General features: G+C 57.4%; 54 protein-coding genes (1 of these 54 running past the window's edge). 25 read left to right on the forward strand and 29 right to left on the reverse strand.

The features are described 5' to 3' along the window. From AC2FIB_RS15645 to AC2FIB_RS15655, 3 genes are all read right to left on the reverse strand, one after another. On the reverse strand, positions 1 to 2,021 hold the 5' portion of the coding sequence (locus AC2FIB_RS15645; RefSeq protein WP_496735364.1) for a GcvT family protein. 382 nt of this gene lie to the left of the window's left edge; 2,021 of the gene's 2,403 nt are visible here — the first part of the coding sequence; its start codon is at positions 2,019 to 2,021; its stop codon lies off the left edge, out of view. 112 nt (positions 2,022 to 2,133) lie between these two features. After that, positions 2,134 to 2,763, reverse strand: a complete 630-nt coding sequence (locus tag AC2FIB_RS15650; RefSeq protein WP_496735362.1) for a glutathione S-transferase family protein — start codon at positions 2,761 to 2,763, stop codon at positions 2,134 to 2,136. Between the two features lie 17 nt (positions 2,764 to 2,780). Beyond that, positions 2,781 to 3,278 carry a class I SAM-dependent methyltransferase gene (locus AC2FIB_RS15655; protein WP_082649262.1) on the reverse strand — a complete coding sequence of 166 codons (498 nt, stop codon included), beginning with the start codon at positions 3,276 to 3,278 and terminating at the stop codon, positions 2,781 to 2,783. A gap of 233 nt (positions 3,279 to 3,511) precedes the next feature. On the opposite strand from AC2FIB_RS15655, the gene AC2FIB_RS15660 reads away from it, so the two are divergent. Genes AC2FIB_RS15660 through AC2FIB_RS15680 form a run of 5 tightly spaced genes read left to right on the forward strand, consistent with a single transcriptional unit; the run spans position 3,512 to position 10,733 of the window. Next, complete coding sequence (locus AC2FIB_RS15660; RefSeq protein WP_496735361.1) at positions 3,512 to 5,284, forward strand: ABC transporter ATP-binding protein; 1,773 nt, start codon at positions 3,512 to 3,514, stop codon at positions 5,282 to 5,284. Further along, the gene (locus tag AC2FIB_RS15665) at positions 5,277 to 7,187 is read left to right on the forward strand and encodes an ABC transporter substrate-binding protein (RefSeq protein ID WP_496735359.1); all 1,911 of its coding nucleotides are present in this window, start codon (positions 5,277 to 5,279) and stop codon (positions 7,185 to 7,187) included. The genes AC2FIB_RS15660 and AC2FIB_RS15665 overlap by 8 nt, the downstream gene beginning before the upstream one ends. A gap of 14 nt (positions 7,188 to 7,201) precedes the next feature. Continuing rightward, positions 7,202 to 8,230, forward strand: coding sequence for an ABC transporter permease (locus AC2FIB_RS15670; RefSeq protein WP_108860926.1), 1,029 nt, complete (start codon positions 7,202 to 7,204; stop codon positions 8,228 to 8,230). Further along, positions 8,227 to 9,381 (forward strand): ABC transporter permease, encoded by a 1,155-nt coding sequence (locus AC2FIB_RS15675; protein WP_496735357.1) that lies wholly within the window; start codon positions 8,227 to 8,229, stop codon positions 9,379 to 9,381. Before AC2FIB_RS15670 ends, AC2FIB_RS15675 begins: the two co-directional genes overlap by 4 nt. Then, positions 9,378 to 10,733 (forward strand): CoA transferase, encoded by a 1,356-nt coding sequence (locus AC2FIB_RS15680; RefSeq protein WP_496842357.1) that lies wholly within the window; start codon positions 9,378 to 9,380, stop codon positions 10,731 to 10,733. Before AC2FIB_RS15675 ends, AC2FIB_RS15680 begins: the two co-directional genes overlap by 4 nt. A gap of 88 nt (positions 10,734 to 10,821) precedes the next feature. On the opposite strand, the gene AC2FIB_RS15685 is transcribed toward AC2FIB_RS15680, so the two are convergent. Beyond that, positions 10,822 to 13,197: a mechanosensitive ion channel domain-containing protein gene (locus AC2FIB_RS15685; RefSeq protein ID WP_496735354.1), complete on the reverse strand. Its 2,376-nt coding sequence runs from the start codon at positions 13,195 to 13,197 to the stop codon at positions 10,822 to 10,824. Between the two features lie 357 nt (positions 13,198 to 13,554). Here AC2FIB_RS15685 and AC2FIB_RS15690 point away from each other — a divergent pair, with 357 nt between their 5' ends. The 7 genes from AC2FIB_RS15690 to AC2FIB_RS15720 are packed head-to-tail and all read left to right on the forward strand — an operon-like array spanning position 13,555 to position 20,052. Next, a complete protein-coding gene (locus AC2FIB_RS15690) occupies positions 13,555 to 14,769 on the forward strand; it encodes a glycosyltransferase family protein (protein WP_496735352.1) in 1,215 nt (404 codons plus the stop codon). Beyond that, positions 14,766 to 16,013, forward strand: coding sequence for a glycosyltransferase family 4 protein (locus AC2FIB_RS15695; protein ID WP_496842359.1), 1,248 nt, complete (start codon positions 14,766 to 14,768; stop codon positions 16,011 to 16,013). The genes AC2FIB_RS15690 and AC2FIB_RS15695 overlap by 4 nt, the downstream gene beginning before the upstream one ends. Beyond that, positions 16,013 to 17,089: a glycosyltransferase family 4 protein gene (locus AC2FIB_RS15700; protein WP_496735349.1), complete on the forward strand. Its 1,077-nt coding sequence runs from the start codon at positions 16,013 to 16,015 to the stop codon at positions 17,087 to 17,089. Before AC2FIB_RS15695 ends, AC2FIB_RS15700 begins: the two co-directional genes overlap by 1 nt. Further along, entirely contained in the window at positions 17,086 to 17,670 is a 585-nt protein-coding gene (locus AC2FIB_RS15705; protein ID WP_496735348.1) for a histidine phosphatase family protein, read from the forward strand. The genes AC2FIB_RS15700 and AC2FIB_RS15705 overlap by 4 nt, the downstream gene beginning before the upstream one ends. Beyond that, a complete protein-coding gene (locus AC2FIB_RS15710; RefSeq protein WP_496735346.1) occupies positions 17,667 to 18,809 on the forward strand; it encodes a glycosyltransferase family protein in 1,143 nt (380 codons plus the stop codon). The genes AC2FIB_RS15705 and AC2FIB_RS15710 overlap by 4 nt, the downstream gene beginning before the upstream one ends. Next, positions 18,806 to 19,561: a polysaccharide deacetylase family protein gene (locus tag AC2FIB_RS15715; protein WP_496735344.1), complete on the forward strand. Its 756-nt coding sequence runs from the start codon at positions 18,806 to 18,808 to the stop codon at positions 19,559 to 19,561. The genes AC2FIB_RS15710 and AC2FIB_RS15715 overlap by 4 nt, the downstream gene beginning before the upstream one ends. Positions 19,562 to 19,575: 14 nt before the next feature. Then, a complete protein-coding gene (locus AC2FIB_RS15720; protein WP_496735343.1) occupies positions 19,576 to 20,052 on the forward strand; it encodes a class I SAM-dependent methyltransferase in 477 nt (158 codons plus the stop codon). Here the strand turns inward: AC2FIB_RS15720 and AC2FIB_RS15725 are convergent, their stop codons facing one another. Next, complete coding sequence (locus AC2FIB_RS15725; RefSeq protein ID WP_496735342.1) at positions 20,053 to 21,192, reverse strand: alpha-D-ribose 1-methylphosphonate 5-triphosphate diphosphatase; 1,140 nt, start codon at positions 21,190 to 21,192, stop codon at positions 20,053 to 20,055. It abuts the gene before it with no gap. A gap of 52 nt (positions 21,193 to 21,244) precedes the next feature. Here AC2FIB_RS15725 and AC2FIB_RS15730 point away from each other — a divergent pair, with 52 nt between their 5' ends. Continuing rightward, positions 21,245 to 21,928: a DUF1045 domain-containing protein gene (locus AC2FIB_RS15730; RefSeq protein ID WP_496842361.1), complete on the forward strand. Its 684-nt coding sequence runs from the start codon at positions 21,245 to 21,247 to the stop codon at positions 21,926 to 21,928. Here the strand turns inward: AC2FIB_RS15730 and AC2FIB_RS15735 are convergent. The 8 genes from AC2FIB_RS15735 to phnG are packed head-to-tail and all read right to left on the reverse strand — an operon-like array spanning position 21,910 to position 27,216. After that, the gene (locus AC2FIB_RS15735; RefSeq protein ID WP_496735340.1) at positions 21,910 to 22,458 is read right to left on the reverse strand and encodes a ribose 1,5-bisphosphate phosphokinase PhnN; all 549 of its coding nucleotides are present in this window, start codon (positions 22,456 to 22,458) and stop codon (positions 21,910 to 21,912) included. The two genes, AC2FIB_RS15730 and AC2FIB_RS15735, sit on opposite strands and share 19 nt — an antisense overlap. Continuing rightward, on the reverse strand, positions 22,455 to 23,138 hold the full coding sequence (gene phnL, locus AC2FIB_RS15740) for a phosphonate C-P lyase system protein PhnL (RefSeq protein WP_496735339.1): 684 nt from the start codon (positions 23,136 to 23,138) through the stop codon (positions 22,455 to 22,457). The genes AC2FIB_RS15735 and phnL overlap by 4 nt, the downstream gene beginning before the upstream one ends. Positions 23,139 to 23,162: 24 nt before the next feature. After that, positions 23,163 to 23,933, reverse strand: coding sequence for a phosphonate C-P lyase system protein PhnK (gene phnK / locus AC2FIB_RS15745; RefSeq protein WP_496842362.1), 771 nt, complete (start codon positions 23,931 to 23,933; stop codon positions 23,163 to 23,165). Continuing rightward, positions 23,930 to 24,790 carry an alpha-D-ribose 1-methylphosphonate 5-phosphate C-P-lyase PhnJ gene (locus tag AC2FIB_RS15750; protein WP_496735336.1) on the reverse strand — a complete coding sequence of 287 codons (861 nt, stop codon included), beginning with the start codon at positions 24,788 to 24,790 and terminating at the stop codon, positions 23,930 to 23,932. The genes phnK and AC2FIB_RS15750 overlap by 4 nt, the downstream gene beginning before the upstream one ends. Further along, positions 24,787 to 25,059 carry a hypothetical protein gene (locus AC2FIB_RS15755; protein WP_496735335.1) on the reverse strand — a complete coding sequence of 91 codons (273 nt, stop codon included), beginning with the start codon at positions 25,057 to 25,059 and terminating at the stop codon, positions 24,787 to 24,789. Before AC2FIB_RS15755 ends, AC2FIB_RS15750 begins: the two co-directional genes overlap by 4 nt. A 28-nt stretch (positions 25,060 to 25,087) precedes the next feature. Then, positions 25,088 to 26,179, reverse strand: a complete 1,092-nt coding sequence (locus tag AC2FIB_RS15760; RefSeq protein ID WP_282120761.1) for a carbon-phosphorus lyase complex subunit — start codon at positions 26,177 to 26,179, stop codon at positions 25,088 to 25,090. Positions 26,180 to 26,182: 3 nt separating this feature from the next. Further along, entirely contained in the window at positions 26,183 to 26,758 is a 576-nt protein-coding gene (gene phnH / locus AC2FIB_RS15765) for a phosphonate C-P lyase system protein PhnH (protein ID WP_496842363.1), read from the reverse strand. After that, positions 26,755 to 27,216: a phosphonate C-P lyase system protein PhnG gene (gene phnG, locus AC2FIB_RS15770; RefSeq protein ID WP_496842364.1), complete on the reverse strand. Its 462-nt coding sequence runs from the start codon at positions 27,214 to 27,216 to the stop codon at positions 26,755 to 26,757. The genes phnH and phnG overlap by 4 nt, the downstream gene beginning before the upstream one ends. Before the next feature lie 103 nt (positions 27,217 to 27,319). Here phnG and phnF point away from each other — a divergent pair, with 103 nt between their 5' ends. The 9 genes from phnF to AC2FIB_RS15815 all read left to right on the forward strand — a co-directional run bounded on the left by phnF (position 27,320) and on the right by AC2FIB_RS15815 (position 37,409). Beyond that, a complete protein-coding gene (gene phnF, locus AC2FIB_RS15775; RefSeq protein ID WP_496842365.1) occupies positions 27,320 to 28,030 on the forward strand; it encodes a phosphonate metabolism transcriptional regulator PhnF in 711 nt (236 codons plus the stop codon). Positions 28,031 to 28,229: 199 nt separating this feature from the next. Beyond that, positions 28,230 to 28,484 carry a hypothetical protein gene (locus AC2FIB_RS15780; protein WP_496735332.1) on the forward strand — a complete coding sequence of 85 codons (255 nt, stop codon included), beginning with the start codon at positions 28,230 to 28,232 and terminating at the stop codon, positions 28,482 to 28,484. Positions 28,485 to 28,492: 8 nt separating this feature from the next. Continuing rightward, a complete protein-coding gene (locus AC2FIB_RS15785) occupies positions 28,493 to 29,554 on the forward strand; it encodes a glutathione S-transferase C-terminal domain-containing protein (RefSeq protein ID WP_496842366.1) in 1,062 nt (353 codons plus the stop codon). A 66-nt stretch (positions 29,555 to 29,620) separates the two neighbouring features. After that, positions 29,621 to 30,697 (forward strand): cysteine synthase A, encoded by a 1,077-nt coding sequence (gene cysK / locus AC2FIB_RS15790; protein ID WP_496842368.1) that lies wholly within the window; start codon positions 29,621 to 29,623, stop codon positions 30,695 to 30,697. Between the two features lie 304 nt (positions 30,698 to 31,001). Continuing rightward, entirely contained in the window at positions 31,002 to 32,441 is a 1,440-nt protein-coding gene (locus AC2FIB_RS15795) for an alanine/glycine:cation symporter family protein (protein ID WP_496735328.1), read from the forward strand. Beyond that, entirely contained in the window at positions 32,419 to 33,378 is a 960-nt protein-coding gene (locus AC2FIB_RS15800; RefSeq protein WP_496735326.1) for a glutaminase, read from the forward strand. The genes AC2FIB_RS15795 and AC2FIB_RS15800 overlap by 23 nt, the downstream gene beginning before the upstream one ends. 255 nt (positions 33,379 to 33,633) lie before the next feature. Next, positions 33,634 to 35,301: a sulfatase-like hydrolase/transferase gene (locus tag AC2FIB_RS15805; RefSeq protein WP_496842369.1), complete on the forward strand. Its 1,668-nt coding sequence runs from the start codon at positions 33,634 to 33,636 to the stop codon at positions 35,299 to 35,301. A 62-nt stretch (positions 35,302 to 35,363) separates the two neighbouring features. Further along, positions 35,364 to 36,608 carry a DUF3179 domain-containing (seleno)protein gene (locus AC2FIB_RS15810; protein ID WP_496842370.1) on the forward strand — a complete coding sequence of 415 codons (1,245 nt, stop codon included), beginning with the start codon at positions 35,364 to 35,366 and terminating at the stop codon, positions 36,606 to 36,608. A gap of 48 nt (positions 36,609 to 36,656) precedes the next feature. Then, positions 36,657 to 37,409, forward strand: a complete 753-nt coding sequence (locus AC2FIB_RS15815; RefSeq protein ID WP_496842371.1) for an outer membrane protein — start codon at positions 36,657 to 36,659, stop codon at positions 37,407 to 37,409. Between the two features lie 39 nt (positions 37,410 to 37,448). On the opposite strand, the gene AC2FIB_RS15820 is transcribed toward AC2FIB_RS15815, so the two are convergent. From AC2FIB_RS15820 to AC2FIB_RS15880, 13 genes are all read right to left on the reverse strand, one after another. Further along, on the reverse strand, positions 37,449 to 38,174 hold the full coding sequence (locus tag AC2FIB_RS15820) for an MbnP family protein (protein ID WP_496735318.1): 726 nt from the start codon (positions 38,172 to 38,174) through the stop codon (positions 37,449 to 37,451). Continuing rightward, positions 38,174 to 39,295 carry a cytochrome-c peroxidase gene (locus tag AC2FIB_RS15825; RefSeq protein WP_496735317.1) on the reverse strand — a complete coding sequence of 374 codons (1,122 nt, stop codon included), beginning with the start codon at positions 39,293 to 39,295 and terminating at the stop codon, positions 38,174 to 38,176. Before AC2FIB_RS15825 ends, AC2FIB_RS15820 begins: the two co-directional genes overlap by 1 nt. Before the next feature lie 15 nt (positions 39,296 to 39,310). After that, the gene (locus tag AC2FIB_RS15830) at positions 39,311 to 40,609 is read right to left on the reverse strand and encodes a hypothetical protein (RefSeq protein WP_496735315.1); all 1,299 of its coding nucleotides are present in this window, start codon (positions 40,607 to 40,609) and stop codon (positions 39,311 to 39,313) included. Between the two features lie 162 nt (positions 40,610 to 40,771). After that, positions 40,772 to 41,329, reverse strand: coding sequence for a sulfopyruvate decarboxylase subunit beta (gene comE, locus AC2FIB_RS15835; RefSeq protein WP_496735313.1), 558 nt, complete (start codon positions 41,327 to 41,329; stop codon positions 40,772 to 40,774). Further along, positions 41,326 to 41,832, reverse strand: coding sequence for a sulfopyruvate decarboxylase subunit alpha (gene comD / locus AC2FIB_RS15840; RefSeq protein WP_282152681.1), 507 nt, complete (start codon positions 41,830 to 41,832; stop codon positions 41,326 to 41,328). Before comD ends, comE begins: the two co-directional genes overlap by 4 nt. A 48-nt stretch (positions 41,833 to 41,880) precedes the next feature. Then, positions 41,881 to 42,291, reverse strand: coding sequence for a universal stress protein (locus AC2FIB_RS15845; protein WP_496735311.1), 411 nt, complete (start codon positions 42,289 to 42,291; stop codon positions 41,881 to 41,883). 23 nt (positions 42,292 to 42,314) lie between these two features. Beyond that, positions 42,315 to 43,295, reverse strand: a complete 981-nt coding sequence (locus AC2FIB_RS15850; protein WP_496735310.1) for a zinc-dependent alcohol dehydrogenase — start codon at positions 43,293 to 43,295, stop codon at positions 42,315 to 42,317. Next, positions 43,292 to 44,053, reverse strand: coding sequence for an SDR family NAD(P)-dependent oxidoreductase (locus AC2FIB_RS15855; protein ID WP_496842374.1), 762 nt, complete (start codon positions 44,051 to 44,053; stop codon positions 43,292 to 43,294). Before AC2FIB_RS15855 ends, AC2FIB_RS15850 begins: the two co-directional genes overlap by 4 nt. Continuing rightward, positions 44,046 to 45,353: a histidinol dehydrogenase gene (gene hisD, locus AC2FIB_RS15860; RefSeq protein WP_496735306.1), complete on the reverse strand. Its 1,308-nt coding sequence runs from the start codon at positions 45,351 to 45,353 to the stop codon at positions 44,046 to 44,048. Before hisD ends, AC2FIB_RS15855 begins: the two co-directional genes overlap by 8 nt. Positions 45,354 to 45,365: 12 nt before the next feature. Then, positions 45,366 to 46,694 (reverse strand): TRAP transporter large permease, encoded by a 1,329-nt coding sequence (locus AC2FIB_RS15865; RefSeq protein ID WP_058275421.1) that lies wholly within the window; start codon positions 46,692 to 46,694, stop codon positions 45,366 to 45,368. Between the two features lie 11 nt (positions 46,695 to 46,705). Beyond that, a complete protein-coding gene (locus AC2FIB_RS15870; protein WP_058275420.1) occupies positions 46,706 to 47,218 on the reverse strand; it encodes a TRAP transporter small permease in 513 nt (170 codons plus the stop codon). A 111-nt stretch (positions 47,219 to 47,329) separates the two neighbouring features. Continuing rightward, a complete protein-coding gene (locus AC2FIB_RS15875; RefSeq protein WP_058275419.1) occupies positions 47,330 to 48,475 on the reverse strand; it encodes a TRAP transporter substrate-binding protein in 1,146 nt (381 codons plus the stop codon). Positions 48,476 to 48,498: 23 nt separating this feature from the next. Further along, complete coding sequence (locus AC2FIB_RS15880) at positions 48,499 to 48,684, reverse strand: hypothetical protein (RefSeq protein WP_058275418.1); 186 nt, start codon at positions 48,682 to 48,684, stop codon at positions 48,499 to 48,501. A gap of 139 nt (positions 48,685 to 48,823) precedes the next feature. On the opposite strand from AC2FIB_RS15880, the gene AC2FIB_RS15885 reads away from it, so the two are divergent. Then, complete coding sequence (locus tag AC2FIB_RS15885; RefSeq protein WP_496735304.1) at positions 48,824 to 49,849, forward strand: LacI family DNA-binding transcriptional regulator; 1,026 nt, start codon at positions 48,824 to 48,826, stop codon at positions 49,847 to 49,849. Here the strand turns inward: AC2FIB_RS15885 and AC2FIB_RS15890 are convergent. Together AC2FIB_RS15890 and AC2FIB_RS15895 are read right to left on the reverse strand one after the other, a co-directional pair. After that, positions 49,846 to 50,817, reverse strand: coding sequence for a LysR family transcriptional regulator (locus AC2FIB_RS15890; protein ID WP_496707022.1), 972 nt, complete (start codon positions 50,815 to 50,817; stop codon positions 49,846 to 49,848). The genes AC2FIB_RS15885 and AC2FIB_RS15890 overlap by 4 nt on opposite strands. A gap of 77 nt (positions 50,818 to 50,894) precedes the next feature. Next, a complete protein-coding gene (locus AC2FIB_RS15895) occupies positions 50,895 to 53,330 on the reverse strand; it encodes a GcvT family protein (protein WP_496735303.1) in 2,436 nt (811 codons plus the stop codon). Positions 53,331 to 53,515: 185 nt separating this feature from the next. On the opposite strand from AC2FIB_RS15895, the gene AC2FIB_RS15900 reads away from it, so the two are divergent. Both AC2FIB_RS15900 and AC2FIB_RS15905 read left to right on the forward strand, forming a co-directional pair. Continuing rightward, positions 53,516 to 55,036 carry a trimethylamine methyltransferase family protein gene (locus AC2FIB_RS15900; protein ID WP_282118892.1) on the forward strand — a complete coding sequence of 507 codons (1,521 nt, stop codon included), beginning with the start codon at positions 53,516 to 53,518 and terminating at the stop codon, positions 55,034 to 55,036. A gap of 71 nt (positions 55,037 to 55,107) precedes the next feature. Further along, entirely contained in the window at positions 55,108 to 56,076 is a 969-nt protein-coding gene (locus AC2FIB_RS15905; protein WP_496735301.1) for an agmatinase, read from the forward strand. Here AC2FIB_RS15905 and AC2FIB_RS15910 read toward each other — a convergent pair. Beyond that, positions 56,073 to 57,047: an arginase family protein gene (locus tag AC2FIB_RS15910; RefSeq protein WP_496735299.1), complete on the reverse strand. Its 975-nt coding sequence runs from the start codon at positions 57,045 to 57,047 to the stop codon at positions 56,073 to 56,075. The genes AC2FIB_RS15905 and AC2FIB_RS15910 overlap by 4 nt on opposite strands. Between the last annotated feature and the right edge of the window lie 6 nt (positions 57,048 to 57,053).

Here is a 57,053-nt window from a genome sequence, read left to right on the forward strand (position 1 = left end):
TCTGCCGACCAGATGCCAAAGCTTTTTTCAAGCCGCGTTGACAGCATCGCGTTGAAACCGCACTCGCGAATGCCCTCTTCGGCACCGGCCTCCATCAACATGCGGCGCAGCTTGATGTGGTCACCGTAGCGGCAGTTGATCTCATACCCTTTCTCGCCGGTCACCGACATACGGGCGACGCGCGCGCGGACCAACCCGATGTCAAAATCTCCACAGCCCATGAATTTCAGACCCGAGATGTCCTGTTCAGCCAACTTTTCGACCACGGCTTGCGACTTGGGACCAACCACCGCGAACCCGCAATATTCCTCGCCCAGATCCTGGACATTAACGCCGTCGATCATGTGATCGTCAAACCAGCGCATGTGCCACGCCCGCAAGTAGTAGCTGCCCATGATCCACCAGGTTCCGTCGCCCCAGTTGAGCACCGTGAGGTCCCCTTTGAGCCGCCCGTTCTCACCCAGCATCGGCGCCAGCTTCGCCCGACCTGGTGCGGGCAGTTTTGAGGCCATGACTTTGTCCAGCCAAACCTCAGCATTCGGGCCACTGACCTCAAACCGGGAGAATCCCGAGATGTCCATCAAGCCGACGCCTTCGCGGATCACCTTGCATTCGTCTGCTACGATGTCGTGCGCATTCGACCGCTTGAGCGTCGGTGTTTCCTCGAACCCTTTCGGAGCAAAATACAGCGGCACTTCAAGATCCCAGCTGACGCCCCATTTGCAACCCGCATCCGTCATCGCGTCATGCGCTGGGGCCATTTTTAGCGGCCGCCCCGCGGGCAGTTCCTCGTTCGGGTAGGTCATTACAAAGCGGCGGGAATAAAACTGGCCCGTGGTTTCACGGATATACCGCTTATTCTGCGCAAAATCGCCAAAGCGCGCCACGTCCATCGGCCAGGCATCCGCCTCGGGCTCGCCATGGATCATCCATTCAGCCAGCGTCTTGCCAACACCGCCGCCCTGCAGGAAACCTGCCATAACCGCGCAGGCCGACCAATAGCCACGCTTGCCGGGAACCGGGCCGACCAACGGGTTTCCGTCGGGCGCAAAGGTGAAAGCACCGTTTACCCATGTCTTGATGCCTACGTTCTGGATCGACGGATAGCGTTCAAAGCCAAGCGTCAGCTCATTCTCGATCCGGTCGAGCTGTTCCTGAAACAGCTCCTCACCATAATTCCATGGCGCACCGTCCATGGCCCAGTGTTCGTGATCGACCTCATAAATTCCGACCAGAACGCCTTTCTGATCTTGCCGCATATAGGTGAACCCCTCGAGGTCCACCGTCATCGGCATTTCGAATGCGGCTTCAGCGACCTCGGGGACTGTGTCGGTGATCAAGTAGTGGTGTTTCAGAGGAGACACCGGCAACTCTACCCCCGCCATACGCCCGACCTGCTTGGCCCACAGGCCAGCGGCGTTAACCACGTGTTCACAAGTGATCGTGCCCTTGTCCGTGATGACCTGCCAGCCATTATCGGTCTGGATCAGCTCCTCGACCTTGGTTTCCTCATAATACTCAGCACCGCGTTTTTTGGCAGCCGTCGCATAAGCCTGCACCGTGCCGGTTGTGTCGATATAGCCCTCGCGGTCAGCCCACATCGCGCCCAATACGCCGTCGGTCGACATGATCGGGCAGCGCCTTTGCGCTTCTTCCGGAGAAAGCAATTCGCAGTCATCGATGCCAATGGACTGAAATATGCGATAGTTGGCTTGCAACCACTCCCACCGTTCCGGCGTACCGGCCAATGTCAGGCCACCAGTCATGTGCAACCCGATATTCTGGCCGGATTCCTTTTCGATCTCGCTGAGCAGGTCGATAGTATACGCCTGCAAGGATGCCATGTTTGGGTCCGCATTCAGAGCGTGAATGCCGCCAGCCGCATGCCAGGACGAGCCGGACGCCAGCCGCCGCCGTTCCAGCATAACCACATCCGTCCAGCCAAACTTGGCCAGATGATACAGAACCGAGGCGCCCACGACGCCGCCCCCGATGACCACAACGCGATACTGAGATTTCATCCTGCGCTCCCCTGTATGACTAAGGAAGGACGCTAGTGACACTGTTCACTTCTGTCTAGACATTTCTGTACAGTTCCGCGCAAGCGAAGAAACGGCCTCGGGCCAGCAGTTTCTAGAGCTGAGCGCTGGGACGGGATGCGACCTTGTCGAACCATGCCAAAGTGGCTGTATTTTCTTGTGGAATCCGTTTCTTGATCACGCGGGCAAAGTCCACAAAGACAAAGGTGGAAATGTCCGCGATGGTGAAGTCGGCACCTGCGATAAACGCACTTTCGCCCAGCCGCTGTTCGAGCAGCGAAAAGAAATGATCAACCCGCGCGGACCCTCGCTGAGCCAATTCCGGAATTTGCCGGTGATTCACCGGACCCGGAATCGCCCTGTCCGCAAAGGCCGGATGCGTGTTGCGCAAGGCCTCGGCAACAGGCATGCCGCCCTGTTGTTCGACAATGCTGTTCCACATCAGAACCTGTCCCTTTTCATCGGGTGTGCGCCCCAATAGCGATGGCTCGGGAAACCGCGCCTCAAGGTAAGCGGCGATCCCAAGATTCTCGGTTAGCGTGCTGCCCTCATCCGTCACCAACACGGGGACAGTTGCATTCGGGTTCACCGCGCGAAATTCGTCGCTGAGTTGCTCACCTTTGCCGATCGAGATTTCTCGGGTTTCGATATCCAAACCCTTTTCGGCAATGAACATGCGCGCGCGCCGCGGGTTGGGGGCCGTGGAACAATCATAAAAAAGCATCAGGTTCTCCCACCCTGTCAGCGGCGATAAATGAAACAGCGCCCTTCGACGGCCCCTTCAGGAAGGGACACTTCGGTCAAGGTATCGAAATACATCCGGTCGCTGGACACCATCAAACCACCCTCGGCTAATAGCGGCTCGATCAATGGTGAGACAAATCTGGCGAAGTCGTCGTTCTTTTTGCGGTTGTGGCCGCCCAAGTCCGCGTGGATCAGACTGGCCGTGGCTCCGAACCGATCCACCGAGGCCGGTAGTGTTTCTCGCACATCCCCCAAAATCACCCGATCTGCGGGCGGCGTGGAATCCGGATGCGACGCCACGGCGCGCTCGAACACATAAACAGGTCGACCTGAAATATACTGCACCATGTGATGATAGGTGCGCCCATTGCCCAACCCCAGTTCGAACACTGGCCCAGGCATTCCTTTGGTTTCAGAGATGGCGAAATCCAGACAGGCCCGTTGGGACACCATACGGTCGATGAACAGATCCAGGCGGCTTTGGTTGTCGGGCACGGGGAAATCTCTCCTTGATATCAGTCAGCTCATGATTTGGGGCCGACACCGCATGTGATGACAAATCCTCAAGGATTTGTGTAGGTAAATTGGCCTAAGTTTCACATTTTCGCGACAATTCGGCCCAAGAACGGGTTTGACTACACAGGCACAACCGCGCGAGACTAAGTCAAAAAACACAGGGAGTTGAATACGCCGATGTCGAACCACGGACGAACGGGTGGAAAACCCGCATGACTGCGTTGTTGTCCGTCAGAGACCTCAGCATCGGTTTTGGTGCGGGCGACTCAGTTGTCAAAGGTGTCAACTTTGATGTCGAGGCTGGGCAGACATTGGCTCTGGTCGGTGAATCCGGATCGGGAAAAACCATCTCGTGCCGGGCGGCCTTGCGTATTTTACCACGTGCCGCGCAAATCCGCAGTGGCACGATAACCCTGAACGATTCGAAAGGCTTCGAGGATCTGACCAAGATCAGCGAGCGACAGATGCGTGAAATTCGCGGCAATCGGGTTTCGATGATTTTTCAGGAACCGATGCGATCGCTATCCCCGTTGCACAAAATCGGCAATCAGGTCAGCGAGGTCTTGTGGCTGCATCGGAGCGCGTCCGAGGCGCAAGCCCGCAAAGAGGTCCTGACCCAATTCGAACGCGTGGGCTTTCCTGATCCGCAGCGCGCCTATGATTCTTACCCGTTCGAGTTGTCGGGCGGCATGCGCCAGCGCGCCATGATTGCGATGGCCATGGTTTCCAAGCCGGAACTGCTGATCGCGGATGAGCCGACGACCGCGCTGGACGTAACGACACAAGCGCAGGTCCTGGGGCTGATTAAGGAGTTGCAGCGCGAAACGGGCATGGCCCTGATCCTTGTGACACACGACCTTGGTGTGGTTGCCAATATGGCAGAACAGGTTGTTGTCATGCACAAGGGTCGCGTGATGGAGGCAGGGGCAGCCGCCCCGATCCTAAGCGCCCCGGCGCACCCCTACACACAACAATTGTTCAACGCGGCCCCTGCGATTCCCGACGAAGACTCGGTCGGGCTGCCTATGCCGGATGAGGACCTCATTCTACAGATGAAGGGGGTGTCCAAGACCTACACTATGCGGTCCAGCAGGGGCTGGCAGGGGGACAAGCTGATCCATGCCTGCCGAGGTGTGGACCTGAATCTGGCCCGCGGCAAAACCCTGGCAATCGTCGGCGAAAGTGGCTCGGGCAAAACAACGGCAGCGCGGATCGCCCTTGGCGCGGAACTGCCCGACCCGGGTGGTGAAGTTCTGTTTCGCACCGCGCCAGGCGAAGACCCGATCACTGTACACCACATGACCCGCTCTCAGCGCACGGCCTTTCAACGCAAGGCGCAGATGGTGTTTCAGGATCCGTACAGCTCTCTCAGCCCACGGATGCGCATTCAGGACGCTCTGACCGAACCATTGGAAATCCACTCCATTGGTTCGACCGCCGAACAGCGGGACAAAGCGGTCGAGATGCTGCAGCGCGTCGGACTGAATGGTGATATGCTCAAACGCTATCCCCATGCCTTTTCCGGCGGACAGCGGCAACGCCTGTCAATTGCGCGGGCGATGATGCTGGACCCGCAGCTGATTGTCTGTGACGAGCCCACTTCGGCACTGGATGTATCTGTTCAGGAACAGATCCTGACCTTGCTGGAAAACCTGCAGGACCGGTTGAACCTGTCCTACCTGTTCATCTCTCACGACCTTGCGGTTGTCGCGCGCATTGCCGACGAAGTTGCCGTGATGCGCCGGGGTCTTGTCGTCGAACAGGCCCCGCCCGAGACGCTGTTTTATAACCCCCGACACCCTTACACCAAGGCGCTGATTGCCGCCCAACCAGAACCCGACATCAACCGGCCCATCGACCTGAAACTGGTTGCGTTGGGCGCAGGTTCACCAGACAGTTGGGATGACACCTTCCGATTTACGGACTCCGTGATACCCTCACTGGTAGAGATGGAGCCCGGCCATAAGGTACGATGCCATGTTTAAAACCACTCGCCCGCTTATTCTGGCTGCCACGTTGGCCGCCACTTTGGTCCTGCCCGCCACGGCAGGAACACCGACCCTTCAGGAAAGCGAATTCTGGAAAGCCGAGGTCAGCGCCGGGAACTTGCCGCCGGTCGCAGAGCGCCTGCCAACCGAACCTCTGATCGTGGATCTGGCCGCGAAAGGTCGCGAGTTTGGTGCCCCAGGTGGTACCCTGCGCACCATGGTGACCCGCTCAAAAGACATCCGCCAGATGGTCGTCTACGGGTATGCGCGACTGGTTGGGTTTGACGAAAACTACGAAATCGTCCCTGATCTGCTGGAGTCCTATGAAAACGAAGGTAATCGAAAGTTCACACTGCATCTGCGTGACGGGCACAAGTGGTCCGATGGATCGCCGTTCACATCCGAAGACTTCCGGTATTGGTGGGAAGACGTTGCCAACAATGAAATGCTCAGCCCGTCTGGCCCACCGGATTTCCTGATTGTTGAAGGCAAAACGCCAACCGTGACCTTCCCGGACGAGACGACTATTGTCTTTGAGTGGGAAGACCCAAATCCTGATTTCCTGCAATCGCTGGCCCAAGCGCGCCCGCCATTCATTTACCGACCGTCTGAATTCCTCAAACAGTATCACGAGAAGTTCGCAGATGCTGAAGACCTCGCCTTTCAGGTCGAAGACGCACGGGTCAAAAGCTGGGCGGCGCTGCACAACAAGCTGGACAACCTCTACAAGTTCGACAACCACGAACTCCCGACGCTGCAGCCTTGGCTGAATGCAAGTTCGGGCAAGAAGATCCGCCACAATTTCGTTCGCAACCCATATTATCACCGCATCGATTCCAACGGCGTTCAGTTGCCCTATATCGACGTCGTCGAAATGGAAATCGTCGCGGCTGGCTTGGTCGCGGCCAAGACCAACGCTGGCGAGACTGATCTGCAGGGGCGCGGTCTGGCCTTTCGCGATGCATCAATCCTGAAAAAGGGCGAAGCCGGCGGAGACTACAAAACCTTGTTGTGGAAAACCGGTGTCGCATCGCAAATCGCGATCTATCCGAACCTGAATTACTCGGATGAGATCTGGCGCGACGTTCTGCGCGATGTTCGTGTTCGGCGGGCGCTGTCCCTGGCCATCGACCGCAAAACCATCAATCAAGCGCTCTATTTCAAGCTGGCCCATCCCGGTGCGATGTCCGTTTTGCCCGCATCTCCGTTCTATGACGAGGAAAACGCAAAAGCCTGGGCGCAGTACGACGTTGAGATGGCCAATGCCCTTCTGGACGAGGCTGGCTTGGCCGAGCGCAATAAAAACGGCATTCGCCTGCTGCCGGATGGCCGCCCGATGGAACTGATCATCGAAACCGCCGGTGAAAGGCAAGAAGTTGAGAACGCGCTTCAGATCGTCACCGATACATGGCGTGAAATCGGTGTGGACCTGATCATGCGCCCACTGGACCGGGACATTCTGCGCAACCGCGTATTTTCAGGCAACACCATGGCCTCAGTTTGGTTCGGCTGGGATGACGGTATACCGCAGGCGCACACATCCCCTGCTTATTTGGCCCCCACGGATCAGGTGTTTCTGGCCTGGCCCAAATGGGGACAATTTTACCAGACCGGCGGCGACGTTGGTGAAGCGCCTGACATGCCCGAGGCCGAGCGTTTGATGCAACTGGCACATGATTGGGAGGTTGCCACCACCGACGAAGAGCGCAAGGCAGTCTGGACCGAGATGTTGAAAATCCACGCTGACCAGCTTTTCGCCATCGGAATTCTGAACGGCGCACCGCAGCCTATCGTAGTGTCCAACCGTCTGCGCAACGTGCCCGAGCAAGGCATGTGGGCATGGGAGCCCGGCGCACATTTTGGCATTCACCGCCCCGACGAATTCTTTTTCGCCGACTAATCAGGAGCAGCTAAATGGTAATGCTGCGCTATGCGGTGTATCGCTTTTTCACGATGCTGCTGACTTTGCTGGTGGTGTCGGTTCTGATCTTCGTGATCATCAACCTGCCACCCGGCGATTATCTGAGCAATCAGATCGCGGAATTGCAGGCCTCGGGCCAATCCGCGGGTGTTGCCAAGGCTGAATTCCTCCGCGCGGAATACGCCCTGGATCGCCCCATATGGGAACAGTACCTGGTCTGGATGGGCTTCTGGCCCGGACCGCACGGGTTTGAGGGTCTTCTTCAGGGCAATTACGGCTGGTCTTTTGAATTCGACCGTCCTGTGGCCGAGATCGTTGGCGACACCCTATGGCTAACCGTTGTGGTCAACTTGGCCGCTATCTTGTTCGTTTATGCCGTTGCCCTGCCGCTGGGCGTCCTCGCCGCAGCAAAATCGCGAACCTGGATCGACTATACCTCGGCCTTTGTTGGCTATCTTGGTCTGGCGACGCCCAACTTCCTGCTGGCGTTGATCCTGTTCTATTACGGACACCGCTACTTCAACCTGCCCATTGGCGGCCTGATGGACCCGTCCTTCGAAGGTCAGCCGATGAGCTGGGAAAAGCTGAAGTCCATTCTTGTCCACCTAATCGTACCGACTTTCGTCATTGGCACATCTGGCGCGTCTGCCATGATGCAGCGCCTGCGCGCGAACATGCTGGATGAGCTCGGCAAGCCATATGTTGAGACGGCCATCGCCAAAGGCATGGCCCCGTCACGGATGCTGACAAAATACCCGCTGCGCGTGGCCTTCAACCCCTTTGTCGCTGATATCGGAAACCTGCTGCCATCGATGGTATCCGGCTCAGTTCTGGTATCGGTCGTGCTTGGTTTGCAGACCATCGGCCCAACACTGCTGACAGCGCTGAAAACTCAGGACCAGTTCCTGTCTGCCTTTATTCTAATGTTCGTGGCTTTGCTGACCCTGATTGGCACCATGATCTCTGACATCTTGCTGGTCATGTTGGACCCGCGCATTCGGTACGAGGGGCGTGAAGCGTGACCAAACACACCGACGGTCGCTTTGTCGACGACGCACCTTTCGACCCGGAAGCCTCCCTGCAACAGTTGGAGCGCGCCGATCTGGACGCGCCGAACTGGGTTCTGGTCTGGCGCAAGTTCAGGACTCACAAGCTGGGCCTGATTTCTGGCATCTTCCTGCTGTTCTGTTACTTGATGCTGCCCTTCGCAGGGTTCATTGCGCCTTATGGTCCGAACGAGCGGAACGGCGAACATCTTTACGCCCCACCACAAAGCATCAATTGGTTCCACGATGGCTCCTTCATTGGCCCGTATGTCTATCCGATCGTGGCCGAAGCTGATCTTGAGACCTTTCAGTGGAAATTTGTGCCCGACACGGAAGACCCTCGCCCGATCCGCTTTTTCTGCGAGGGGACCGAGTACAGGCTTGCAGGTCTTGTGAAATCAGACACCCACCTGTTCTGCGCGCCAGAGGGCGGGACGCTGTTCCTTTGGGGATCCGATCGTCTGGGCCGCGATGTGTTCAGCCGCATTCTATATGGCGCGCAGCTGTCGCTGACTGTCGGCCTGATCGGCATTTCGGTATCGTTCACCCTTGGCATCTTTTTTGGATCAATCGCCGGGTATTTTGGCGGCAAGATCGATTGGGTCATAAACCGCGTGATCGAGGTCTTGCGCTCGCTACCTGAACTGCCGCTCTGGCTTGCCCTATCGGCGGCGGTGCCCTCAAATTGGAGCCCGGTTGCTGTTTTCTTCATCATCTCGATCATCCTCGGGATTCTCGATTGGCCCGGCCTCGCCCGTTCGGTACGCGCGAAATTCTTGTCCCTCAGGGAAGAAGAATACGTCCGCGCCGCCGAGATGATGGGCGCAAGCTCTGGCCGTGTGATCCGCAAGCACCTGCTGCCGAACTTCATGTCTCACCTGATCGCCTCGGCCACGTTGTCGATACCGGCCATGATCCTTGGGGAAACCGCGCTCAGCTTCCTGGGTCTTGGTCTGCGGGCCCCGGCCGTCAGTTGGGGTGTAATGCTGAACGACGCGCAGAACCTGGCCTCGATCGAGATCTACCCCTGGACGGCAATCCCGATGCTGCCGATCATTGTTATCGTGCTGGCATTCAATTTCCTGGGTGACGGGCTGCGTGACAGTCTGGATCCATACCAGCAATGAGCTTGATTTCAGCCCTTCCTGCAACCGACGGATACCGCAAAACGGGCACCGGGGCTTGGTCCAGCGTCTACGCGGTATCTGAACTGGCAACGGCAACCTTTGGCGCGGTGGGTCAGGAACTGGCTCGTCTGATGACGGCGCTGAACCTGTCGCCCAGTGCGCCGGATGTGTCTGTGGATCACCGGCTGGCCTCGCTTTGGTATCAATATTCCTTCAAGCCCAATGGTTGGGAGATGCCTAGTCTCTGGGATGCGGTCGCGGGGGATTACCAGACTGCAGATGGTTGGATCAGGCTGCACACCAACCTGCCTCGCCACCGGGCGGCGGCACTAAAAGTTCTTGAAGCCAAAGCAGATCGGGACGCGGTCTCTCAGGCGGTGCGGCGATGGTCCGCCAGCGAGCTGGAATCGGCAATCGTGGCCCAGGGTGGCGTTTCCGCAGCCATGCGCAGCCGGGCAGTGTGGTTAGAGCATCCGCAAGGTCGGGCCGTGTCCCGCGATCCACTGATCGGTTGGCACAGCCCGCGACAGATCAAACTACGAGATCGATCCGAGGCCACGGCTGAGCGCCCTTTGGCAGGGCTGCGCGTCCTCGACCTGACGCGCGTGCTGGCTGGGCCGGTCTCAACGCGAACCCTCGCCGGTTTTGGTGCTGACATTCTGCGTGTCGACCCGCCCGGTTGGGACGAGCCCGGTGTCATACCCGACATCTCATTGGGTAAATCCTGCACTTACCTCGATCTGAAATCGCCGTCTGGTTTGGAAAAGCTGCAAGAGTTATTGTCTCAGGCCGATGTGTTCGTCCACGGATATCGCCCCGGTGCTTTGGATGCGCTCGGCCTGACCAGGGCCAAGCGCGATGAATTGGCCCCAAACCGGGTCGAAGTCACATTAGACGCTTATGGCTGGCAAGGCCCATGGGCCGCGCGGCGCGGGTTCGACAGCCTTGTTCAGATGAGCGCGGGTATGGCGGATGCAGGCCGTGACTGGGCAAATGCGGATAAACCGACACCATTGCCGGTTCAGGCGCTGGATCATGCAACCGGCTATCTGATGGCCGCCGCTGTGCTATCCGCCTTGGCTGACGCTGCCTCAGGGAACGCTATCATGCTGGGTCAGCTCTCTCTCGCACGCACGGCCGAGTTGTTGGCCATTCTCGGCAAGTCCGACACGAAAGAGGTTATCACCGGCGCCAGTCCGTCAGACTACAGCCAAGCTCTAGAAGAATCAGGCTGGGGCTCCGGTCACCGCCTGAAACCTGCTCTGACTGTTGGCGACGCCAAGATGTTCTGGGACAAGCCTGCACCTAAACTAGGCACGTCGGCTCCGGTCTGGGCCACGGCCATCACCTGAGCCAATCGCCACGCGGTACGCGCGGCCCGGCCCAACGCTTTGGGTCTCGTCTTGCCAGAGGCGTCACCCAAAGGGGCGGGAGACCCCCTCAGCGATCGTCCCCACCCGGACCGATATCGTCCAGATAATCCTCGTCAATCGCCGCCTGCACCGCACCCGTCACAGCTTCGCGCTGTTTGGGCGTCAAATCCTCGGGGTCCTTGCCCTCGGCCAGGCGCACAGTGACCTCACGGTGTGCGAACTTGATGCCTTCGCGGGCGAACAATTCCCGGATGTCCTGATAGACTTTCTTGCGCACCAGCCATTGATCGCCCGGCTTGGTCATGAACTTGACCCGAATGATCATCGCAGAGTCCTGCATTTCGATCACGCCCTGCGACTTCAGCGGTTGGATAAAGTTGTCGCCGATCACCGGGTCGCTCAACAACTCTTGACCCAACTTCTTGATCAGCTTGCGCACCTTCTCGACATCGGTGTCATACGTCACCCGTAACGGCAGTTTCATGATCACCCAGTCGCGTGAATAGTTGGTCAGAACCTTGATCTCACCAAAGGGGATGGTGTTCAGCGCACCCAGATGGTGACGCAGCTGGAACGACCGAACCGAGATCTTTTCGACCGTTCCCTTCACGTCGCCGATGTCGATGTACTCACCCTTGCGGAACGCGTCATCCATCAGGAAGAACGCCCCCGAAAAGATATCGCGAACCAATGTCTGCGACCCAAAGCCCACGGCCAGGCCCACGACACCAGCACCCGCGAATAGCGGGCTGACATTGATACCCAATTCCATCAGGGCAATCAGCGCTATGGTCACAACAACTACGGCCAGAATGGCCCCACGGAACAAAGGCAACAATGTTGCCAGGCGGCTTTGCCCACCTTCGCCGCCTTCATCGCCCAGCTCAGCCTCACCACCGCCGTCGTCAATCTCCTGCGCGATCTTCGAGTCGATCCCGATGCGGAAAAAATGGAACAGGATATAGCCCATGAAGAGGATCACCATCACATCCAGCGCCCGCTCGATCGGCAGGTCCTCGCTCCAGCTGGCATCCGGATTCCAGATTACCACCAGCGCATACAGACCGACAACAAAAGCCAGAATACCGGCAACCCGCCGCGCCAGATCTTCGTAGGTCAGGATCGAGTGCTTGCGCATCTCGGCCTGCGGCGTTTCGATCACTTCAACCTCGGCATCCGCCTCATCAGCATCGGCATTCATTGCGTCAAGCTGGTTGTTGCGATTGAAATACCGTTCCAGAAGATAGTTCATGGCCCCATAGGCAACCACGACCGACATAAAGATAGCATAGCTGCTGGCTACGATTGGGATCGAGTTTTGATTTTCCAGCACCAGGTCGACGGCCAGTTTGAACCAGCTGAACACCATGTAAAGGATCAGCACCGGCGCCCATGCGAACGAGATTAGGCGCAGAATCCACGACACCTGATCCGGTGATCGCCCGCCGCGGATAGCGTTCGAGATGGCGCGGGCGTTGAACAGGATCATCAGGACATTGCCGATCGCACCAAACATGGTCAGGCCGCCATAGACCAAGGCGTAGACGTTATAGTTCAGCCCAAAATCAGCGACCCAAGTGGCAAAAAGCACCACGGTAATGTCGTAGGTCGCCAGCGCCGAAGCCCAGATATACAGGCGTTTTGCGTCACGATCCGAGAAAGGCGGCAAGCGATATTGGCTCAGATACGGGGATAGAACCATGCGCCACAGATCAGACACCGTACGCGACAGGAAGAAGGCGGTAAAAATTGCTGTGACCGTGAACTGGATCGAGATGTCCTCAGCCTCGCCGAAAAACACGAAACCGACGATAAGCGCCATCACCATGGCAAAAATCGTGGCGCCTATCCCCATCAGGAACCGGAACACCAAAAACGGCATCTTCTCGCGATAGCCTTGCGGATCTTCCTTGGATCGCGCGACGACGATTCGCTTTGCGATACGCTTTCCGTAGATTTCAATCGACAACCATCGTCCGATCAAAAGGAAAAGAACGTTCCAGAACAGGACCTCGACGTAGGTCTGTATTCGGCCATCCGGGCTGGTCTGACGCAGGATGTATTGCACCTCGAAGATCGAATAAGGCAGCGCCTGAAGCCGTGAATTCATCGAGTCGCGAAACTTCGAAAACCGCTCCTGCGCTTTCATAAGCTGCGAACCATCGCCCATCGGATCCCCGGGTACAGCCTCGGGGGTGACACTGTTTTGCTGGCCGGAAGACACGATTTGCCCGGCGCTGTCGATGACGATCACACTGGCCCCGGCTTCGGTCGCGGAACGGATCGCCGTAGCCAGATCGCTGTCGCTGGCTGTGTCCGAGCTGCTGCCCCCGGCTGAGGGATACCCCGGTATCAGAGAAGTCTGCGCGACTGCACCGGTGACCAGCGCCAGAGTGAGGGACCAGATTACAAACGTTAATCCAGCCAGCAATGTTCGTGTCATCGGATATTTTTCCAGTTCGCCATTCGTAACACAGGTTATCGAAGCCCGGTGGCGGGTTCAAATATTCAACCCCCGCAGCCTCAACATCTTATCAAGCCGTGTTCCCCGCACCATGCTACGAACAGAAGTGTTTGCAACCCGGAAAAAACTGAATATGACCAACCTGACGCTGTCATCATGACGGATGGGCAGGAAATTTGATATAGAACAGGGCGCAGATGCGAAACCCACGGCTAAAATCGAAACAAGCCGGTAACGACTGGTGGGATCAGTGATTTTGCACGCGGCTAAAAAAAATATATACGATACGGGTGCAAGCGCGCGGAGTTGCACCGGAACACTGAATTGGGCAAAGGCATGAGCCTAGGAAGACAAAACGATACAACCGGCCGTGCGCCGCGCATCTTGTTCTACAGCCACGATACGTTCGGGTTGGGTCACTTGCGCCGATCCCGTGCACTGGCTGGTGCGATGACGCAGGCTGACCCATCGGCATCGGCGCTGATCCTGACCGGGTCACCCGTGGCCGGGCGGTTCACCTTTCCGCGTCGCGTCGACCACGTGCGTTTGCCAGGTGTGACCAAACGCGCCGATGGATCTTATGCATCCCAGACAATTGGAATGGGCATCGAGGAAGTTACTGAGCTGCGGGCGGGTCTTATCCAGACGGCGGTTCAGCAATTCGATCCTGACGTCCTTATCGTCGACAAGGAACCAACCGGTTTCCGCAGCGAGTTGTTGCCCACCCTGGAAAAATTGCTGCGGTCCCGCCGCACCAAAATGGTTCTGGGCCTGCGTGACGTTTTGGATGAACCCGAAGTGTTGGCCGCAGAGTGGGAGCGGAAAGAAGCCATTGCAGCAACCGAAAGGTTCTACGACGAAATCTGGGTGTACGGGCTGCGCTCCATCTATGATCCGACCGAGGGCCTGCCGCTCAGCCCTGCCGCGCAGTCGCGCATCCATTGGACTGGTTATTTGCGCCGTGATCTTGGACCGATAGGCGATCCGCCGGAACAACCCTACATCCTGATTACGCCGGGCGGCGGCGGTGACGGCAAAGCCATGGTGAATCAGGTTTTGTGTGCCTATGAAAAAGACCCCAACCTGTCACCGCGCGCTGTCCTTGTCTACGGCCCCTTCCTGTCGGGCGAGCTGCGCGACGATTTCGAAACCCGCGTTGCTGCGCTGAATGGTCGGGTCACGGCTGTTGGTTTTGAATCGCAGATCGAAACGCTGTTTGCCGGCGCTGCAGGTGTGGTCTGCATGGGCGGCTATAATACGTTCTGCGAAGTGCTCTCGTTCGACAAACGCGCCGTCATCGTTCCACGCACAACACCGCGGCTGGAACAGTGGATCCGCGCCTCACGAGCCGAGGGCCTGGGACTTGTCAGAATGCTGGACGAAAACCGTGACGGGTTGACGGCGGACACGATGATTAAGGCTATTCGCAATCTGCCCGATCAGCCATTGCCTTCTCAGGCAATCCGCGACGGCCTGCTGGATGGTCTGGACTATGTCACAAGCCGCGTGGACGCGCTGCTTGGTGGGGAACGGGAACGAGCCACCGGATGACGTCAGGAAAACCCAAGCTCGCGGTGCTGGTCAAAGGATGGCCGCGCCTTTCAGAGACGTTTATCGCACAGGAACTGGTCGCCTTGCAGGACGCAGGCCACAGATTTGACATCTGGTCCCTGCGCCACCCGACCGACATCAAACGCCACTCGCTGCATGAGCGGTTTAGGGGGCAGGTCCACTACCTGCCCGAGTACCTGTACGAAGAACCTGATCGCGTCTGGGCCGCGCGCCACATCGCGCAAACCCTGCCCGGCTATACCGAGGCTTATAAGGTCTGGCGCTCTGACCTGCGGCGCGACCCGACACATAACCGCATCCGGCGTTTCGGGCAGGCCTGTGTTCTGGCCGCCGAGTTGCCCGAGGAAACGCACGTGATGTATGCGCATTTCATGCACACGCCGTCGTCGGTCGCACGCTACGCCGCCATCATGCGCGGCCTGCCCTGGAGCTTTTCGGCACACGCCAAGGATATCTGGACGTCACCCGATTGGGAGAAAGCCGAAAAACTGCAGGCCAGCACGTATGGGGCCGCTTTTGGCGCAACCTGTACTGCAATCGGGGCCGAACACTTGCGCAGTTTGGCCGATGATCCGGCTCGGGTCGATTTGATCTATCATGGCTTGGACCTGAGCCGTTTTCCCGATCCGCCGACCCGCGCAGCTCGGGCACCGGATGGGCCGTTTCACATGCTCTCCGTCGGTCGTCTGGTCGAGAAGAAGGGCTTTGATCGCCTGATCGATGCGTTCGCCATGCTACCCAATTCGCTGGATTGGCACTGGACGCATATTGGCGGCGGTGCGCTTGGTGATGAGTTGCGCGAACGGGCTGAGGCCCAAGGTATCGCAGACCGGATCACCTGGAAGGGGGCCTGCGACCAGCCCGAAGTGATCGAGGCGATGCGCACATCTGATCTGTTCGCGCTGCCCAGCCGGATCGCGGCTGACGGAGATCGCGACGGGTTGCCAAATGTTCTGATGGAGGCTGCGTCGCAGCTGTTGCCGATCCTGTCGACACCGGTTTCCGCCATTCCGGAATTCATAGAAACCGGGACACACGGCGTTTTGTCCGACGACAACCCGTCCGCAATTGCCAGCGCGATCACCGAATTGGCCGCCGCTCCTGAGCGTACTGCATCTATGGCCAACGCTGCCTATTCCCGCCTGATTGCAGAATTCCGCATGGACCCCGGCATTGCCCTGTTGTCCAAACGGCTCAGCGCATTGGGCGCGGGCAAAGACTGATGGCCCGCGTCGCCTTTTTCTCACCGATGAAATCTCCGGACAGCCCGGTGCCGTCGGGTGATCGGGAAATGGCGCGCAATCTTATCAAGGCGATCGGGGCGCAGGGTGATGAAGTCAATCTTGTCTCAGGCCTGCGCATCTATGACAAAACGGGGGATGCAGCGGTTCAGCAGCGTCTCCGCTCTGACGCCGATGCCGAAGTTCTGCGACTGGTTGCTGACATGCCTCATGACACGGATTTATGGGTGACCTATCACAACTACTATAAGGCCCCCGATCTGCTGGGCCCTAAAGTGTGCGCCGCTCGAGGCATCCCTTATGTTCAATTGGAAAGTACCCGTGCGACCAGCAGGTTACGCGGCCCATGGTCCGGCTTTGCGCAAGCCGCACATGAAGCCTGCGACACAGCGGACGTCATTTTTTACCACACGGCCAACGATCTGATCACGCTGGAGCGTGAAAAATTCGAAGATCAGCGTCTGGTCGAATTACCGCCCTTTTTGCCAATTTCGAGCCTGCCGCCCGCCTCCTCATGTGACGGGCCGATGCTGGCGGTGGGAATGATGCGGCATGGCGACAAACTGGCGTCGTACCAACTGCTGGCGCAGGCCCTGTCGCATTTGAACGAGGATTGGGCTTTGGATATTGCAGGGGATGGACCTGCGCGGGCTGAGATCGAAGACCTTATGACACCGTTTGGCTCGAAGGTCCGGTTTCTTGGGCAACTGGATCGTGACGCCCTGCAAAACTTATACGCAAATGCGTCCATCTTAGTGTGGCCCGGCGTGAATGAGGCTTATGGCATGATTTACCTTGAGGCGCAGGCCAGCGGAGTTCCGGTTGTTGCGCAGAACAGGCCCGGTGTCCGCGATGTTCTGGCGCCGGCCAACTACCCCGAGGTCGAAGCAGGATCCGAAGCGCTTGCCGCCAGGCTACAGACGCTGATTGGCGACCCTGCCCTGCGTCGTTCGCTTGGTACGACAGCCCGGGAATACGTGTCCAACCGCCACCTGATGCCCGCAGCAACCGAACGGTTCTGGCAGGCTGCACGGCCTTTGATCGGAGGCACCGCATGAGCCAACTTGCTCTTTTGCGCCACGGCCACACCCATTGGAATCGCGCAGGCCGTATTCAGGGCCGCAGTGACATTCCGCTGGACGATGACGCGCGCACCGAACTGGCCGGATATGAATTGCCCGAGTCGTGGAACAAGGCAGCGCTCTGGTCCAGCCCCCTGCAGCGCGCCAGCGAAACCGCCGCATTGGTCGCGGGGCGAGAGCCTATGGTGTCCGAAGCCCTGACCGAGATGAACTGGGGCGATTGGGAAGGCAAGCGCGGCGTTGACCTGATTGCAGAAGCAGACAGCGGATATCGCCATATCGAGGATTGGGGCTGGGACTATTGCCCACCAAACGGCGAAAGCCCGGCGGACGTGCGGGCGCGATTGCAACCCTGGCTGGACGGATTGCAGGGCGACACCGTCGCCGTGTGTCACATTGGGATCATGCGCGTCATTCTGGCCTCGGCCTGGGGATGGGACTTTGACGGCACCGCCCCATTCAAGATCAAGCGAAACCGCCTTTACGTCATTGATCTGGATAATTTTCAGCCGCAACCCGAACCGGTTCGCCTGTTGCGACAAGGCCCCCGCTTATGAAGGTCATGATTGTTGTCACCCACCTGTTGGGCACCGGGCACCTGAGTCGCGCGTTGACGCTGGGCCGAGCCTTTGTCGCGGATGGGCATGATACCTTCGTGGTCTCTGGCGGGATGCCTGCTCCTCAATTGGACACGTCCGGAATGACGTTGTTGGGACTGCCCCCTTTGCGCTCGGATGGCACTGATTTCACCCGTCTTTTGACACAAGCCGGAACGGTGGCGGATGAGGGGTATTTCGCGGCGCGCAAGACTGCTCTGGTTGAAGCAATTCGCAGCTTTGCACCGGATGTTCTGATCACCGAGCTTTATCCGTTTGGCCGCAGGTCTCTGGCAGATGAATTTTCAGCCGCGCTGGAGGCCGCCCGTGACATACGCCCGCGCCCGATAATTCTGGGATCGATCCGGGACATTCTGGCACCGCCGTCAAAACCCTTAAAGGCAGAGCGGGCGGAGCAGATTATTGCAGAGCATTACGACGGCATCCTTGTCCATTCGGACCAGAGCGTTGTGCCGTTGAACGTCAGTTGGCCTGTGTCTGAGCAGCTGGAGGGTCACCTGTTTTACACGGGTTTCGTGGCTCCACTGGCCCCAACACCGCACAAGGATGTAACCGGCAAAGGCGAAGTGCTTGTCAGCGCAGGCGGCGGTTCGGTTGGGCAGCCGATCTTTCGCGCGGCCATCGAGGCCGCCCAAAAGATGTCCAACAGGCGCTGGCGCCTGTTGGTCGGCGGACAGGATGCAAAGGCGCGCATTGCAGAACTGCGGAAGCATGTGGCGGATGCCCCTGTCACTCTGGAATCGGTGCGACCCGATTTTCGCCAGATGCTGCCCCACGCGGCGGCTTCGGTCAGCATGTGCGGCTACAATACGGCATTGGATATTCTGCAAGCAGGAACCCCTGCCGTGTTCATTCCATTTGATGACGGCAATGAGGTCGAGCAGAGCCTGCGCGCCCGCACCCTTGCGGAAATGCCCGCCATAGATGTCATCCCAAGCAAAGATTTGAACGGAGACCTGTTGGCCGAGGCCGTGGGCCATGTGATTTCATCGGAACCCCGTCCGGTCTCAGATCAGGGGTTCGATGGTGCAGCGCAATCCGTACGCATAGCCAAGGGACTTTTGGAGCGCCGCAGATGAGTGTTGACTGGCGCAGTTTGACGGATGAGCTGGAACTCTGGCGTCAACAAGAACTGGCGCTGCCTTTGTGGTGGCGTGACGATGACGCGGTGTCCGCAACGCCGCAACTCGACCGATTGTCCACGATGTCAGACCTCCTTGGGGTACCCGTCCATTTGGCTATCATCCCCCGTAATGCCCAAGACATGCTGATCGAATATGTTGCCGCCCGGCCAAACCTGATCCCGGTCGTGCACGGATGGGCCCATCAGAACCACGCACCACCGGATGAAAAGAAATCCGAATTCCGCCTGCACCGGCCCATGGACGATATCACTGGGGATATCGGCTCGGGGATATCGCGGCTGCGCGCCATGTTTGCAGATCGATTGTGCCCGATGTTCGTGCCGCCATGGAACCGCATAGCGCCAGAAGTGGTTCAGGAATTGCCCGCAGCAGGGTATCGCATCCTATCGACCGCCACGCCACGATCCAGCACGCAGGCGGCACCTGGATTGGCCCAGATCAACACGCATCTTGATCCAATCGACTGGCGCGGATCACGCGGACTGGCCGACCCCGACATGTTGATCGCCAAAACCACTCAACTGCTGCAAGATCGCCGCGAGGGTCGCGCGGACAACACCGAGCCCTTTGGCATCTTGACCCACCATCTGGTTCATGATGAGGACATCTGGGCCTTTACCCACGACCTGCTGCACCGGCTGCTGAACGGGCCGGGCTTTGTCTGGTCTGCCCCCCAAACCGATTGAAAACGGAGATCTGAATGAGCCGACTGGATTCCATGCTGCGCCGACTGGCCGCACAACGTGACGGTTTGAATTGGGCTGTCGATCAGATCTCAGACACTGCGGGCGACGTGCTGGATATGGGCCTTGGAAACGGGCGCACTTATGATCACCTGCGGGAAATTCTGCCGGATCGAAGGATCTGGGTCATGGACCGCGTGCTGCAGTGCCATCCGTCCAGCACACCGCCAGCAGAGGATTTTTTGCAGGGTGAAGCCGAGCCGATGCTGCACAAACTGGCAGAAGGTGGACCCAGGATCGCTTTCGGTCACTACGATTTCGGGCGAGGTGTCAAGGAAGAGGACGTTGCCGAAGCCGCGCGCCTCAGCCCACTGATTGCGCAGGTGATGTTGCCCGGTGGTCTGCTAATCTCGGGCCAACCTTTGGTTGGCTTTGAACAGATAAGCGGCCCGGACACCATCGCGCCGGACCGTTACTTGTTCTACAGGGCCTGATCAGGCCACGCGCCGTCCGCGTGACCAAACGCCATTCAACGCAGGGGTGCCTTCGCGCATCCGGAACCGGATGACGTCCGCCCGGGTGCCCGCCCGCAACTCACCACGATCATCCAGCCCAACGACCTCTGCCGGTGTCTTTGTCACGGTTTTCAGACCGCGGGCAAAATCACCCCACATCTCGCCCAGTTTCACAGCAGACAGCAACAATGCGGATGGCACGTAGTCCGAGGACAGTATGTCGAGATGGCCCAGCTGCGCCAATTCATGCGCAGCGACATTGCCGGAATGCGACCCACCCCGGATCACATTGGGTGCGCCCATCATCACCTTGATACCGTGATCATGACAGGACTGCGCAGCCTCGACCGTGGTCGGGAATTCGGCAAGGGTGATCCCGTGACCGGCCGATACGCGCACCTGTTCGTCCGTCGTGTCATCATGGCTGGCCAGCATCGCACCAAACCGTTTGGCCGCTTTTACCGTCTCAACCTCGTGCAGATCACCATAGCGGTCGCGCATCGCCTTAAGGTCGGCCACGTGTTGCAGAAATCCATCTCCCTCAAGCCCCAGTTTGCCTTTCAGATACGCTTCCAGTTTCGACAAATCGCGGAACTGCCGTTGTCCGGGCGTGTGGTCCATGAGTGAGACCAGACCTACACGGTCTTCGGGCCCGAATTCGTTTAACTCTTCGGCCAGGGTTTCCGAGCAGACCTCGGCCCGCAAATGCAGAAAATGGCTGATCTTCAATGTATCCTGTTCCCGCAACTGCCACAGCTCACGCGACAGACCGCGCGCGTATTTGACATAGCGTTGCCCGGATGGGATCGAGCCTATCCGCATCGCATCGAACACGGTCGTGATCCCGGTACTGGCCAGTTCGGCATCATGGGCCAGAATAGCGGCTGCATGTGGCCAGTCGACCTTGGGCCGCGGCTGGATGTGGCGCTCAAGATTATCGGTGTGCAGTTCGACCAGACCGGGGCAGACATAATCGCCTTCGCAGTCAATTGCACCAGCGGGAACAGTTGCGCCGGTCGCGAACTCGGCAATCGTATCCCCCACAAACCGAAGGCTGCCCACGACCGTCTCATCGGGAAGAACAAGCGTGGCATTGGCAAGTATCATTTCTTCTGTCATCTGAACTTCACAAGGTTTGAGCTATTGGAAAGGCCACGCATAGGAGGCCAATGTGACATTCACGCGATACGCGATCTATTTTGCGCCACCGGCTCAGGCCGAATGGACAATCTTTGCGACCCAATGGTTGGGCTGGGACATGGAAGCCGGAACTGAAGTTGCGCATCCTGTCATTGACGGCGTGGACGTCGCAGCCGCGACCGATGTTCCACGCAAATACGGTCTTCACGCGACGTTGAAGCCGCCGTTTCGCCTGAACAAGGGGCAATCTCTGATCGACTTGCAAGACGCCTGTGAACGGTTGGCCGGAACGCAACCGCCCGTCACGCTGGACGGGTTCGAGATCGCCCGGCTGGGTCGTTTTCTGGCCCTGCGGCCCTTGGGCGATACCGACGCCCTGAACGCGCTGGCAACGGCTTGCGTCCGCGAACTTGACAGCTTTCGCGCCCCCGCGCCCGCCGCGGAACTGGACCGCCGACGTGCCTCGGGTCTGACGCCGGAACAGGACGCCAACCTGCTGCGTTGGGGGTACCCTTACGTGATGGACACGTACCGTTTTCACATCACCCTTAGCGCAAAGCTGGACAAACCCACGCTGAAAACCGTGCTGGCCGCTTTGGAGGACCATCTGGTCCCCCTGCTGCCCGCGCCGTTTCAGATTAAGGATATGGCGCTTATGGGCGAAGCCGAAGATGGGAGGTTTCATCTGATCCATCGCTACGCCCTTTCCGGTTGAAGCCCGGCAAGGATCGCATCAATCGTGACTTCCAGCGGCCCGGAATTATCAACTTCGATCACGCGGTTCAGCCCGTCGGGCAAGGGCATACCAGCCCGTCCCAAACGACGCGCCTGATCAGAGGTGCTTTCCCGCCCGCGTACAAAGAGGCGCTGCGCCAGCACCTCAGGGTCCGCTGTCAGCGAAATCACGATCAGGTCGCCAAAAACCACCTGCGCGTTCAACAAAACCGAACGGGACAGATTGACCAACAGCGCATTCGCCGTTTGCCGTTGGTCTTCGATTTCATTCGGGATGCCGTAGCGCAGCCCATGCGCGCTCCAGTGCAACGCAAAGGCTCCGTCCAGCACCATCTGCTCGAAGATTTCAATCGACACGCGATCAAAATCTTCGCCTTCTTCGCCTTCGGGGCGGGTTATCACCCGGCGAACCCGCAGGATACCTGGCGACGCCGCGACCAACGCGTCCATGACGCTGTCTTTGCCGACACCTGACGGACCGACAACGGCTATGACAGGCGCAAGCCTCATGCGACCATCCCCGGGGTGAATTCAGACACGTTGATCTCGCGATCACAGACCCGGTTGCGCGCTTCGACATCGTGGAAGATGCCAACAATCGCCGCGCCGCGTTCTTTGGCCTCTTCGATCAAAGACAGCACCGTTTCGCGATTTTGCGCATCCAGTGAGGCAGTCGGTTCGTCCAACAGCATCGCAGGGTAATCATGCGCAAACCCACGTGCGATGTTCACCCGCTGCTGCTCACCACCCGAAAAAGTGGTCGGGCTCAGGCTCCATAGTCTTTCGGGAATGTTCAACCGCCGCAACAAACCCGCCGCCTTGTCCAGCGCCGCTTGCTTGTCGCAGCCAACGGCCAACAGCGGCTCGGCCACCACCTCAAGCGTCGGCACTCTGGGGACCACACGTAAGAACTGACTGACATAGCCGAGCGTCTCGCGCCGCAAAGCCAGAATTTCGCGCGGTTCGGCCTTGGCGACGTCCAGACCACCGACAAGGACCCGGCCTGATGCGGCCAGATAATTTCCATAGACCAACCGCATCAGTGTCGATTTCCCTGCGCCTGAAGCCCCGGTCAGGGCGACGCATTCACCTGCGGCGACATTCAGAGATGCACCCTGCATCACCGGAATTACGGCACTACCCTGATTGTGCAGGGTAAAGCTCTTGCTGACATTGATAAGCTCAATCATAGCACTTCATCTTTTTCCAAATACTCAAACCCGCAGAACGCTGGACACGAGCAACTGCGTGTAGGCATGTTGTGGATCGTCCAGAACCTGATCGGTCAACCCGGCCTCAACCACTTGACCGCTTTTCATCACCATCAGTCGATCCGCCAGCAGGCGTACGACGGCGAGGTCATGGGTGACGATGATCGCGCTCAACCCCATCTCACGCACCAACCCGCGCAGCAGATCCAGCAGACGCGCCTGAACGGAAACATCCAGCCCGCCCGTTGGTTCATCCATGAACACGAGGCGCGGCCCCGTGACCAGATTGCGGGCAATCTGCAATCGCTGCTGCATCCCGCCAGAAAAGGCCGACGGACGGTCATCCACACGAGATTCCTCAATCTCAACCCGGCCCAGCCAGTCGATCGCACGGTCCCGGATGTCGCCATAGTGACGATCCCCCACCGCCATCAGACGCTCGCCAATATTGCCGCCAGCACTGACCGACATCCGCAAGCCGTCGCGCGCATGCTGATGCACAAAGGCCCAGTCCGTACGGCTTAGCATCCGACGTACCGGTTCGGACATGGTGACTGTATCCACCGGACCATCAGCGTGTGTGTCAAAAATCACCTGCCCCGCATCGGGTTCCAGATGACCGGCCATGCAATTCAACAGCGTCGACTTGCCCGATCCGCTTTCACCCACGATCCCCATTACTTCTCCAGGGAAGAGATCAAAACTCACATCCGAGCACCCGATCCGCGCGCCATAGCGCTTTTCAATGCCTTTGACCTGCAATAAGGGGGTCATGCCGCATTCTCCTCGGCCAATCGGCCCTTGTGGCCCGCTTCGCGGCGTGACCGGCAATAATCGGTGTCGGAACAGACGAACATCCGGTTGCCTGCATCATCCATGATCACTTCGTCGAGATAGCTATCCTCTACCCCACAAAGATCGCATGGGTGATCGGCTTTGGTGGCCTCAAACGGGTAATCCTCGAAATCCAGACTGACGACCTTGGTATGCGGCGGAACCGCGTAAATTCGCTGTTCCCGCCCGGCACCAAACAACTGGATCGCGTCCATCTCAAGCTTTGGGTTGTCGAATTTCGGGATCGGCGACGGGTCCATGACATAGTGATCCGAGACTTTCACCGGATAGGCATAAGCGGTCGAGATCGCGCCGTGCTGGCTGATGTCCTCATACAGCTTAACATGCATCAAACCGTATTCTTCGAGGCTGTGCATCTTGCGCGTCTCTGTCTCGCGCGGTTCCAGAAAGCGCAGAGGCTCCGGGATCGGCACCTGATAGACGATGATCTGATCCTCGCGCAGCTTCGCCTCGGGGATGCGGTGGCGGGTCTGGATGACTGTGGCCTTTTCGGTTTCCTCGGTCGTTTCCACACCTGCCGTGTTCTCAAAAAACTTGCGGATCGACACAGCATTAGTGGTGTCATCGGCACCCTGATCGATCACTTTAAACGTGTCCTCGGGCGTCAATGTAGCGGCTGAAACCTGCACTCCACCGGTGCCCCAGCCATATGGCATAGGCATTTCACGGCTGGCGAATGGCACCTGATAACCGGGCACAGCCAGACCTTTCAGAATGGCGCGCCGGATCATTCGCTTGGTTTGTTCGTCCAAATATGCGAAGTTATACTCATTCATTTTGATGTATCACTTTGTTTTTGGTGTTTTTGTGGACGTATTTCTGTTGGGCGCACTGTTATTGGCGCTATTGGTGTATCTTTTCTTTCACTCTCGTCATGCGAAGCGACGACGTCGTGCGCAAAAGCGGGATCCAAATGGCGAATGGAGTTCGGTTGGCGCGCGCACGGACTCGCCACCCGGTAGAAACCTGCGACGCCAATAAGGCAGGTTGGTAAAATCCCCAGCTTGGCTTGCCGCCGCGCATATGCGGGCGCTATCCAGTTCATTGATGCCCCCTTTCCTTTGGCTCGACCTTCATTCCGCAGCTTCTTTCGGCTGCATCCGTTCTTCGGCTTCGCGTCGTAGTTTGCGAACCAGTTCCAGCTCGGACTGGAAATCCACGTAGTGCGGCAGCTTGATATGCTCGAGGAAACCCGTCGCCTGAATGTTGTCCGCATGGCTGAGCACGAATTCCTCGTCTTGCGCGGGTGCGCCCAGATTGTCTTCGCCCAACTCTTCCCAACGCAGGGCGCGATCCACCAAAGCCATCGCGATGGATTTCCGTTCAGACTGACCAAACACCAAACCATAGCCACGGGTGAATTGCGGGGGTTCCGTCTTGGAACCTTTGAACTGGTTCACCGTCTCACATTCGGTCAATTCGATTTCGCCGATGTCGATGGCGAAACCCAGTTCCGGGATGTCCATTTCCACTGCGACCTTACCGATCCGCAACTCACCGACGAATGCGTGGTTACGGGCGTAACCGCGTTGCGTTGAATAGGCCATGCCCAGTACAAACCCCTCATCCCCGCGGGTCAGGGATTGCAGACGCAGGGGGCGGTTCGACGGAAACTCCATCGGTTCGCGGGTCAGATCACCCGGGGTGGTGTCACTGGCGGGTTCATCCTGAATGATGTCCTCGCCCTTCAGGAACTTAGTGATATGCGGCGTCGCCTCGGTGCGGGGTTGCGCCGTAGGCGCAGCCGGAACCTCACCTTCTGCGGCCAGTTTGAAGTCCAGCAAGCGGTGTGTGTAATCAAAGGTTGGCCCCAGCACCTGCCCGCCCGGCGCATCCTTGAACGTGGCCGAAATCCGGCGATCACACGCCATCTCATCAGTCTTAACCGGGTTCGAATAGCCAAATCGCGGCAATGTCGTCCGGTAGGCTCGGATCAGAAAGATCGCTTCGATCAAATCACCGCGCGATTGTTTGATGGCCAGGGCCGCCAAATCGGGGTCGTACAAGGACCCCTCGGCCATCACCCGATTGACCGCCAGACCCAGCTGTTCCCGGATTTGGGCGATGCTCAGTTCGTCAATGTCGGTTGCGCCGCGTCTTTCTTCCGCCAACCAGGCATGTGCGTTTTCGATGGCCGTCTCGCCACCCTTGACTGCAACATACATTGCCTAGGCCTCCACACTGATTTGGGTACTGCGAGGCAGGGCCGCCACCCGGTCGTCGCAGGTAAAAAAGAAGTCACATCCAAGCGGGTACAAAGCCGCGTTGGCCTGCAGTGCCGGGGCATCCGGCAAGGATAGCCGCGCAGTGTCTTTGATCCCCGGACCACTTAGAATAGCACCTGCTTGTTGCAGCGCGTCACATTCAACAATCAAGGTGGCCGAGCGATCTGGGTATTCTGCGGTACCGATACGAAATGATCCCAGTGGGCTGAGCTCGGCCCAACTCCCTACGGCGAAATCTGCTACAGCAGCCTGTGAAATGGGCGCACCTGTGTGAAAGGTCAGCCACTCGCGCACCCCATCGTTGTTGAACGCGCCCGCCAGATGGACCTTTGTCTCGGGGTCACACAAAGTCAGCAGCAAGGTTCCCGCTGCGATCGACAGGGGCTTTGGCGGTTGCGCACCCTTCAGATCACGGATTTCTCCGGGCTGGGCCATTACGGTCATGGCGGCGCGGAATGCATGCGCGGCCTGGACCGGTGCATTCTGAAAACCCCCGGAAAACTGGGTCTGCGCCGTCATGTATCCTCTCCCCTTACCATGGTGAAAAACTCAACCTTCGTCGCTGCGGCTTTGGAGGCGCGATCTGTTCTGGCGGACCGCATCTGACCCTTGAGCGGCGCGATCACTTGGTCATGAACTGCACCCGCAGCCGAGGTCTGCATCAAAGCATCAATCAACGCGGCCGCCTGGGCCTTGGGCTTGGACCGACCCTGCACGTATCCATGCCCAACCGTTCCATCCTGGAGCACCAGAGAACACCGCGTGACGGTCATTTCCCCAAGGTTGAACCGAGAACCAGTGCCACCAGTGCGCCCGCGCACCATGACGCCGCCCACTTCGGGGCTGCGCAGCCATTCAAAATTCGGGCGTACTTCGTACTTGTCCCAAAGGGGCATCAGCGCGCTTTCGGGCGCACGCGCCAACAGGCCCATCCAGTCCTGTCGCGTTGCCTTAGAATTATATGTTTGATCTGTCATCAAAGCCTCTTGGCCGGGTTGTCTACGTGATCTATACAACTAGACAAATACTACATCCCGCTGCTGTAGCTGGCAATCCGCAACCTTGTGAAGATTTGATGACATGAGAAAAACACCTGTCTGGAAAAGCATCGCCCTGAACCTGACATCCGACATTGCGGAAGGTCGGTACAACACCGGCGACCGGCTGCCGACCGAGGCACAACTGGCGGCAAAACACGGGGTCAACCGCCATACGGTACGGCGCGCGTTGTCGGATCTGGCGGACCAAGGTCTGGTGCATGCCCGTCGCGGCGCCGGTGTCTTTGTCGCGGCCCGTCCGACCGATTATGCCATCGGCAAGCGCGTCCGATACCACAAGAGCATCTCGGCCAGCGGTAAGATTCCTGGCAAAAAGATACTTACGCTCACAACGCGCGCCGCAGATGAAACAGAAGCAGAGGCCCTGGAGATCGCTTCAGGCGACCAGGTACACGTATATGACGGACTGTCTCTGGCGGATGGGCAGCCAATCGGGCTGTTCCAAAGTGTCTTTCCCGCGGACCGCTTGCCCGGCATTCTTGAGGCGCTATCCGAGACAGAATCGGTAACGAAGGCTTTGCAGCACTGCGGTGTTAAGGATTACACCCGCATCTCAACGCGCCTGAATGCGCGCGCGGCGACGGCAACACAGGCCCTGCACCTGCGACTGACAGAAGGTGCGCCTGTTCTGTATTCCGTCGGCATAAACGCTGATCCCAATGGTCTGCCGGTTGAATTTGGGCGAACCGTATTTGCCGGAGATCGGGTCACCCTGACCCTGAACGAGGAATAAACCGCGATCCTCTCGCCTGTCCTCAACATCCTGGCGGAGGTATCATCCCGCTGGGCATTTTCCCAATACCACAAGGGCAGGTCCCTCATGCGTTCGGCGTTGTCGTGACGGTTGGCGCGTTAGCTCATTCTGGGTTCCAGATTGTGTTGCCACAAAAACGTCTGCCAATCTCGGCCTGTGAACTGGGAGCAGTGAATGAGTGGGCGGTGACCTTGCTTGCGGACTAAAGGTTTTGGAAAAGGACCATGCCGATCTCGATCTGGCCCTTGACCAATACACACGGACGGCCAATCGTGTGATCAAGCTCATTCAATTGGATGAGGCTCAGGCCCGATCCGAAGTTGGATCTCTGCGCGACACCTCGGAGGCCATCGAGGCCTTTCTGAAACGCCACCTGAGCGATGAGGAAGACCTTGCGGTTCCAATCATCCTGCACCACCGCCTAAGAGGATAAGGCCACGCATGACCGACCATTCCAAACAGGAAGATCAGGCCCATGCCTCAGAACGCCGCGCACGAGGAGAGTTCGTGCGCGGCGTCAGTGGATTCCGACATGCTATCGGCGATCCAGAGTTCCCGGCTGAACCGGGGCGCTATCACCTGTTTGTTGCGCTGAATTGCCCATGGTGTCATCGGGTGACGCTTGCCCGCAACATATTGGGACTGCAGGGTAGCATTTCGATGGATGTGGCCTTTCCCAATCGCACCACAGAAGACGACCCAGAGGGGCCGAACAACTGGCAGTTCGCCCCCGAGCTTGTTGCTTCCGCAACTGGGGCGACGTTGCCTGAATGCACCTTGGAAACCGTAACGGGACAAGGTTTCAGGTTGGTTCGCGAAATCTACCGGGATGAAGGCTCAGAAGAACGTTCAGTTCCGATCCTGTATGACAAAATGGCCGGCCGTATCGTCAACAATGAAAGCGCCGAGATCATTCGAATGCTGAATGGCAATGCGGCGCTGCTGGGCAGCTCCTCTAATGAAGGCAACCGGCCCAACCTATACCCGGATGATCCTGCGATCCGAGCTGAAATTGACGAACTGAACGTGCAAATCTACGTCGCCATCAACAACGGGGCATACAAGGCCGGGTTCTCGTCTGATCAAAACGTCTATGTCGCCAGTTTCGGAACTTACTTCAAAGCATTGGCGCAACTGGAAGATCGCTTGGCCAGCGATGGCAGACCTTTTCTAACCGGGGACCGATTTACAGAAGCCGATCTGCGCCTTTTCCCGACGCTCTACCGCCACGACCCGGTTTACTACCTGCGCATGAAGCTGAACGGCGCCAAGATCCTTGATTACCCGCACCTCTGGCGCTGGCTTTGTCGCGTCCATAACCTGCCCGAGGTGGCAACAAGCAGTTCACTGGATCACTGTCGGCAAGGGTACTTCGGCCGAAGCTGGAATGGTGTTATTCCCGCAGGCCCGTTTGTTCCCATGGCGTATCCCGAAGCTTATGGGCATCCGGAACTGGCGGTCCAGCGTGTGACCCCATCGGTCATTCCCAAGACAAATGTTTAAAGCGCTGAAGCAGCGAAATTGGTATAAACTAGCACGAATTTTTCCAACCAAGAGAGGGATATTGCCATGGGAATTCGGCAGACTGAGGGACGCAAACGGCTTTATGACAGTGTTCTCGATACCGTAGGTGACACGCCCTGCATTCGGATCAACAAGATCGCGCCGTCGCATGTGACGGTCTATGTGAAATTCGAGGCTTTCAATCCTGCAGCTTCGGTCAAGGATCGTTTAGCGCTGAACATTATCGAGGCGGCGGAACGTGACGGGCGGCTGAAGCCCGGCCAGACTGTGGTCGAGGCCACATCCGGCAACACCGGGATCGGCCTTGCGATGGTGTGTGCTGCCAAAGGGTATCCCCTGGTGTTGACCATGGCCGACAGCTTTTCGGTCGAGCGTCGCAAGCTGATGCGCTTTCTCGGCGCAAAGGTCGTGCTGACGCCGCGGGCCCAAAAGGGCTTTGGCATGTATATCAAGGCCAAGGAACTAGCCGAACAGAATGGATGGTTTCTGGCCAGCCAGTTCGAGACGTCAGCGAATGCCGACATTCACGAGAACACCACTGCTCGAGAAATCATGGCAGATTTCGAAGGTGAGCGGCTGGACTATTGGGTCACCGGCTATGGCACCGGCGGGACCGTTTCCGGGGTTGCACGCGTTCTTCGGGCAGAGCGCCCCGACACGAAAATCATCCTGACAGAACCCTCCAACGCAGCGATTGTGTCATCGGGTTACACAAACACCCGCAACGAGGGTCACCAGCCCACCGAAAGCCATCCGAATTTTGAGCCACATCCGATCCAAGGTTGGACCCCAGACTTTATCCCATGGGTTCTGCAAGAGGCGATCGACAAGGATTACTATGATGAATTGATCCCTGTCCCCGGTGCCGAGGGGATTGAATGGTCCAGACGGCTGGCGTCGGAAGAAGGGATTTTTACGGGAATATCTGGTGGCTCGACGCTTGCTGTTGCTATGAAAGTGGCCGAGCAAGCGCCACAGGGATCCGTTTTTCTGGTGATGTTGCCAGACACGGGCGAGCGCTATCTCTCCACACCACTTTTCGACGGGATCGAAGAAGATATGACCGAAGACGAGCGCGTGATTTCGATGTCGACACCTTCGGCACAGATGGCCGCTGAATAGGCAAAGCACACTTCATCTGGACGCTTCTATGACTATGGCATTCGGGACGGCCTGCGCCCCGAATGCGCTTTTCGCAGCGCGCTTACAACCTTCGGAACACGCAGGTCAGTCTGTAGTTGAAGCCGCGCAAAAAGACGTCATCCGAATGAATTCTCATCGTTAAATCAATTGTATATCTCGGGACGTTTCGCCGATTTTCGGGTTTGAAGCTTGACTCGACAACCCTCCCTTCGTGCATGATGGACGAATAAGCATCGTATTTTAGCTGCTTTTTCGAACGGTCTAAGTTCTCAGGAGGCGGACGATGGAAGCAATTGTTAACGGCATTAACTCTATTCTTTGGAACTACGTCCTGATCTACGGATTGCTCGGCGTCGGCATATTTTTCACCATTCGTCTGGGTGCGCTGCAGTTTCTACATTTCGGCGAGATGATCCGCGTCCTTACCTCGTCCAAATCCACTGACAAACGCGGAATTACACCGTTTCAGGCACTGACCGTTAGTCTGGCGTCACGCGTTGGCACCGGAAACCTGGCCGGTGTCGCCGTGGCTTTGACCCTGGGTGGCCCCGGCGCAATTTTCTGGATGTGGATCGTAGCCTTGGTCGGGATGGCCACGGCCTATTCCGAAAGCACTCTTGCGCAACTTTACAAGGTCACGTCTTCAAACGGGCGGTTCCGTGGCGGTCCTGCTTTTTACATGGCCAATGCCCTGAACGCGCGCTGGGCCGGCGTGATCTTTTCGATCTGCCTGATCGTCAGTTTCGGCCTGGTTTTTGTCGCCGTCCAATCCAACTCAATCGCTGAGGCGTTCGAAGGCGCGTTCGGGTTGAACAAATTGATTGCTGGTCTGGCGCTGGCGGCTGCCGCTGCTGTGGTCATCTTTGGTGGCATCCGAACCATTGCGCGATTTGCCGAAATCGTCGTGCCGCTCATGGCCGGGCTTTACCTGTTGCTGGCCTGTGTTGTCGTTGTCCTGAACCTGCCACAGGTGCCTGCAATGCTGTGGTCTATCGTTGCAGGAGCCTTTGGCCTTCAGGAAGCCGCAGGCGGCGTCACAGGTGGCGTGATGGCAGCAGCGCTCAATGGTATCAAGCGCGGGTTGTTTTCAAACGAAGCTGGCATGGGCTCGGCCCCCAATATCGCAGCTGTTGCCACACCGGCTCCGCACCACCCGTCGAGCCAGGGTTTGGTTCAGGCGTTTGGTTGTTTCGTGGATACGATACTGGTCGCCACCGCGACCGCATTGCTGATCCTGCTGTCTGGCGCCATCGAACCGGACGGAGCCACCGGTATGCGGTTAACTCAGGATGCGGCAGCGGTCCATCTGGGTGAGATCGGTCGCCATTTTATCGCAATCGCAATCGTGTTTTTTGGCTTTACGTCGATATTGGGCAATTACTCATACGCAGAAAACGCAATGACGTTTCTGAAGCTGGAAGGCAAAGTGCCCATCTACATTTTGCGCCTGGGTTGTCTTGCCATGGTCGTCTGGGGCGCTGTGCAAGCGGTCAGCACAGTGTTCAATTTTGCAGACGCAGCCATGGGTGTAATGGCAACCATCAACCTGGTCGCCATCGTGCTGCTGTCGGGCACGGTGTACAAACTGACCGTGGACTATTTCGCACAGCGCAGACAGAATCTTGAGCCCCGCTTTGTGGCAAGCAAATTCCCTGAATTTGACAAGGGCGTTGATCACTCGGTCTGGACGGAGGAGGCATATGCCGAGACCCAGCGTGATTGAAACCGGTGAATTGCAGGTCATTTTGGATGACATCGCCGATCGCGTTGCCGGCATGTCGGAACGCGGGAAGGTCGCCCAATATATTCCCGAACTTGCCAGCGTTGACCTGAACCAGTTCGGCATCGCTGTCGCACCCATTGACGGCGCGCCTGTTTCGGCCGGAAATGCGGACACGCTGTTTTCCATTCAAAGCATTTCCAAGGTTTTTTCCCTGACAGAGGCCCTGCAACATGTGGGCGCGACCCTTTGGCAGCGGGTAGGCCGAGAGCCTTCAGGCGATCCGTTCAATTCCATCGTCCAGCTCGAACATGAACGCGGAATTCCCAGAAACCCGTTTATTAACCCCGGCGCCATTGTCGTGGCCGACGTTCTGCTTGAAGACCGAAGTTCTGATGAGGCGGTCAACGACGTACTGAATCTGTGCCGAACGCTCGCAGAGGATCAGTCCATTCAAGTGGACAAGGCCGTTGCAGAATCTGAGATGCGGACAGGGTCCAGAAACCGGGCACTTGCGCATTTCATGAAAGCCGAGGGAAACCTAAAAGCGCAGGTCGAGGATGTTCTGTCGCTGTATTTCCGCCAATGCAGCATCGCCATGTCGTGTCTTCAGTTGGCGGTTGCGGGCCGTTATCTGGCCGCCGCTGGGCAGAACCCGGCAGATGGTTCAACCGTTCTGTCCGCTCAGCGCGCGCGGAGAGTAACCGCACTGATGATGATGTGCGGATCTTATGACGCCTCGGGCGAGTTTGCATTCCGCGTCGGACTTCCTGCCAAAAGCGGTGTCGGCGGTGGCATCCTGTGTATTGTTCCAGGCATCGCAGCCGTCACAGCCTGGAGCCCGGGACTGGACGCAAAAGGCAACTCTCATCTGGCAAGCATTGCATTTCAGGAGCTGGTCCGCGCAACCGGATGGTCGGTGTTCGGGCCAAGTGTTTGACAAACAGAAACACGCCGTTCACCCACGCCGCTGCGCTCGTACATTTCGCGTGGTTTTGCGCAACCTTCCGGGGTTCCTCCCGTCAACCGCAAAGACACGTGGCATACGGCCGGCGTATGACGGACTTTCCCAAGAAATCGAGAGGTAGCCTCCACCCGGCTTTTGCAGCGTAGCGTTTCAACAGCAAATATAATAATGTTTCAATATGACAAACAGCCTGCGCTGTGGAGTCGGCATTCTGAAGGGGAGATTAGAATGAAATTGCAGTGTGTTTTTGTGTTGTCGATGGGCTTTGCCGCCTTATCAGCTGAAGCGCAGGAAAACCCAATTCAACACGATGCGGAATTCTATATCCTTCAAGCACAGCTTGGATCGCAATGGGCCCAGGACGACGAGGCCGTTAACGAAGCACTGGCTGCGTTTCGGGAAAGCAATGGGGGAACCCCCCCGAACATCATCAGTGTCTTGATCGATGATATGGGCTTTGGCGACATGGGAATTCCCGAGCTTAACGCCGTTCGGGGATATGAGACTCCGAACATCAATGATTTCTCAGATCAGGCACTGCGGATGGTGCGGATGTACACCGAGCCTTCGTGTACGCCGACCCGCGTGGCGCAAATGACCGGGCGTTTGCCTGTGCGAATGGGCATGGGCGATACGACCGTGGATATCGCTGGCTTTGGTTTGCCCAGCGATGAGGTGACGCTGGCTGAGGTGTTGAAACAGGCGGGCTATGCTACCAGTCATGTCGGCAAATGGCACATGGGCGATATCGCTGAAAGCTGGGCGATGAATCAGGGTTTTGATTATGCCCAGCACGCCATCCATCAGCAAGGTCAGTTGACCATCTTCAACGACGACGCGATCAAGGAGCAGGTCTCGGTCGCGATCAAGGACTATGACGACAAATACACGCTGGACGGTTGGTTCAGACCGGACTCTGCCGCGATGATGACAGTTATCGAGGGGGAAGCCGGCGGTCCGATCCGCGAAATCCGCATGGAAACCGGTGAGCGCTGGAACGCAGCGAAATACGACGAGATGAACCAGGCGTTTCAGGACAAGACGCTGGAAGAACTGGACCGTCTTGCAGGCGGTGAAGACCCGTTTTTCCTGCAATACTGGCCGATGATCCCGCTGGACAACACCCGCGCCGGACGGTCGGGGCCAGAGAGCGTGAACGGCGGTCTGTATGTGGATAAAATGCAGTTGCTCGATCAGTGGCTGGGCGACTTGTTCGCGCGACTGGAAGAGCTGGGCCTGACGGAAAACACTGTGGTTGTGGTCATGGGCGACAATGGCCATTTCACCAAATACGCGCCGCAATCCGGATTCACCCCGCTGATCTATTCTGGCGGCAAGGGTGACACGACTGAGGGCGGAATCCGTGTCGATGCTTTCATCCGCTGGCCCGGCATGATTGAGGCGGACGGATTGCTCAACAGCATCATCCATGTCTCGGACCTCTATACGACATTGTCGCGCTTTGCCGGGGCAGATCAGTACATTCCGCGGGATAGACTGGTGGATGGAGTGGACCAGTCTGCCGCCCTACTGTTTGCCGACGAATCCAAGGCCCGTCGCGATCACGTCATCGTCTATTCGGTGAACAAGCCCGAGGCGGTCGTGAAAGACCAGCTAAAGCTGAAACTGCCGGGACCGGGGGAAAGCGCTATTCTGGCAAAATTCTTTGATCTCTACCGGGACACGCGTGAAGAATACTCGGTCTCGACAGAGGTTGGTGCCTGGGGCGGGCAGGAATTCGCACGCATCCTTGGCCGCCACATGGCCCGCAAAGAGAAATTCCCCGACACCGCACCCGCCTATGGCGTACCTTACGAGGGGATCGAGAATATTCGTCCGGAAACCCAACTCGCCGTCGACGCGTTTCTCATAAAACGCGCGTCACCGCAGCAATAATTCCTGACCGCCCGCGGTTTTCCTGCAGGCGGTCTATTGGAACCCAAAATCAGGATAAACATATGGCAGGAAACATCATTTTCGCTCTGGGTTTGGTCGTTTCACTGGGAATCGGGTTCGTCTATTTCCGCGATCTTGGCGACATTTCGCAAATGGTGCTCAAGGTTAAACGCAAAAACATGATCCGGTTTATCCGGCACGAGTACCGCCTGATTGCTGTAGGTTTGGGCGGATTTGCCGTCGCTACGCTTGCGCATTTCATTCTGGGCGGCGGCCCGTTCTGGCTGTGGCTGGTCGCGACGCTATTGGTTCTTGTTCTGTATGGATTTCCCTATGTGTGGGTCCATCTGGGGCTGAGGAACCAACTCAACACTGCGGCCTTCTTTCCTATTGCCGAGGCGCAAAAATTCATCGGCCCAACCGCGCCGGTCATCGTTATTGAAAACAATGGTCACGCCCGCGCGCATCCCGATGCGCAAATCATGCGACCCCATTTGGCCGGCAATGCTGACGGGCTGGGTGGCGAAGATATCGTCATGACCTTTTGCGCGATGGCCAACCTTGGGCAGGGCTATGCCCCCCGTATCGAAGGCAACCGGCTGGATCTTGAAGTGCTGGCCCAACATGGCAACAACCTGATCCTGCGGGACAACGAAACCGGGGAACCCATCCAGCAGATCTATGGGTTTCGCGAGACGGATCGCGATACTGGCGCGGATGGACCTGCCTGCCCTGTGCGCCCTGACGCAAAAATGCAGCCCTGGCCCACTTATCGGATGACGTTCCGCGGATTTCAAAAAGCGTTTCCCGATGGCGAGGTGTATCTGAACACGCCCTCGCCGAACCCGTTTTTGCGGCTGCTGGATATGGTGACGGAAATTACGTTTGGCTGGGGGATCTCGCGCCAGCATCAGGAAGATGCGCCCGTCATGGACAATATGGACCGATCGGACGACCGGTTGCCGAACAAGACCTATGTCTGGGGGATCACGATCGGCAATGATGCCGCCTGCTGGACCGATGACTTCGTGGTCGAAAATGATTGGATCATTAACGCAAATGTCGGTGGGCGTGACGTGGTTGTCAGTCTGGATCCAAAGTACGAAAGCCTTGGCGTTTGGTACAATGACAAAGGCCAGCCCATCACCCGCTGCGATTTCTGGGGGATGTCGGATCAGGGAAAACTGCAACGCGTCGAGACCCTGCGTGCCGGTGTATTCTGGCATGTCTGGTCCGAGTTCTTTCCGGAAACGGATATCAACCGTGTCGGTGCGCGCGTTCAACAGTCTGGCGAAGCCGCTGAATGAGTGAGCAATCAGATCAGATTGCCAAATTGGAACAAACGGAGGATCAAAATGGTCTTTAAGAGGGCAATAACAACCGCTGCGTGGGCCGTGGCGACCTGGATTCCAATGACAACTGCCGCTGTGGCGCAGCAGTCCGATTGGTCCTATGAGGCAACAATATACCTGTTCATGCCTGAAACGGAGGTTACGCAGGAAACAGCCCGCGGCACCGTTGATGGAACGCTGAGTTTCTCTGACGCGCTAAAAAATCTCGATCTGGCGTTCATGGGCGTCTTTGGTGCGTCGAACGGGCGCTGGTCACTATTGGCCGACTACAACTATGTGGACGTCTCTTTCAGCAATGACACGCCCGGTCCGGCAAGTTCTGGTCTTGAAACCTCTCTCACAACGCAATTTTTCAGCGGCTATGTAGGCTACCGGGCTTATAATACAGATACGTCCTACGTGGACCTGGTCGGCGGCTTCCGTTGGTTTCGCACACAAACCGATTTCACCGTTCTTCCGGGAACAGCCCCCGGCCGGTCCGTCAACGTTGATGAAAGCTGGACAGACCCGGTCATCGGCGTTCGAGCCCGCGTCGCTTTCAACGACAGGTGGTCTGGCACTGGCTTTTTTGATTACGGCGGCTTCAGCAGCGACAGCAAAACATGGCAGGTCTTGCTGACTGCGGATTATGAAATCAACGACAGGTGGGTGATCCGCGGCGGTTACCGCTATATCTCTTTCGATCACGAGATTGACGGCAACGATTTCACGTTCGAACAGTCTGGCCCCATGATTGGTGCGACTTATCGATTCTGAGAGGCTCTTTTAGCCCTTCAAACCTTACCCGGTCTAAAGTCACTTAAACGACGGGGTGATCATGACCGCGTAATTGTCGGCCAGCATGGCGGCGTCTTCGCGGTTGAATTTGACTGATGAGAGCTTACGCAGGTCGACTTGCGTGGGCCCGTCAAATAGCTTTGCAACATCGACGTTCATGTGCAGGTCCACATCGCCCTCAACAGCGTTATCCGGTGGCAACTGGATATAGACCTCGCGCGCGTTTTCCGAAAACCCAACGTGATAGACCAACGGCGAGACCTCTGCGCCAATCCGCAGCGTTCCTTCCATCACGACGAATTTATAGCCGACCTCCCAATTCCATGCCATTTGACTGTTGGGATCAAGATCCCCGCGCGCTTGGATCGAGCCATTGGCTTCTGGGTCTACGCCGATCATGAAACGGATGTGCTCAATGCTGCTCAGGGGAATGTCGTTCAGCCTGATCGAATGGGTTGTTTCCGGATTGTCGAACCGGAGCAGATGATAGCTGTCAGGCTCAGCAAACAGTGCCCCACCTTGCGAGAGCGTCAGGTTGCTGAGGTAGAGCCGAAAGTCACGAACCCTGAACGTGCCGGACCCGCCGGGGTTTTCGTACACGAACTCATCAAATACCAACGGATCGTCACCCATCTTCGCGTGAAAGGTCAAAGTGATCGACGTAGTGCGCTGAGGACCAAGAGCAAAGATCAGCGCTCCGCCAATGGCCAACAGTATCGCAAGCCCCGTCATCCAAATACGCATCAGCCGTCTCCTTCGAAAGGATTGGAAAACTGTGTGTTTGTCAGAAAACCCTCATCCGTCAGCGTGTGCAGGAACGCGATGATGGACTGCACCTCACCGTGCGTCATCCGCAGGCCCACAGTGTCTTGCCCGGCCTCTGGCGCATTGTCGGCTTCAAGGATCAAAGGGCTGAGCGTATCGCTGATGACAATCCCGTCATTGTAGTGATCCATGACCTCTTCCAATGTCTCGAACCGACCATCATGCATGTAGGGCGCGGTTACTGCGATGTTGCGCAGTGTCGGCACTTTGAAGAAGCCTTTGTGCGCCGGATTGCCGGTCACGGCCATCAGGCCATCCGGCAGGTCTTCATCGGAATCCAGCCCATTGTTAGAAAACCCATCCAATGCGTCCCGAAACCCGGAAGTCAAAAACTGGCTGTGGCAGTCGATGCAGTTCCCACCACGTAACGAAACCTTGGTGTCCGGATGCGCCATGAATAGTTTGCGACCATGTTCTTCCTGCGCGGTCAAACGCACTTCGCCACGCAGAAACCTGTCGTATTTTGAATTCGACGAAATCAGCATTCGCATGAAGGTCGACAATGCCCGGGCCACGTTTTCAGCGCTGACTTCCCCGTATGCCTTGTGGAACATCCGTCGATAATCGCGGGATGCTTGCAGTTCGGTGATCAGCGCATCCAAGTCCTGGTCCATCTCGTCCGGGTGTTGAATCGGCATCAACGCCTGCGCTTCCAACGACGTTGCGCGACCGTCCCAGAAGAACCGCTCTTGCCCCCAAAGAAGGTTGGTCAAACTCATGGAGCTGAACTCCAGCTCTCCGCCAGACAATGCGGGCGACTTTGCCAGACCATCAGTGAAGGCAAGGGCCTGCATATGGCATGTCGCGCACGAGACCTGATTGTTGCCGGACAGGATGGGGTCGTAGAACAGGTGCCGCCCAAGGGCAAAGGCCTCTTCCGTCAGCGGGTTGTCCGGCGGCACAGCAAAGCGTCCGAAAACAAAAGGCGCCGAGAAGCCAGCAATCGGCGTCGCCGTTGGCCCGCGTGCGCGGTCCCAGAAGACCCACGCCGTCGCCGCGATCACCACGGCGACGGCCGCTGTCAAAAACACCCGAAGCATAACGCCCCCAGAGCATTAATGGTGGTGCACAAAACCCGAACCAAACAGCCCTTCAACGTTGTCCACGCCTTTGTTGTAGCGCTCCTTGAAATTGACCTCGGCGATACGTTCACCCGTCTCAAGATCATGGATCGTGATCGTGTGTGCGTTCAGGTCGGCAATAAAATCCACATCCGTTGGGTCGTCATCAGCCGCGTTGCCCAGATTGAGCAGGTTATTTTGAACGGCGATCAGGTCTCGGCCCGAAGCGGACGTGAAAAAGATCATGTGATGTGCACCCGGATCGGCAACGATGTCCGGCCCGCTGGACACAAGCTCGGGCAGTGCGGCCAATTCATAGCGCTTCACGACACCCGGCAATCCATGAGAGATGAACAGCTCATCTTCAGTGCCATAGAACTCCAGCGGAACAGCGGTTTCATTGGCCACGCCACTATATATGACTTCGGCTTCACCAAAGGTTTTGGAACCGGCGTCATAGGGGATTTTCCAGGTCTCGAACCCGAACATCGTATTGGCCAGAATGGCCGGTTCAATGTCAGCATGCATGTCAGGTCGTGCGAACAGCACCTCGACAGGTGAAGACGGAAAATCCAACGGCTTTTCGTTTTCCACCACGATGTTTTGGATGGGTTCAAGCGTGTTGAGGTCTATGATCGTCAACACATTCCCCACCCCAGTCGTCATATCGGGATGTATCGTCGAAGTGACCACCATGCGGTCGTCAAACGCAGATATCCCGTGTGGGTACATGATATATGGCTCACCCTCGCCGACTTGGCTTTGGCGTGCTTCGATAATTTTGATCACCTCGTTGGTCTGAGTGTCGAAAACACCGACCGAGCCGCCATCATCGCCTCCAGTGCCACCCATGAAGGTCACGAACATATACTCCTGCCCCTTCGACGTGGCCCACATGATGTCCTCGCCAACGATCTGCCCTTGGGTATCCAGACAGGTAAAGCCCTCAATCACCGGCGTTCCGCTGGAATCGCGGGACAGTCCAATTTCAGCCAGACTGCAGGACGGGTCCAACCCGGTCGAATAGAGACGCCCATTCGGGCTGTAGTAGAGGTGATGCAATGGATGCTGAATATCGGGCTGCTCAACTTCACTCAGTAGCTCTCCGAACTGGTCGGATTCCGGATCCAGCTCGACAATCGCGATGCTGTGATTTGTATCCAACGTCGGCAAACCGCGCAGCAGAACCATGCCCTGACTTTCCTCGCGGGTCTGAGACTGCGCCGGCGTTAGGCCAACCATCAACAGCCCCGCACCGAAAAGTACGCTTTGCGCAAGCAATTTGAATTTCATAATTTCCCCCCTTGCGATGAAACTTCTAAAAATGTTTTTGAAATTCACTTTACGTAGCGTCATATCACATTCAGGAAACTGCATCAAATTGGGGTGCAATCGACCAAAGAAACGCCGCCCCGAACGGGACGGCGTAAGCTGAATACCTGCAGGTCGACTTCTTTATGACGCTTGGACGGCCTTCATAAAGCGGTCGCGGATCACAACTGGGTCCATCGTGATTACCGGCATCTTGGCATTGCCGCTTTCGCACTTGCTGACGATGATTGTCATTTGGCCGCTGTCGAGCGCTGCCTGCAATGCGGCTCCAGTGTCTTCAGCCTGGCACTCGACCACATTCTCGCAGCCACATGCCTGCGCCACGGCTGCCAGCGACGTCTTCTTACCTGCATAAGTCGGCTGATCCCCGGTCGACCCATAAGATCCGTTATCGACGATCAGCAGAATGTAGTTGTCAGCCACGTTATTGGCGATGGTCGGCAAGGTTCCGAGGTTGGTCAGGATAGACCCGTCGCCATCGATTACGATGACCGGCTTTGGTTGCGACAAGGCCAGACCCAGACCAATACTTGAGGCCAGACCCATAGTGCCCAGCATGTAGAAATTGGTAGGTTGGTCGTCGATTGCATGCATCTCCTGACTGGGGATGCCGATGTTGCAGACAACCAATTGATCCCGCAGGATTGGTGCAATTTCTTTCAGGATTTCAGAACGGATCATTGGTCGCCATAGCCTCCCCAGAAATTGGCGTCGGTCAGGATCGCAACCGGCTTGTTGCACATAAAGGTGTATTTCAGGATCGCATCCAGCTCCTCGACATCCGATTGATGATGGAAGTGGTAGGTCGGGATGTTCATCTGTGCCAGAAGCGCCTTGGTATGCACTGCCATTTCGACTTGGCAGGCGACGGGTTCGCGCAGCTCTCCACGATATGAGATCAGCATGGGCAAAGGCATCCGGTAATACTGGATCAGCGTCGCCAACGTGTTGATGGTTACGCCGATGGCGGTGTTCTGCATGATGATCGCTGGGCGTTTACCGCCCATCCAGGCACCGGCACACAGGCCCATGCCTTCATCCTCTTTGTTCGACGGAATGTGAAAGATGTCTTCACGCGCGTCGATTTCGTCGATGACGCCGGCCAATTGCTTGCACGGAACCGTGGTGACGAATGAGATGTCGTTGGCCACCAGATCGTCGGTGATCTTTTTGTCTATGTTCATGTCCGATATGTTAGTCCTGTATGGGGCGCAGTTAGCGCGATTGACGGGTTACAGCCCGCGGTGCACGTGCACGGCGCAAGGCGCATGACGGACGACACGCGAGGCGGTCGATCCCAGAAAATAATCGCTGACACCCGGTTCATGCGAACCGATGACGATGCATTCAAATTTGTTTTGTGTCGCAAAGTCGATCACCGTGCGGGCCGTGTGACCTTTGACAATCTCGGCCTGAACGCCCTCAAGCCCCGAAACTTTTTCCCGCAACAAGGTGCGTGCCGCGCGAAAGCCTTCGGCGACGACATCCTTGTCGAGATAGGCACTGACAGAGCCCTGAGGCATCTCGTAGACATGCAGGGCCACAATCTCGGCCCCTTCAGCCGATAAGGCCTTGGCAATTTCCAAAGTGTGCGGTGAAATCCCATGATCCAACGCCATAGGGACGAGAATTTTTTTGTACATGAATACCTCCGTTTCTGCCTGGACTAGATCCAGGGTGCGAGGATGATTTTGGGTGCGGCCACGGCACCTTTCCGCAAATCGCGAAAGGCGTCGGCAGCATCGGACAAGGTCCGTTCCTCTATCCAGTCCAACGAACCCAAACGGCCATCGAATATCGCCTGCGCGGTCTTTCGGAAATCATCGGCAGTATAAGTATAGGTGCCGATAAACGTGATCTCCTGCAAGGTCATACGACGTATATCCAAACCGCCCGTATCCTCACCCAACCCAACATGCACGATAACGCCGCCCGGATGAACGTGATGGGACGCCGCTGCGCGGGTTACAGAATACCCTACCGCGTCAACAACCAATGAGAACGTATCATCCGTGGCTTCGACCACATTAAAAGAACCCAAACTTTGCAGATAGGCGCGCCGCACGTCATTCGGCTCAACGATGACAACATCATCGAAGTCAGCTGCCGCCAGTGCCAAAGCTGCGGCCACACCAATCGCGCCGCCGCCTATCACCAACGCATCACGCGCCATTCCCTGATGCAGCGCCTCAAGCCCCAACCGAACCGCGTGCCAGCTAACGGCCAATGGCTCTGCCAGGGCGGCCTGCTGAAAGGATACGTGGTCCGGCACCTCAACCAGATTTGCATCCGGCATTGCAATATATTGAGCAAAAGCCCCTTCACGCGGTGGCATCGAGATGATCTGCCGGCTGGGACACAGGTTTTCCCGCCCTGCCTCACACGCCGGGCAGACACCGCAGTTGACCAAAGGATTGATCGTGACGCGCGTACCGTCGCGTGGACCTCCAACAATCGTCCCTGCGGCCTCGTGGCCCAGAATAAGTGGTGCAGGTCGGCGCGCGTCGTGACCCAAATAGGCGTGCATATCCGAGCCGCAAATCCCGACAGCCTCGACCCGGATCAATTGCTCACCTATGTCGGGCGCAGCATCTGGTACGTCCTCATAGGTCAAATGCTCAACACCCTGATAAACAAGCGCTTTCATTTCGCTGTAAACCCTCCGTCGACCATCAAAACTTGCCCTGTGACGTAGTTGGACGCCGGTGAGCACAAGAACAGGATCGGCCCATCGATATCCTCCATCTGCCCGTTTCGGTTCATGCAGGTTTGCGCCGCGTTACGGGTTGCCCGGTCGAGGTCATTGAACACAGCCTGCGTCAGTTCGGTCGGGAAAAACCCCGGCCCGATGGCATTTGCATTGATGCCGTCAGCGGACCAAGCCTCGGCCATGGCCCGCGTCAGTTGCCCGACCCCGGCCTTGCTGGCCCCATAAGCAATACCGCCCGGAAAAGCACGCGTGGTCTGAAGCGAGGCGAAATTCACGATCCGCCCCCACCCCCGAGCTTTCATCGCAGGAACCATTGCCTGGCTTAGGAAGAACGGCGCGCTCAGGTTCAGCTCAAGCGTCTTGTCCCAGCCTTCGGTGGTCACGTCATCTGCCACTTCGCGCGTGTTGATACCCGCCGCATGCACGATGATGTCCGGCGCGCCAAAACTGGCTGCGACTTCCTCGGCGAGCGATGCCACGCGCGACCGATCGGCCACGTCGGCAACAACTGTGGCCACGTTGTCGCCCCCTTCAGCTTGCAATTCTGCCAATGCTTCCGGTCGACGGGCGACGCCGACGACGCACGCACCCGCTGAGGCCAACACAAGCGCTGCACGACGCCCAAGGCCCGAGCTTGCGCCGGTCACGCAAGCGACACGCCCGGTCAGATCGAACAACGCGCGCGGATCATTCATCGGCGGTCAGGTTGAACTGTTCGTCAGGGAAATATTTGGCAAGGCGCACGTCTGCAGCCCGCGCATGCCCTTCCATGCCTTCCAGCCGGGAAATACGAGCGGTCGCCTCGGCAATGGATTTCGAGCCTTCGCGTGTAGCGCGCTGCCATGTGACGATCTTCATGTACTTGTGAACGCTCAAACCGCCGGTATAGCTGGCCGCGCCGGATGTCGGCAGAACGTGGTTCGTTCCGGTCGCCTTGTCACCGTAGGACACTGTGGTTTCTTCACCCAGGAACAGCGATCCATAGCAGGTCAACCGACCCAGCCACCAATCCAGGTCCTCGGCCTGAACGGTCAGGTGTTCGGGCGCATAATCGTCCGAACAGGCCGCCATTTCTTCACGATCTGAACAGACGATAACTTCGGCATAATCGCGCCACGCAGCAAAGGCGTTTTCCCGGTTGAGTTCAGGCAGATCCTCGATCAGTGCTGGCACCAACTCCATGACTTTTTGCGCTAGGTCCCGGTCATCCGTCACCAACCAAACCGGAGAATTGTACCCGTGTTCCGCTTGGCTCACCAAATCGGTGGCCACCACATGCGCATCTGCAGACCCGTCCGCAAGGATCAGGCTGTCCGTCGGCCCGGCGATCATGTCAATGCCAACCTTGCCATATAGAATACGTTTAGCCTCGGCCACAAACTGATTGCCTGGGCCCACCAGAATATTGGCACGCGGCAGGCCAAACAAACCATAGGTCATCGCGGCCACGCCCTGCACGCCGCCCATGGCCAGAATGCTGTCTGCACCGCAGATATGCGCTGCATAGACAATCGCAGGTGCCACGCCTTCGCCTGGACGCGGAGGCGAACAGGCTGTGATGTGACGGCACCCGGCAACCTTGGCCGTAGTGACAGTCATGATCGCGCTGGCAATATGGCTATAGCGCCCGCCGGGCACATAGCAGCCAGCCGCGTCCACAGGGATGGCCTTTTGGCCGGCGATAAAGCCCGGGACAATTTCCATCTCAACGTCAGACACCGTGGATTTCTGCGTTTCAGCAAACCGGCGAACGTTGTCGTGAGCAAACCGAATATCCGCCTTGAGCCTTTCGGGAACAAGCGCGCAGGCGGCCTCGATCTCATCGGCGGTCATCAACACGTTGCCGTCAAACTTGTCGAACTTGACCGCATATTCCAGCGCTTTGGCATCCCCGCCAGCCTCAATGTCGGCAAGGATTGTCTTCACTGTATCATGCACTTCCGTGGCATGAGATTGAGCCGTCAGGGTCGCCTTTTTCAGATAGTCGCGAGGCATATTCAGTAGGTCCTATTGGTAGATTTCAGGAAGCAAAGTGGTCGAAACCGCCGGAACGTAAGCAATCAGAAGAACTACGATCAGCATTGTTAATACGAATGGAATAGCACGGGCCGCAATCTTCAGAATGGACTCACCCGTAATGCCAGATACGACGAACAGGTTCAGGCCAAGCGGCGGCGTGATAAACCCGACACCCAGCGCGGTAATCATCATGATGCAGAACTGAATTTCGTTCATTCCGATGTTATCGGCCAACGGTTTAAGGATCGGGGCGAGTATCACGATGTTGGGGGTCGTTTCCATAACGCAGCCCGCAGCAATCAGGATACCGATCATCAGCAGGATCAGCAGGTACGGATCGTCGGTCAGCGAAGTGATCGAGGCGACGAACCCCTGAGGCACGCCCATGATCGCCAGCGCTTCGGCCAAGGGGGCCGAAAAGGCAATGATCGGCAGGATCACCCCGTTCACCTTGGCTGAGCTGACCAACATCGACGGAAAGTCGGCCAGTGTCAGGGTGCGCATGATGAAACCCATGATGATGGTGACAACCACGGCAGTAGCGCCCGCCTCGGTTGGGGTCAGGCGACCCGAGAAGATGCCATAGAAGATAATCCCGGGCACAATAAAGGCGTACCAGCCGGATTTCAGGGCCTTGCCCAAATTGGCCAGCCACTCGCCCATCGTCATCAAGCCGCCACCCTCATAGGCGTACAGACGGTTCATGATGATGTTGGTGATCAGGATCGAAACCAGAATGGCCAGACCGGGAATCAGAGCAGCCAGGAATAGGGTCGACGCGGAAATCCCCAGCACCAGACCGATGATGATGTAGGCAATCGACGGTGGGATCAGGATGCCGGTACAGGCCCCGGCCGCGACCAAGGCGCAGGCGTAGGGGCGCGGATATCCACTTTCGACCAGCCGGTTGATGGTCATGCGACCGACAGCGGCCGCGCCAGCGGCATCCGACCCCGAAATGGCGGCGAACATGCCGCAAACCAGAACGGTGGCCGAGCCAAACCCGCCTTTGGCGAAGCAAGTCAGCGCCTCAGCCACATCCAGGAATTTACGTGACAAACCGGTACGGACCAGCACGTCACCTGTCAGGATAAACAGCGGCACGGCGGTCAGGGCAAAGGCGTCGATCCCGGTAAACAAGCTCTCGCCCACCAGGCTCAGCGGTAGATCGCCCGACATGACCAACATCACGATGGCAGCAGAACCAATCGCCGCCCAAACCGGAACAGCCATGGCGATCAGAACAACGAATAGGATGACGGGCAGGTAAAAATCCCAGCCCAATTCTACGGTTTGATTGAGCGTATTCCAGAGCATCTCAAATCCCCTCAGTCAAACAACTTGTCACCTTCGAAGACGGGCGTGCCGTCGCGAAGGGATTTGATGTCACGCATAAACGATTGGATCAGGCGCCAGATCATCAGCGCAAAACCGGTCGGCACCGCCATCAGGAACCAGACTTTGGACACCCGGAGGCCATCAGTCACTGACCCGAACTTGGCTGAGACGTGAACCGCCTCATATGACCAATAAAGCGCGATCACAGCGACGGCGAACATTACAAGATCGCCAAAGATGTAAAGCAACGCCTTGGGACGCGGCCCGAGGTAGTGCATCACTACATCAATGCGGATATGGGCCCGCTCTTTGACCGCCGCCGCAGCACCGATCCAGGCCAGATAGATGAAGGAATACCGGACGATTTCTTCTCCCCAGATCGAGGAATAAGCGAAGATTTCGCGCCGCAGAACCTCGATGGCCATGGTGATGACCAGCATCACGTAGAACACCAGCAGCAGCCAGCGCTCGGCGTTGCGATCAATATTTCGGAGTAAGGTCATCGTGTTCCCTCGGCGACAGAACAGTCAGGCGCGGCCTTCTGTTTCGGGCCCTTTCAGGCCTGACTGCTGTTGAGTGATTGCGGACGTCTAAAAGACGCCCGCCGGTTTAGGTCATGCGTCGTGGACGTAGTACTTGCCCTGCGTCCCGGCCGCCTCGACCAGTTTCTCAAAGGCGTCCATCGACCCGGCCAGCTCTGTCTTGAACGGATCCCAATCGGCGTTTTGGTAGCCGCCAACGCTTTCCCACTCAGCCAGTTGATCCGCGTTGAGCGAGTGGAATTCCACACCGGCCTTGTTCAGCTCGGCCATAGCAAAGGCACGGGCCGAGGGAACTTTGGAAAGGTTCTGATGGCTGGTCATTTCCGAACCCCACATGATGCCTTCCTGAACGTCCGGCGGCATCGAATTGAACCATTCGAGGTTACACGAATAAACCTGACTGTCCGGAACGGCCTGCGTAAAGGTCACGTGGCTGAGGATGTCCTTGAAGCCAAACACATACAGCGCTCCGACCGACGGATCGAGCGCATCCGCAACACCCTGTTTGATCGCCGATGGGGTCTCACCCCAGGCAACAGGTGTCGGGTTCGCGCCGACCATGCGGTAGTACTGCTGCAGCATTTTCGAGCCGGGCACGCGGAACTTCACGCCGCTCATGTCACCCGGCGTGATGATGGCATTACCACCCTGACGCACGGCAACGACGCGCGGGTCGATCACTACATAGAACAGTGCCTTGAACCCGGCTGCCTCGACTTTCGGGTGTACTTCGTTCTGCCATGTGTCGGAATGCACAAGGTTGGTGAACCGCTGGTTCGAGCCGCACAGATAGGGCATGTTGATAAGGTCAACGGTCGACGCGAACGGCGCGAAGTTGGACAGCGAATGCTGCGCCGCCTGAATCGTCCCGCCCTGCACCTTCTGCACCAAGGCACCACCGGCACCCAGTTGACCACCAGGCGCAAGCTTGACGTACACTTTGCCGTTTGTTGCGTTCTGGATGTTTTCTTTCAGGTCAAGCTGCATGATCGGATAGCTGCGCGAAGCGCCCAACACATATGCGGTTGCGACCGTCATGACATGATCGGCGGCCTTTTCACGCTCGCTTTCTTCTTTGGCTGTCTGCGCCACAGCTTCGGACGACCACAGGACGCCACCGGCACCTGCAACCAGCGCAGCAGTGAATGAACCACTTGCGCTGAGCTTCAGGAAATTACGACGTTCGACGGACGCCAGTTCATTTCTATCGTTTTTCATTTAGTGCCCTCCCAAGCAAAAAATCAGCCATCGCTTTTTGCGTCGCGAGCGGCTTCCTTTTTTAGAATTGCGACAACGAACAGGATCGACGCCGCGAACAGAACCAACATCTCTCCGACATCACCAAGAAAGGCGCTGTTTGCAAAAGCCCCCAACGCCACGTTCGCAAAATAGACGGCAAACACGAGTGCGGACGCAGCAAGAAACATCTCTTGGACTCCCTTTTCAGATTCGGCCCAACGTCATTTGTAAGCGCTTACATTCAAAATGCAAGCGCTTACATAATTGCTTCCCTCTCACCGCAGTTGAGTTTAGAGTTATCAGCAAAAGCAAATTGCGAGTTTGGAAATGGCGAAATCCCGGTCGGCGCCGACACTGGATGATGTGGCAAAAATGGCAGGTGTTTCGACGGCCACTGTGTCGCGCTGCCTCAACAGTCCGGACCGGGTGGTCAAAGCGACCCGTGAACGCGTGCAGTCCGCAGTTGATGCGCTAGGGTACACGCCAAACTTTGCAGCCCGCGTAATGGCCGCCAAGCGGTCGTTCACCATCGGCGCGATCATTCCAACCATGGAAAACGCGATTTTTGCGCGGGGCCTTCAGGCCTTTCAGGAGGAACTGCACCAGCGCGGCTATACGCTTTTGGTTTCAAGTTCGGCCTACAAACCGGAAATCGAAGAAGAGCAAATCCGGACCTTGATTGCGCGTGGGGCCGACGGGTTGCTGCTAATCGGGCATGACCGCGATCCCGAGATCTATGACTTTCTGGACCAGCGGAATATTCCCGCTTTGGTCGCCTGGTCTTATCTGCCAGACTCCAAACTGCCTTCAGTAGGCTTTGACAATCGCGCGGCGATGTTCGACCTCGCCAGTCACGTTATTGGGTTGGGGCACACTCGGATCGGCGTGATCTCGGCTCGCGTTGACGGAAATGACCGCGCCCGTCTCAGGGTTCAGGGCATCCGAGAAGCAGTCGCTGATCGTGGGCTTCAGGCCAACAATCTGACCGTTATCGAAACGTCGTATGAAATCGAAAACGGCGCCAAAGCCTTTAGCGACCTGATGAACGCCGCCACGCCGCCGACAGCAATCCTGTGTGGTAATGACGTGTTAGCCGTTGGTGCTTTGCGACAGGCGCAAAAGATGGGGCTCGATGTACCCGGCGATGTTTCGATCACGGGCTTCGATGATATCGAACTGGCCCGGATCGTCTCCCCGGCTCTGACCACAGTGCATGTCCCCCACCGTGAAATGGGGCATAAAGCAGCCCTACAATTGATTGAGATGGTCGAAAACCAAACCGCAGGGACTGGCGAACAACTGGCGACGAGAATTGTAAATCGACCGTCGCTTGGTAAGCCTGCGCCGGGCTAAGCCGCCTCCCCCTCCATCGTGCGGAAGTCATTTTTTAGCCAAGGATGCTTGGCGCACATTGGGCGAGTGAAATGTTGCCGGATCAGTTTCACCATAACTTTCTGGATCAGTTCCGAGGTCGTCACGGGATACACTTCGGTCGTGAACAGCGACACGGTTCGCACGAAATTTCTACCGGGAAACGGCATGGCTTTGACACTGTTATGGAACCGCTGGGTCCGATGAAAACAGGCGGCCGTCGTGATCGCCCAACCGCTACCCTGGGCCACCAAACCGATGATCGACTGGTTGCATTCCAGTTCGAACCTGTTCGGTAGGCTAAACTTGCTGCGTGCCAATTGAATCTCGATCTGCTTCCCGATCACATAGTCCCGCGAATACCGTAATAGGGGTAAGTCCGCGTCCGGGTGAAACAACTCTTCTGGCGACCCTTCAAAACTGTTGGGCAGCACGACAAGAAACGGGTCCCGCATCAACGGGTACTCAATCAATCCTTCGGTTCGCCCAGGCGGTCGAGTGGCAACGCCCACATCCAGTTTGTGTTCCTGTAGCTTGGAGAGGATTTCGTGGCTGGGACGCGTATAGTGACGAAAATTGCAACGCGGCAATGCCTGCGCCAGAAACCGGACCATATCAGGCGCGATCTGGTTGTCGAAATCGTCAATAAGCGCCAATCGCAGGTCGGTCGCATGTTGCCAATTGCCCGTTCGGATTTCGGCCTCGCCGCGTTTCAGAACAGTCAAACCGTCGCGGACATATCGCGCAAAGACTTCGCCCGCGGGCGTCAGGCCCATGGGTCTGCGCCCATGATCGACCAGCTCGATACCAAGCGTGTTTTCCAAGCTGCGCAGGTGGTTCGAGACCGTGCTGATCGACAAACCCGTTTCGGACGCGACCTGTTGGATCGATCCGGATTTGGCGATCAATTGGAAGATTTCCAACCATCTCAGGCTCAGCGATTTGGACATGGGTGCCAATCATTGTTTCGATTTGCTCGAAACTAGCCAAGCAAAGATTTACTCTTGCGGCAATGCCAAAGTTCCAGTTACGCCTTCATCCGGTCAAAGCCCGGGTCATATGGGCACGACGGAATGACCGTTACGCGCACACCCTGACCGCAACTGTCCAAATCCATTTCACATCCGATATCCGCGTAGGCGGGATCGACAAATGCATGCGCCAGATTCAACCCGGTGCGATGTCCCCAATCACCCGATGTGACGGTTCCAACCACCTTATCCCCCTGCATCAATGACGCTCCAGGATGTGCAGGACCGAAGGTCGAGGAAACCTGGAGCACGACAAGCTTCTTGCGAAGCTTCTCCGATTGCCGATTTAACAAAGCGTTCCGCCCGACAAAATCTCCCTTATTCATTCGGACGAACCTGTCCAATCCTGTTTCATAGGGATCGAACTCGGTGATCAGGTCTGCTTTCCAATGAAGAAAGCTCTTCTCCATCCGCATCGATTCAACCGCCCGTGCCCCGAACACCTTCAACTCGTGCGCCTCACCTGCTTGCCGTAACGCCAGATAGGCCGCGTAGAGCGAGGCGTTGGGCACGTGGATTTCATAGGCCAATTCACCCGAAAAGCTGAGGTTCATGACCGTAGCCGGAGCGATGCCAACGAAGCACTCGCGCACATTGAGCCACGGGAAAGCCTCAGCCGACCAATCCCCTCGGGCGCAGGCCGACAAGACGTTTCGCGCCTTCGGGCCAGCGAGCACCAATATGGTTTGGTCATTTGTCGAACTGCGCAGATGAACGTCTTCATCGCGTCGCATGTGCTGGCGTAGCCAATCCATGTCATGAAATTCGCTTGCTGCGGCTGAGCCATACCAGACGCGCGCCTCCCCCCTATCGCTGGCCGATAGATTGGCGATCGTAGCCTCGGCTTTGATCATACCATGATGGTTCAGCAGGTACCCTAGCCCAACACACCCCTCGCGCCGGGTCACAAGCCCGCAGAACATCCGGTCCAGAAAAGCATGCCGGTCATTTCCAGTGATTTCGATCCGATTGAACCCGTTCACCTCGGCCAGTCCAACACCCGATTGCACATTCCGAACCTCAGTGGCGATCACGTCAAATGTTTCGTCAAAACCGAAACTATGCGTCGGCGTAAACTCCGGCGAGGGTTTGATATAATCCACCCTCTCCCACCCGTTGACCACGGTGAACTCGGCCCCTTCCGCCGCCAGCACCGGCGTCAGAGGTGTGGTCTTGGCGGGACGCCCTGCAGGGCGATGTTCATGCGGAAAATGGAACCGGAATTCGTTTTGATAATCTTCGATGGCCTTGAGCGCGGTCAATTCGACATTTGCATGACCAGTGAACCGCCGGGGGTCGAGGCACCACGTATCGTAACAAGCCTCGCCATGCACGATCTGCTGGGCCAGCAACCACCCATGCCCGCCACCTTCACCCAGCCCTGCGCGCAGACCGATGATACAAAAAGCGTTGCGTTTGCCTGGGATTGGCCCCACCAGCGGAGCCCCGTCGATCGTATAAGTAATTGGCCCATTGACCACCGTGTGAATACCAACCTCCATCAGCGCTGGCATCCGTGCGAATGCACCCTCCAACACGTCCGTCACGCGATCCAGATCGTCGGGACAAAGGGCGTTCACAAAGTTCGGATCAATCCCGTCCATACCCCAGGTTTTGCAGTCCTGTTCGTAAAACCCGAGCAACAGGCCGTTTTTTTCCTGCCGGCAATAATAGTCGCTGATCGGACAACGCAGCAGCGGCATCCGGTGACCCGCGTCGCGTATCGCTTGTATCTCTTCGGTCAGGAAGTACTGGTGCTCCATCGACGAAACAGGATGATGAACGCCCATCATGGCACCGACTTCGTTGACGCGATATCCGCAGGCGTTGACCACGATGTCGCAATCGATGTCACCATGCTCGGTCTGCACAGTCCAGGTGTCGTCGGCGTGCTGCACCAGACCAGTCACGGGTGTATTCCGATAAACCTCTGCCCCTGCCTTGCGCGCCCGGCGCGCCAATGCCTGACACAACTGAGCGGGGTCAATATCGCCGTCCAGCGGGTCCCACAGCCCGCCGATCAGGTTGTCGGTTGAAATCAGAGGGTGGCGGCGGGCGCATTCGTCCGCGTCAATCACCTCGAAGTGCACATCCATACCCCGCGCCATGGATGCAAAGTGGTGATAGCCCTGCATCTGGCCTTCGGTGTTGGCGAGGCGTATCCCCCCATCCCCGTGGTGGTAGTTGATCGGATAATCCGGATCGTCGGCTAACTCCTTGTACAATTGGATTGAGTGCGTTTTCAGGCCCACCATCGTCTGGTTCATGCCAAAGTTCGTCACCTGCGCGGCCGAATGCCATGTCGTGCCCGAGGTCAATTCGTTCCGTTCGACCAGCACCACGTCGGTCCACCCCTCTTGCGTCAAATGATAGAGGGTCGAACATCCGGCGATGCCGCCACCTATCACAACGACTTTGGTACGCGACTTCATTGGCTTTGCTCCGTAAGATTTCGTCCAAGTTTTGCGGAAGAAAAGGCTTAGGCGACAACTGCGCAAATGCGGGTGCAGGAAAATCGAAACTGCGATTTCGGATTCTGAAAACGGCAATTCGCCTTTGATGCCGGGATGTTCCGCCCCTTACGGTGCAGGAAAGTGATAAAAAGGAATTGGACCGGATGTCATCAGAGGGTTCTAAACGCAGCGGCCGAAAAGCGCGGCATGCCCAGCGAGCAGCCAAACCGGTCGTAGACCCCTGCCCACCCGGCCAGAAGGGCGGCGCTTATAAACCTCTGAGCCAACGCGAGATCGAACAGATATACGATACAGCACTGCAGCTGTTGGAACGTTTGGGCATGGGAAACGTGCCAGACAAATTAGCGGCAGACCTCAAAGCCGCAGGTGCGCAGGCGGGTCAGCAAGACCGGTTGCTGTTCCCGCGTGAAATGGTTCAGCGCGCAATCGATACAGCCCCCAAAAGTTTCGTGCTCCATGGCCGGGACGAAAACCGCTCGATCGAGGTTGGCGGCGACCGCGTGTATTTCGGCACGGGTGGCGCCGCCGTTCAAACGCTGGACATCGATAGCGGCCTTTATCGCCCCTCTACCTTGGCGGATTTGCACGACTTCACCCGATTGCAGGACACGCTGGCCAATGTCAGCTGGTTCACCCGATGCTGCGTGGCCACAGACGTACCTGATGTATTCGATCTGGACGTCAACACCGCCTATGCGCTGGTGCGCAATACGACCAAACCAGTGGCAACATCGTTTACTCTGGCCGAACATGTCGGCCCCATTGTCGAGTTGCTGGATATCGTCGCCGGAGGGCCGGGTGAATTCGCCAAACGCCCCTTCCTGAAAGCTCATATCAGCCCAGTGATTTCGCCACTGCGGTATGGGGAGGATGCGGTTGATGTCGTCTATGAATGCGTCGCCCACAACATTCCCATGTCGTGCATCACGGCCGCGCAGGCCGGTGCCACGGCCCCGGCGACTTTGGCCGGGTTTTTGGCGCAATCGCTGGCCGAGACATTGGCCAGCCTTGTCATGGTCTACGCGATCAGACCCGGATTTCCGATGGTGTTTTCCAATTGGCCTTTCATCGTAGACCTCAGGACCGGGTCTTTTGCCGGCGGCAGCGGAGAGACGGCTGTTCTGAATGCCGCCTCAGCGCAGATCACGAACTGGTTAGGTCTGCCCTCGGGCGTAGCCGCGTCCATGACCGACGCAAAGGCCATCGACGCACAATATGGCCTTGAAAAAGGCATGACCTCGCTTGCGGCGGCCTTGGCCGGGGGCAACCTGATCTATGAAAGCTCAGGCATGACCGCATCGCTATTGGGCGCTAGTTTCGAGGGTTTTGTTCTGGATAACGAAATGCACTCACACACTTATCGGGCGCTGCGCGGGATTGAGGTGAGCGAGGAAAACCTGGGTTTTGACGCCATCTGCCATTCTGTTCTGGGTGACGGGCATTTTTTGGGAAGTGAACAAACCTATGCGGCGATGGAGCGGGATTACTTTTACCCCGAACTCGCCGATCGACAGGAGCCCCGCACGTGGCAAAACGATGGTGCGAAAGACGCATGGTCATCTGCCCGACATCACGCAAAAGAGGTTCTGGCCAGTCATCACCCACAATACCTGAGCGCCGAACTGGATGCCGAAATCCGGAAACGTTTCCGCATTCTGATATAAAAGCCACAGAGCATTCCCAACACTTCATTGGGCCGCTAGGGTCCAATGGGAATTGCGCGAAGGATAAGGCCATGACCGATTCATTTTTTCAGCCGGTATCGGCGATGGAGCTGGCCCGGTTTGCCGGCATCCCCTCGTTCATGCGTTTGCCCAGCCTGGACCTGGATCACGAACGGATTTTGGATGTTCAGGTCGGTCTCATCGGCATCCCGTGGGATGGCGGCACTACCAATCGCCCTGGCGCGCGGCATGGTCCGCGACAATTGCGGGACTATTCCACGATGATCCGCGCGATGAACCCAGTCACAGGCGTCGCGCCGTTCTCAATGGTCAATTGCGCCGATCTTGGCGACGTTGCGCCCAATCCGGTTGATATCGAAGATACTCTGAACCGAGTTACGGATTTCTACTCAACCCTACAGGCAAAAGGCATTGTTCCGCTCACCGCTGGCGGGGACCACCTGACCACCCTGCCCGTTTTGCGCGCGCTTGCAGCCGCAGGCCCCGTCGGCCTGATCCAGTTCGACAGCCACACGGACCTGTTCGACAGCTATTTTGGCGGCCATAAGTTCACCCACGGCACTCCGTTTCGGCGCGCGGTAGAAGAAGGACTGGTCGACCCCAAACGCTTTGTTCAGGTTGGCATCCGGGGCACCGCCTACAACACCGAAGACATCGAATGGGGCGAGGCACAGGGTATTCGCATCATCCGTATCGAGGAACTATTTGATCGGGGCATCGACGACGTGATGGCCGAGGTGCGCGGTATCGTTGGGCAAGCACCAACCTATTGCACCTATGACATTGATTTTGTTGACCCAACCTACGCCCCTGGCACCGGAACGCCCGAGATCGGGGGACCAAACAGTTTTCAGGCGCAGCAGGTCATCCGCCGGATGTCTGGTGTGAACCTGATTGGCGCTGATCTGGTCGAAGTATCGCCCCCATTCGATCCGAATGGAGGCACCGCGTGGCTGGGCATTTCGCTGATGTTCGAACTGCTCTGCGTTTTGGCGCAGGCCTTGGACGCACGGCGCTAGCTGGCGTTTTCGGCGATCATCGAGATCATTTCGAACATCACCGCAGCTGCCGTTAGCGCGGTGATGTTGTTCGGGCTGTCCTTGGTTGGCATCATGCAAACGACGTCCCCGCCCACAATGTTCAACCCGCGCGCGGCACGCAGAATGCCGACAGCCTCGTCAATATCGAAACCCTTCTCGCCCGGTTCCAGATTGGACACGGCAGGCGCGACAGTTGGATCAAGGCAATCCAGATCGAACGTGATATAGACCGGGCGGTCGCCCAGAATTTCTTTGGTCTGAGCCACGACGTCTTCCAACCCTCGTTGACGGAATTCACGCATGGTGACGATGTTGTAGCCATAGTCGTAGGACGGCTGCAGCCAGTCCAAGCTTCGCGGATGGCCCCTAAGTCCGATTTGCATGGATCGCGTGGGGTCGACCTGCCCCTGATCCGCCAGATACGCGCCCCAATGGGCCGCTGATTTCTTCGCCCCCAGGAAATGATCGACCTTGGTGAAGACGTCCGTATGCGCATCCAAATGCAGAAAGCTGACAGGCTCTCCACCAGCCAGTTTACCGCGACCCAGCGCTTGCACGATCCCGCCAGTGATGGAGTGGTCGCCGCCAATCGACACCGGGCGCGCACCGGCTGCATCGATGTCTTTGTAAAAAGCCGTAATCCGTTCGATGCAGTCTTCGTTATCGTTTGCCCGCGGAAATGGAACGTCGCCTACATCTGCAATCTTCGCACAATTCCACGGATCAATTTCAAACACCGAATGTACCCGCCGCTGTACGGCCGAGACATGCCGCAAAGCACGCGGGCCCAAATGCTGATCCCGCTCGGTTGTGCCGTTGCCTGCCGAATGCGGCACTCCGACCAAAGCGATGTCCTGCCCTTCGGGACCTTGATTGGGGCACCGAAATAGGGTCGGTATCCCCCACCAATATAGATTGTCCATCATAGACTGTTCGTAAAGGTCGGTCATCTGCGT

This window comes from Ruegeria sp. YTSA072 (assembly GCF_059610285.1).

What these genes read in the sequence shown, in the direction of transcription:
- AC2FIB_RS15665 (WP_496735359.1), top strand. Translation starts at nt 5,277, where the DNA reads ATGTTTAAAACCACTCGCCCGCTTATTCTGGCTGCCACGTTGGCCGCC.
- AC2FIB_RS15785 (WP_496842366.1), top strand. Translation starts at nt 28,493, where the DNA reads ATGACCGACCATTCCAAACAGGAAGATCAGGCCCATGCCTCAGAACGC.
- cysK (WP_496842368.1), top strand. Translation starts at nt 29,621, where the DNA reads ATGGGAATTCGGCAGACTGAGGGACGCAAACGGCTTTATGACAGTGTT.
- AC2FIB_RS15910 (WP_496735299.1), bottom strand. Translation starts at nt 57,047, where the DNA reads ATGACCGACCTTTACGAACAGTCTATGATGGACAATCTATATTGGTGG.
- AC2FIB_RS15875 (WP_058275419.1), bottom strand. Translation starts at nt 48,475, where the DNA reads ATGAAAAACGATAGAAATGAACTGGCGTCCGTCGAACGTCGTAATTTC.
- hisD (WP_496735306.1), bottom strand. Translation starts at nt 45,353, where the DNA reads ATGCCTCGCGACTATCTGAAAAAGGCGACCCTGACGGCTCAATCTCAT.
- comD (WP_282152681.1), bottom strand. Translation starts at nt 41,832, where the DNA reads ATGAACATAGACAAAAAGATCACCGACGATCTGGTGGCCAACGACATC.
- AC2FIB_RS15885 (WP_496735304.1), top strand. Translation starts at nt 48,824, where the DNA reads ATGGCGAAATCCCGGTCGGCGCCGACACTGGATGATGTGGCAAAAATG.
- AC2FIB_RS15710 (WP_496735346.1), top strand. Translation starts at nt 17,667, where the DNA reads ATGAAGGTCATGATTGTTGTCACCCACCTGTTGGGCACCGGGCACCTG.
- phnG (WP_496842364.1), bottom strand. Translation starts at nt 27,216, where the DNA reads ATGACAGATCAAACATATAATTCTAAGGCAACGCGACAGGACTGGATG.
- AC2FIB_RS15805 (WP_496842369.1), top strand. Translation starts at nt 33,634, where the DNA reads ATGAAATTGCAGTGTGTTTTTGTGTTGTCGATGGGCTTTGCCGCCTTA.
- AC2FIB_RS15680 (WP_496842357.1), top strand. Translation starts at nt 9,378, where the DNA reads ATGAGCTTGATTTCAGCCCTTCCTGCAACCGACGGATACCGCAAAACG.
- AC2FIB_RS15670 (WP_108860926.1), top strand. Translation starts at nt 7,202, where the DNA reads ATGGTAATGCTGCGCTATGCGGTGTATCGCTTTTTCACGATGCTGCTG.
- AC2FIB_RS15685 (WP_496735354.1), bottom strand. Translation starts at nt 13,197, where the DNA reads ATGACACGAACATTGCTGGCTGGATTAACGTTTGTAATCTGGTCCCTC.
- phnL (WP_496735339.1), bottom strand. Translation starts at nt 23,138, where the DNA reads ATGATTGAGCTTATCAATGTCAGCAAGAGCTTTACCCTGCACAATCAG.
- AC2FIB_RS15815 (WP_496842371.1), top strand. Translation starts at nt 36,657, where the DNA reads ATGGTCTTTAAGAGGGCAATAACAACCGCTGCGTGGGCCGTGGCGACC.
- AC2FIB_RS15895 (WP_496735303.1), bottom strand. Translation starts at nt 53,330, where the DNA reads ATGAAGTCGCGTACCAAAGTCGTTGTGATAGGTGGCGGCATCGCCGGA.
- AC2FIB_RS15705 (WP_496735348.1), top strand. Translation starts at nt 17,086, where the DNA reads ATGAGCCAACTTGCTCTTTTGCGCCACGGCCACACCCATTGGAATCGC.
- AC2FIB_RS15755 (WP_496735335.1), bottom strand. Translation starts at nt 25,059, where the DNA reads ATGAACTGGATAGCGCCCGCATATGCGCGGCGGCAAGCCAAGCTGGGG.
- AC2FIB_RS15870 (WP_058275420.1), bottom strand. Translation starts at nt 47,218, where the DNA reads ATGACCTTACTCCGAAATATTGATCGCAACGCCGAGCGCTGGCTGCTG.
- AC2FIB_RS15900 (WP_282118892.1), top strand. Translation starts at nt 53,516, where the DNA reads ATGTCATCAGAGGGTTCTAAACGCAGCGGCCGAAAAGCGCGGCATGCC.
- AC2FIB_RS15825 (WP_496735317.1), bottom strand. Translation starts at nt 39,295, where the DNA reads ATGCTTCGGGTGTTTTTGACAGCGGCCGTCGCCGTGGTGATCGCGGCG.
- AC2FIB_RS15810 (WP_496842370.1), top strand. Translation starts at nt 35,364, where the DNA reads ATGGCAGGAAACATCATTTTCGCTCTGGGTTTGGTCGTTTCACTGGGA.
- AC2FIB_RS15795 (WP_496735328.1), top strand. Translation starts at nt 31,002, where the DNA reads ATGGAAGCAATTGTTAACGGCATTAACTCTATTCTTTGGAACTACGTC.
- AC2FIB_RS15650 (WP_496735362.1), bottom strand. Translation starts at nt 2,763, where the DNA reads ATGCTTTTTTATGATTGTTCCACGGCCCCCAACCCGCGGCGCGCGCGC.
- AC2FIB_RS15695 (WP_496842359.1), top strand. Translation starts at nt 14,766, where the DNA reads ATGACGTCAGGAAAACCCAAGCTCGCGGTGCTGGTCAAAGGATGGCCG.
- AC2FIB_RS15820 (WP_496735318.1), bottom strand. Translation starts at nt 38,174, where the DNA reads ATGCGTATTTGGATGACGGGGCTTGCGATACTGTTGGCCATTGGCGGA.
- AC2FIB_RS15750 (WP_496735336.1), bottom strand. Translation starts at nt 24,790, where the DNA reads ATGAATGAGTATAACTTCGCATATTTGGACGAACAAACCAAGCGAATG.
- AC2FIB_RS15660 (WP_496735361.1), top strand. Translation starts at nt 3,512, where the DNA reads ATGACTGCGTTGTTGTCCGTCAGAGACCTCAGCATCGGTTTTGGTGCG.
- AC2FIB_RS15800 (WP_496735326.1), top strand. Translation starts at nt 32,419, where the DNA reads ATGCCGAGACCCAGCGTGATTGAAACCGGTGAATTGCAGGTCATTTTG.
- AC2FIB_RS15715 (WP_496735344.1), top strand. Translation starts at nt 18,806, where the DNA reads ATGAGTGTTGACTGGCGCAGTTTGACGGATGAGCTGGAACTCTGGCGT.
- AC2FIB_RS15905 (WP_496735301.1), top strand. Translation starts at nt 55,108, where the DNA reads ATGACCGATTCATTTTTTCAGCCGGTATCGGCGATGGAGCTGGCCCGG.
- phnK (WP_496842362.1), bottom strand. Translation starts at nt 23,933, where the DNA reads ATGACCCCCTTATTGCAGGTCAAAGGCATTGAAAAGCGCTATGGCGCG.
- AC2FIB_RS15850 (WP_496735310.1), bottom strand. Translation starts at nt 43,295, where the DNA reads ATGAAAGCGCTTGTTTATCAGGGTGTTGAGCATTTGACCTATGAGGAC.
- AC2FIB_RS15720 (WP_496735343.1), top strand. Translation starts at nt 19,576, where the DNA reads ATGAGCCGACTGGATTCCATGCTGCGCCGACTGGCCGCACAACGTGAC.
- AC2FIB_RS15830 (WP_496735315.1), bottom strand. Translation starts at nt 40,609, where the DNA reads ATGAAATTCAAATTGCTTGCGCAAAGCGTACTTTTCGGTGCGGGGCTG.
- AC2FIB_RS15855 (WP_496842374.1), bottom strand. Translation starts at nt 44,053, where the DNA reads ATGAATGATCCGCGCGCGTTGTTCGATCTGACCGGGCGTGTCGCTTGC.
- AC2FIB_RS15735 (WP_496735340.1), bottom strand. Translation starts at nt 22,458, where the DNA reads ATGAGGCTTGCGCCTGTCATAGCCGTTGTCGGTCCGTCAGGTGTCGGC.
- AC2FIB_RS15890 (WP_496707022.1), bottom strand. Translation starts at nt 50,817, where the DNA reads ATGTCCAAATCGCTGAGCCTGAGATGGTTGGAAATCTTCCAATTGATC.
- AC2FIB_RS15760 (WP_282120761.1), bottom strand. Translation starts at nt 26,179, where the DNA reads ATGTATGTTGCAGTCAAGGGTGGCGAGACGGCCATCGAAAACGCACAT.
- AC2FIB_RS15880 (WP_058275418.1), bottom strand. Translation starts at nt 48,684, where the DNA reads ATGTTTCTTGCTGCGTCCGCACTCGTGTTTGCCGTCTATTTTGCGAAC.
- phnF (WP_496842365.1), top strand. Translation starts at nt 27,320, where the DNA reads ATGAGAAAAACACCTGTCTGGAAAAGCATCGCCCTGAACCTGACATCC.
- AC2FIB_RS15845 (WP_496735311.1), bottom strand. Translation starts at nt 42,291, where the DNA reads ATGTACAAAAAAATTCTCGTCCCTATGGCGTTGGATCATGGGATTTCA.
- AC2FIB_RS15725 (WP_496735342.1), bottom strand. Translation starts at nt 21,192, where the DNA reads ATGACAGAAGAAATGATACTTGCCAATGCCACGCTTGTTCTTCCCGAT.
- AC2FIB_RS15865 (WP_058275421.1), bottom strand. Translation starts at nt 46,694, where the DNA reads ATGCTCTGGAATACGCTCAATCAAACCGTAGAATTGGGCTGGGATTTT.
- comE (WP_496735313.1), bottom strand. Translation starts at nt 41,329, where the DNA reads ATGATCCGTTCTGAAATCCTGAAAGAAATTGCACCAATCCTGCGGGAT.
- AC2FIB_RS15690 (WP_496735352.1), top strand. Translation starts at nt 13,555, where the DNA reads ATGAGCCTAGGAAGACAAAACGATACAACCGGCCGTGCGCCGCGCATC.
- AC2FIB_RS15700 (WP_496735349.1), top strand. Translation starts at nt 16,013, where the DNA reads ATGGCCCGCGTCGCCTTTTTCTCACCGATGAAATCTCCGGACAGCCCG.
- phnH (WP_496842363.1), bottom strand. Translation starts at nt 26,758, where the DNA reads ATGACGGCGCAGACCCAGTTTTCCGGGGGTTTTCAGAATGCACCGGTC.